This window comes from Streptomyces sp. NPDC042259 (assembly GCF_055582085.1).
In genome coordinates, this window is record NZ_JBVJDW010000006.1 from 337756 (window position 1) to 393289 (window position 55534).

General features: G+C 68.1%; 57 protein-coding genes, 4 pseudogenes and 1 riboswitch (2 of these 62 running past the window's edge). Of the genes and pseudogenes, 34 read left to right on the forward strand and 27 right to left on the reverse strand.

Annotated elements, in window-relative coordinates; translation table 11 throughout:
* The 17 genes from ACZ6MA_RS19285 to ACZ6MA_RS19365 form a co-directional block, all read right to left on the reverse strand.
* Positions 1–1241, reverse strand: partial view of a hypothetical protein gene (locus tag ACZ6MA_RS19285; protein WP_469435101.1) — the 5' portion only. The gene continues 4759 nt to the left of window position 1, outside the view; 1241 of the gene's 6000 nt are visible here — the first part of the coding sequence; the start codon lies at positions 1239–1241; the stop codon falls past the left edge of the window.
* Between the two features lie 8 nt (positions 1242–1249).
* The gene (locus ACZ6MA_RS19290; RefSeq protein WP_469435102.1) at positions 1250–1639 is read right to left on the reverse strand and encodes a hypothetical protein; all 390 of its coding nucleotides are present in this window, start codon (positions 1637–1639) and stop codon (positions 1250–1252) included.
* Between the two features lie 17 nt (positions 1640–1656).
* The gene (locus tag ACZ6MA_RS19295) at positions 1657–1935 is read right to left on the reverse strand and encodes a hypothetical protein (RefSeq protein WP_469435103.1); all 279 of its coding nucleotides are present in this window, start codon (positions 1933–1935) and stop codon (positions 1657–1659) included.
* A gap of 93 nt (positions 1936–2028) precedes the next feature.
* Positions 2029–2928, reverse strand: a complete 900-nt coding sequence (locus ACZ6MA_RS19300; protein ID WP_469435188.1) for a phage tail tube protein — start codon at positions 2926–2928, stop codon at positions 2029–2031.
* 72 nt (positions 2929–3000) lie between these two features.
* The gene (locus tag ACZ6MA_RS19305) at positions 3001–3348 is read right to left on the reverse strand and encodes a hypothetical protein (protein WP_469435104.1); all 348 of its coding nucleotides are present in this window, start codon (positions 3346–3348) and stop codon (positions 3001–3003) included.
* Between the two features lie 6 nt (positions 3349–3354).
* Positions 3355–3744 carry a hypothetical protein gene (locus ACZ6MA_RS19310; protein WP_469435105.1) on the reverse strand — a complete coding sequence of 130 codons (390 nt, stop codon included), beginning with the start codon at positions 3742–3744 and terminating at the stop codon, positions 3355–3357.
* The gene (locus ACZ6MA_RS19315) at positions 3741–4082 is read right to left on the reverse strand and encodes a hypothetical protein (RefSeq protein WP_469435106.1); all 342 of its coding nucleotides are present in this window, start codon (positions 4080–4082) and stop codon (positions 3741–3743) included. Before ACZ6MA_RS19315 ends, ACZ6MA_RS19310 begins: the two co-directional genes overlap by 4 nt.
* Positions 4082–4279 carry a hypothetical protein gene (locus ACZ6MA_RS19320; protein WP_469435107.1) on the reverse strand — a complete coding sequence of 66 codons (198 nt, stop codon included), beginning with the start codon at positions 4277–4279 and terminating at the stop codon, positions 4082–4084. The genes ACZ6MA_RS19315 and ACZ6MA_RS19320 overlap by 1 nt, the downstream gene beginning before the upstream one ends.
* 133 nt (positions 4280–4412) lie before the next feature.
* Positions 4413–4715: a hypothetical protein gene (locus ACZ6MA_RS19325; RefSeq protein ID WP_469435108.1), complete on the reverse strand. Its 303-nt coding sequence runs from the start codon at positions 4713–4715 to the stop codon at positions 4413–4415.
* Positions 4716–4753: 38 nt separating this feature from the next.
* The gene (locus tag ACZ6MA_RS19330) at positions 4754–5872 is read right to left on the reverse strand and encodes a major capsid protein (protein WP_469435109.1); all 1119 of its coding nucleotides are present in this window, start codon (positions 5870–5872) and stop codon (positions 4754–4756) included.
* Between the two features lie 69 nt (positions 5873–5941).
* Positions 5942–6472, reverse strand: a complete 531-nt coding sequence (locus tag ACZ6MA_RS19335) for a hypothetical protein (protein ID WP_469435110.1) — start codon at positions 6470–6472, stop codon at positions 5942–5944.
* Between the two features lie 39 nt (positions 6473–6511).
* On the reverse strand, positions 6512–8035 hold the full coding sequence (locus ACZ6MA_RS19340; RefSeq protein ID WP_469435111.1) for a phage portal protein: 1524 nt from the start codon (positions 8033–8035) through the stop codon (positions 6512–6514).
* 215 nt (positions 8036–8250) lie between these two features.
* Positions 8251–9096, reverse strand: a complete 846-nt coding sequence (locus ACZ6MA_RS19345; protein WP_469435112.1) for a hypothetical protein — start codon at positions 9094–9096, stop codon at positions 8251–8253.
* Positions 9097–9161: 65 nt separating this feature from the next.
* Positions 9162–9521: a hypothetical protein gene (locus ACZ6MA_RS19350; protein ID WP_469435113.1), complete on the reverse strand. Its 360-nt coding sequence runs from the start codon at positions 9519–9521 to the stop codon at positions 9162–9164.
* A gap of 373 nt (positions 9522–9894) precedes the next feature.
* Positions 9895–10065 carry a hypothetical protein gene (locus tag ACZ6MA_RS19355; protein WP_469435114.1) on the reverse strand — a complete coding sequence of 57 codons (171 nt, stop codon included), beginning with the start codon at positions 10063–10065 and terminating at the stop codon, positions 9895–9897.
* 28 nt (positions 10066–10093) lie between these two features.
* Positions 10094–10543 (reverse strand): phage terminase small subunit, encoded by a 450-nt coding sequence (locus tag ACZ6MA_RS19360; protein WP_469435115.1) that lies wholly within the window; start codon positions 10541–10543, stop codon positions 10094–10096.
* A gap of 251 nt (positions 10544–10794) precedes the next feature.
* Positions 10795–11115 (reverse strand): HNH endonuclease, encoded by a 321-nt coding sequence (locus tag ACZ6MA_RS19365; RefSeq protein ID WP_469435116.1) that lies wholly within the window; start codon positions 11113–11115, stop codon positions 10795–10797.
* Positions 11116–11651: 536 nt separating this feature from the next.
* On the opposite strand from ACZ6MA_RS19365, the gene ACZ6MA_RS19370 reads away from it, so the two are divergent.
* Entirely contained in the window at positions 11652–12149 is a 498-nt protein-coding gene (locus ACZ6MA_RS19370; RefSeq protein ID WP_469435117.1) for a hypothetical protein, read from the forward strand.
* Between the two features lie 136 nt (positions 12150–12285).
* Here the strand turns inward: ACZ6MA_RS19370 and ACZ6MA_RS19375 are convergent, their stop codons facing one another.
* Complete coding sequence (locus tag ACZ6MA_RS19375; RefSeq protein WP_469435118.1) at positions 12286–13128, reverse strand: helix-turn-helix domain-containing protein; 843 nt, start codon at positions 13126–13128, stop codon at positions 12286–12288.
* A gap of 460 nt (positions 13129–13588) precedes the next feature.
* On the opposite strand from ACZ6MA_RS19375, the gene ACZ6MA_RS19380 reads away from it, so the two are divergent.
* From ACZ6MA_RS19380 to ACZ6MA_RS19440, 13 genes and pseudogenes are all read left to right on the forward strand, one after another.
* Positions 13589–13819 (forward strand): hypothetical protein, encoded by a 231-nt coding sequence (locus ACZ6MA_RS19380; protein ID WP_469435119.1) that lies wholly within the window; start codon positions 13589–13591, stop codon positions 13817–13819.
* Positions 13816–14589 (forward strand): PD-(D/E)XK nuclease family protein, encoded by a 774-nt coding sequence (locus tag ACZ6MA_RS19385; RefSeq protein WP_469435120.1) that lies wholly within the window; start codon positions 13816–13818, stop codon positions 14587–14589. Before ACZ6MA_RS19380 ends, ACZ6MA_RS19385 begins: the two co-directional genes overlap by 4 nt.
* Positions 14590–14648: 59 nt before the next feature.
* Entirely contained in the window at positions 14649–15470 is an 822-nt protein-coding gene (locus tag ACZ6MA_RS19390) for an AAA family ATPase (protein WP_469435121.1), read from the forward strand.
* 52 nt (positions 15471–15522) lie between these two features.
* The gene (locus ACZ6MA_RS19395; RefSeq protein ID WP_469435122.1) at positions 15523–15861 is read left to right on the forward strand and encodes a hypothetical protein; all 339 of its coding nucleotides are present in this window, start codon (positions 15523–15525) and stop codon (positions 15859–15861) included.
* On the forward strand, positions 15858–16286 hold the full coding sequence (locus tag ACZ6MA_RS19400; protein ID WP_469435123.1) for an endonuclease domain-containing protein: 429 nt from the start codon (positions 15858–15860) through the stop codon (positions 16284–16286). The genes ACZ6MA_RS19395 and ACZ6MA_RS19400 overlap by 4 nt, the downstream gene beginning before the upstream one ends.
* A pseudogene (locus ACZ6MA_RS19405) lies at positions 16283–16486 on the forward strand (CHC2 zinc finger domain-containing protein); the annotation flags it as partial. The gene ACZ6MA_RS19400 and the pseudogene ACZ6MA_RS19405, both read left to right, overlap by 4 nt.
* Before the next feature lie 43 nt (positions 16487–16529).
* Positions 16530–17213: a toprim domain-containing protein gene (locus ACZ6MA_RS19410; RefSeq protein WP_469435193.1), complete on the forward strand. Its 684-nt coding sequence runs from the start codon at positions 16530–16532 to the stop codon at positions 17211–17213.
* Positions 17213–17701, forward strand: a complete 489-nt coding sequence (locus tag ACZ6MA_RS19415; RefSeq protein WP_469435124.1) for a DUF3310 domain-containing protein — start codon at positions 17213–17215, stop codon at positions 17699–17701. Before ACZ6MA_RS19410 ends, ACZ6MA_RS19415 begins: the two co-directional genes overlap by 1 nt.
* Entirely contained in the window at positions 17698–18516 is an 819-nt protein-coding gene (locus ACZ6MA_RS19420) for a metallophosphoesterase (RefSeq protein ID WP_469435125.1), read from the forward strand. Before ACZ6MA_RS19415 ends, ACZ6MA_RS19420 begins: the two co-directional genes overlap by 4 nt.
* A complete protein-coding gene (locus tag ACZ6MA_RS19425) occupies positions 18506–19078 on the forward strand; it encodes a hypothetical protein (protein WP_469435126.1) in 573 nt (190 codons plus the stop codon). Before ACZ6MA_RS19420 ends, ACZ6MA_RS19425 begins: the two co-directional genes overlap by 11 nt.
* Positions 19075–19605 carry a hypothetical protein gene (locus ACZ6MA_RS19430; RefSeq protein WP_469435127.1) on the forward strand — a complete coding sequence of 177 codons (531 nt, stop codon included), beginning with the start codon at positions 19075–19077 and terminating at the stop codon, positions 19603–19605. Before ACZ6MA_RS19425 ends, ACZ6MA_RS19430 begins: the two co-directional genes overlap by 4 nt.
* Before the next feature lie 84 nt (positions 19606–19689).
* Positions 19690–21492: a DNA polymerase gene (locus tag ACZ6MA_RS19435; protein ID WP_469435128.1), complete on the forward strand. Its 1803-nt coding sequence runs from the start codon at positions 19690–19692 to the stop codon at positions 21490–21492.
* A gap of 215 nt (positions 21493–21707) precedes the next feature.
* On the forward strand, positions 21708–21950 hold the full coding sequence (locus tag ACZ6MA_RS19440; RefSeq protein ID WP_469435129.1) for a hypothetical protein: 243 nt from the start codon (positions 21708–21710) through the stop codon (positions 21948–21950).
* Positions 21951–22156: 206 nt separating this feature from the next.
* Here ACZ6MA_RS19440 and ACZ6MA_RS19445 read toward each other — a convergent pair whose 3' ends face one another.
* Both ACZ6MA_RS19445 and ACZ6MA_RS19450 read right to left on the reverse strand, forming a co-directional pair.
* The gene (locus ACZ6MA_RS19445) at positions 22157–23929 is read right to left on the reverse strand and encodes a recombinase family protein (RefSeq protein WP_469435189.1); all 1773 of its coding nucleotides are present in this window, start codon (positions 23927–23929) and stop codon (positions 22157–22159) included.
* Between the two features lie 98 nt (positions 23930–24027).
* Positions 24028–24183: pseudogene (locus ACZ6MA_RS19450) on the reverse strand (nitrate reductase); the annotation flags it as partial.
* Between the two features lie 274 nt (positions 24184–24457).
* Between ACZ6MA_RS19450 and ACZ6MA_RS19455 the strand changes: the two are divergent.
* On the forward strand, positions 24458–25252 hold the full coding sequence (locus ACZ6MA_RS19455) for a hypothetical protein (protein WP_469435130.1): 795 nt from the start codon (positions 24458–24460) through the stop codon (positions 25250–25252).
* An 83-nt stretch (positions 25253–25335) separates the two neighbouring features.
* Here ACZ6MA_RS19455 and ACZ6MA_RS19460 read toward each other — a convergent pair whose 3' ends face one another.
* Positions 25336–26583: an MFS transporter gene (locus ACZ6MA_RS19460; protein ID WP_469435131.1), complete on the reverse strand. Its 1248-nt coding sequence runs from the start codon at positions 26581–26583 to the stop codon at positions 25336–25338.
* A gap of 123 nt (positions 26584–26706) precedes the next feature.
* Positions 26707–29094, reverse strand: a complete 2388-nt coding sequence (locus tag ACZ6MA_RS19465) for a chitinase C-terminal domain-containing protein (RefSeq protein ID WP_469435132.1) — start codon at positions 29092–29094, stop codon at positions 26707–26709.
* Positions 29095–29499: 405 nt separating this feature from the next.
* Positions 29500–29630: riboswitch (FMN riboswitch) on the forward strand.
* A gap of 184 nt (positions 29631–29814) precedes the next feature.
* Between ACZ6MA_RS19465 and ribD the strand changes: the two genes are divergently transcribed.
* From ribD to ACZ6MA_RS19515, 10 genes are all read left to right on the forward strand, one after another.
* A complete protein-coding gene (ribD, locus tag ACZ6MA_RS19470) occupies positions 29815–30927 on the forward strand; it encodes a bifunctional diaminohydroxyphosphoribosylaminopyrimidine deaminase/5-amino-6-(5-phosphoribosylamino)uracil reductase RibD (RefSeq protein ID WP_469435190.1) in 1113 nt (370 codons plus the stop codon).
* 1 nt (position 30928) lies between these two features.
* Positions 30929–31546 (forward strand): riboflavin synthase, encoded by a 618-nt coding sequence (locus tag ACZ6MA_RS19475; protein ID WP_469435133.1) that lies wholly within the window; start codon positions 30929–30931, stop codon positions 31544–31546.
* Positions 31543–32196 carry a nicotinamide mononucleotide transporter family protein gene (locus ACZ6MA_RS19480; RefSeq protein WP_469435134.1) on the forward strand — a complete coding sequence of 218 codons (654 nt, stop codon included), beginning with the start codon at positions 31543–31545 and terminating at the stop codon, positions 32194–32196. Before ACZ6MA_RS19475 ends, ACZ6MA_RS19480 begins: the two co-directional genes overlap by 4 nt.
* The gene (locus ACZ6MA_RS19485) at positions 32193–33473 is read left to right on the forward strand and encodes a bifunctional 3,4-dihydroxy-2-butanone-4-phosphate synthase/GTP cyclohydrolase II (RefSeq protein WP_469435135.1); all 1281 of its coding nucleotides are present in this window, start codon (positions 32193–32195) and stop codon (positions 33471–33473) included. The genes ACZ6MA_RS19480 and ACZ6MA_RS19485 overlap by 4 nt, the downstream gene beginning before the upstream one ends.
* Positions 33474–33614: 141 nt before the next feature.
* Positions 33615–34100, forward strand: a complete 486-nt coding sequence (gene ribH, locus ACZ6MA_RS19490) for a 6,7-dimethyl-8-ribityllumazine synthase (RefSeq protein ID WP_469435136.1) — start codon at positions 33615–33617, stop codon at positions 34098–34100.
* Between the two features lie 33 nt (positions 34101–34133).
* Positions 34134–34406, forward strand: coding sequence for a phosphoribosyl-ATP diphosphatase (locus ACZ6MA_RS19495; RefSeq protein ID WP_087929011.1), 273 nt, complete (start codon positions 34134–34136; stop codon positions 34404–34406).
* An 85-nt stretch (positions 34407–34491) separates the two neighbouring features.
* Positions 34492–35340, forward strand: coding sequence for an ATP phosphoribosyltransferase (gene hisG / locus ACZ6MA_RS19500; protein WP_469435137.1), 849 nt, complete (start codon positions 34492–34494; stop codon positions 35338–35340).
* 62 nt (positions 35341–35402) lie between these two features.
* Complete coding sequence (locus tag ACZ6MA_RS19505) at positions 35403–35867, forward strand: PH domain-containing protein (protein WP_469435138.1); 465 nt, start codon at positions 35403–35405, stop codon at positions 35865–35867.
* Positions 35868–36064: 197 nt separating this feature from the next.
* Positions 36065–37411, forward strand: a complete 1347-nt coding sequence (locus tag ACZ6MA_RS19510) for a hemolysin family protein (protein ID WP_469435139.1) — start codon at positions 36065–36067, stop codon at positions 37409–37411.
* On the forward strand, positions 37408–38559 hold the full coding sequence (locus ACZ6MA_RS19515) for a hemolysin family protein (RefSeq protein WP_469435140.1): 1152 nt from the start codon (positions 37408–37410) through the stop codon (positions 38557–38559). The genes ACZ6MA_RS19510 and ACZ6MA_RS19515 overlap by 4 nt, the downstream gene beginning before the upstream one ends.
* A gap of 72 nt (positions 38560–38631) precedes the next feature.
* On the opposite strand, the gene ACZ6MA_RS19520 is transcribed toward ACZ6MA_RS19515, so the two are convergent.
* On the reverse strand, positions 38632–39273 hold the full coding sequence (locus tag ACZ6MA_RS19520) for a TetR/AcrR family transcriptional regulator (protein WP_469435141.1): 642 nt from the start codon (positions 39271–39273) through the stop codon (positions 38632–38634).
* Positions 39274–39368: 95 nt separating this feature from the next.
* Here ACZ6MA_RS19520 and ACZ6MA_RS19525 point away from each other — a divergent pair, with 95 nt between their 5' ends.
* Positions 39369–40043, forward strand: coding sequence for a hypothetical protein (locus tag ACZ6MA_RS19525; RefSeq protein ID WP_469435142.1), 675 nt, complete (start codon positions 39369–39371; stop codon positions 40041–40043).
* Positions 40044–40263: 220 nt separating this feature from the next.
* Here ACZ6MA_RS19525 and ACZ6MA_RS19530 read toward each other — a convergent pair whose 3' ends face one another.
* The gene (locus ACZ6MA_RS19530) at positions 40264–42153 is read right to left on the reverse strand and encodes an AAA family ATPase (protein WP_469435191.1); all 1890 of its coding nucleotides are present in this window, start codon (positions 42151–42153) and stop codon (positions 40264–40266) included.
* Positions 42154–42673: 520 nt separating this feature from the next.
* Positions 42674–43294 (reverse strand): uridine kinase family protein, encoded by a 621-nt coding sequence (locus ACZ6MA_RS19535; RefSeq protein WP_469435143.1) that lies wholly within the window; start codon positions 43292–43294, stop codon positions 42674–42676.
* Between the two features lie 242 nt (positions 43295–43536).
* Between ACZ6MA_RS19535 and ACZ6MA_RS19540 the strand changes: the two genes are divergently transcribed.
* The 4 genes from ACZ6MA_RS19540 to ACZ6MA_RS19555 all read left to right on the forward strand — a co-directional run bounded on the left by ACZ6MA_RS19540 (position 43537) and on the right by ACZ6MA_RS19555 (position 49516).
* Complete coding sequence (locus tag ACZ6MA_RS19540; RefSeq protein WP_469435144.1) at positions 43537–45009, forward strand: peptidase C39 family protein; 1473 nt, start codon at positions 43537–43539, stop codon at positions 45007–45009.
* A gap of 200 nt (positions 45010–45209) precedes the next feature.
* Entirely contained in the window at positions 45210–45863 is a 654-nt protein-coding gene (locus tag ACZ6MA_RS19545; protein WP_469435145.1) for a GNAT family N-acetyltransferase, read from the forward strand.
* Between the two features lie 417 nt (positions 45864–46280).
* Positions 46281–47084, forward strand: a complete 804-nt coding sequence (locus tag ACZ6MA_RS19550) for an SAM-dependent methyltransferase (RefSeq protein WP_469435192.1) — start codon at positions 46281–46283, stop codon at positions 47082–47084.
* 122 nt (positions 47085–47206) lie between these two features.
* A complete protein-coding gene (locus ACZ6MA_RS19555; protein WP_469435146.1) occupies positions 47207–49516 on the forward strand; it encodes a putative bifunctional diguanylate cyclase/phosphodiesterase in 2310 nt (769 codons plus the stop codon).
* A gap of 26 nt (positions 49517–49542) precedes the next feature.
* Here the strand turns inward: ACZ6MA_RS19555 and ACZ6MA_RS19560 are convergent.
* Positions 49543–49941 (reverse strand): annotated as a pseudogene (locus ACZ6MA_RS19560) (DUF779 domain-containing protein); the annotation flags it as partial.
* Positions 49942–50775: 834 nt separating this feature from the next.
* On the opposite strand from ACZ6MA_RS19560, the gene ACZ6MA_RS19565 reads away from it, so the two are divergent.
* From ACZ6MA_RS19565 to ACZ6MA_RS19575, 3 genes and pseudogenes are all read left to right on the forward strand, one after another.
* Complete coding sequence (locus ACZ6MA_RS19565; RefSeq protein WP_469435147.1) at positions 50776–52602, forward strand: acetolactate synthase large subunit; 1827 nt, start codon at positions 50776–50778, stop codon at positions 52600–52602.
* 7 nt (positions 52603–52609) lie between these two features.
* A pseudogene (gene ilvN, locus ACZ6MA_RS19570) lies at positions 52610–52837 on the forward strand (acetolactate synthase small subunit); the annotation flags it as partial.
* 89 nt (positions 52838–52926) lie between these two features.
* Positions 52927–53847 carry an ArsR/SmtB family transcription factor gene (locus ACZ6MA_RS19575; RefSeq protein WP_469435148.1) on the forward strand — a complete coding sequence of 307 codons (921 nt, stop codon included), beginning with the start codon at positions 52927–52929 and terminating at the stop codon, positions 53845–53847.
* A gap of 82 nt (positions 53848–53929) precedes the next feature.
* Here the strand turns inward: ACZ6MA_RS19575 and ACZ6MA_RS19580 are convergent, their stop codons facing one another.
* Positions 53930–54961 carry a hypothetical protein gene (locus ACZ6MA_RS19580; RefSeq protein ID WP_469435149.1) on the reverse strand — a complete coding sequence of 344 codons (1032 nt, stop codon included), beginning with the start codon at positions 54959–54961 and terminating at the stop codon, positions 53930–53932.
* A gap of 496 nt (positions 54962–55457) precedes the next feature.
* Here ACZ6MA_RS19580 and ACZ6MA_RS19585 point away from each other — a divergent pair, with 496 nt between their 5' ends.
* Positions 55458–55534, forward strand: the 5' portion of a protein-coding gene (locus ACZ6MA_RS19585; RefSeq protein ID WP_469435150.1) for an MFS transporter. The gene runs 1447 nt beyond the window's last position; the window shows 77 of its 1524 coding nt (coding positions 1–77); its start codon is at positions 55458–55460; the stop codon falls past the right edge of the window.

The window sequence follows — 55534 nt, forward strand, 5'->3', positions numbered from 1 at the left end:
AGGGTCGGGTCCATGATCCCGCCGAAAGCCGCCGAGTCGCCGATCATCTCGACCACATCGCCGGACTTCTTCGCTACCCTCGCCGAACCCGCCTTTTTGCGCTCGGGATCATCGGACCGGAAATCACGGTCATGGGCACCGATCGCACGGGCATACCGTGTCCCGTACTTCTGCATATCCTGAAGGGAATACGGAGTCGCGATAGCGTACTTCTGCATTTCCTTGAGCATGCCGGTGACATCTTTGATTTCCAGGCCCATGCCCCGCAGGCCGGTCTGCGCCTGCATCATCGAGTCCGCCGACTTCACACCCACCGTGGTGAGGGCGGCCGACAGCAGGCCCACCGGTCCCACCAGGCTGTGAGTGATCAGCCGACCCGTCTCGGTGGCCCGGGTACCGAAGGTCTCCACCGACCGGCCCGCCGTTCCCCAGCCGGCGTTGAACCGCTGGAAAAGGGAGCCACTGGCCGTGGCCAAGCCGGTCAGGGCGGCACGGTTCGCTGCGATCTGGTCTTGCAGGACGCGGCGCTGGGCCTGAGCCGCAGCAACCTGCCCCCGGAGGTCGGCACTTCGGGCCGCCGCCAGCTCCCGCAGCACCTGCCGCTCCATGCGGGCCGAGTCCTCAAGCGCCGCCCGGCGCGCCGCCCCCGCACGATGGGCCGCCTGGGCCTGCGCGGTAGCGCCCTCCTCGCTCGCCCGCACCTTCTCCGCCTCGGTGCGGCGATACGCCGCGAGGTCCTGGCGGTAGGCCGCCAGCAGCTCCGTTGCCCGACGCCGGGCCGTCCGGTCCTGCACCTGGGCCCGGTCGAGGTCAGCACGCGCCATGCCCTCCGACGACTGACGGTGCAGCCGCAGCGCGGTTGCCGCTTCCCGGGACAACCCCCGCGTGCGCTCCTCCGACGCCTCCAAGAGCTGACGCGCACGCTTGGCCACCTGGGCGCCGTGCGTCCGGGTCAGCTCCTGCTCCACCCGCGCGTACCGGGCGGCCTCGGACTCCCGGACCTTCTGGCGGGCGCGGGCACCCTCCTCGCTCTCCCGCGTCACCGCCTTCTGCGTCTGGGCGGCTGTGGCCACCGTCGCCCGGGAGAGACCCGCGCCGAGAGCGGCACCAGCGTCCCGCCCGGCCAATCCCATAGCGGTGCTGAAAGCAGCGCGCATCCGCGCGACGGCCTCACGGTCAAGGTGGGGCTCGACGGAGATATAGCCGCTGCCGACCTTGATCGCTGCGCGGGGACCGGCCATGCCGCCTCCTAAAGGTTGTTCATGTGCGAGAAGAAGGCGGAAAGCTCGTCACCACTGGCAAAAACCGCGGGCTCGACAGGGAGTGAGGCAGGGGCATGACCGGGACGAAGGACCGGTTCGGGAAGCTCCAGACCCTCCGCCTCGGAATTGGCCCTGATGAAGAGGTAGTTGGCGACTTCGGCCGCGTCACTGACGCGTGCTATCAGGTGATCGGTCACCGACCACGCCGCAGATTCGTCGACCGCAGCGAGGAAAACAGAGCGTCCCGGCTTTTTGATCAGGGACTGAATCAGCACATGAACACGGCGAAGGGAGAGCCGCCCGCGCCACAGGTCCAGCAGATCAACCCGGAAGAACTCTTGGAAGTCTGCTTCGAGTTCATTGGAGAAGTCCCGCACGGCGTGGGCGGCACCGATCAGTTTCCCTGGTCACCGAAACCGGCTGCGGCAGATACCTTCTCCGCGAACGCCTGGAAGTCTCGGATGGTGGCGCCCGTCTTCTTGTAGGCGTCCCACTGATCGCCCAGGATGAGGTGGATGGCCTCGATCTCGTCATCCGCCTCCAGAATGCCTACGGGAAGATCCAGAGGGGCCGGGACGGTGTACGTGACGCCGTTGTGCTCGAAGGTAGTCGGCTCGTCTCGGGCCTCCGCCTTCTTCGCAGCAGAGTCGGCGGCAGGGGTGGCAGCAGTCATGAAAACTCCAAGAGGGCATGAAAAGGCCCCTGCGAAGGGGCTGGAGGGTGAGGTCTGTGCGCCGGGGGCCTCAGCTCGCCTGGCGAGGGATCGTTACTTCGGGGCGGGCCTGGTCGTGACAGTCAGAGAACCGGCCTGTGCCTCCACACCCGCGACGCCAACCTTCACCGTGTAGACGCCAACGGCCGCGTCAGGGGCGACGCTGATCGTCGTGGTGACGTTGCCCTGGTCATCAGTTGAGACCTGCGCAGCGGTGACCTTGCCCTCGGAGGGGCCGCTGATCACCACGGCGGCCGGCTTGCCCGGGGCGAAGTGCTCACCGGTCAGGACCACGGACCCACCCTGGTCGGCAGAGTTCCCCGAGAGGCGGGCCGCCGCGGGCTCGGTGACGGGCATACCCGACTCGTGCAGGTCGTCATTGGTCAGGAGGTAGCCGAGATTGCCGTTGTAGTCCAGAGCCTCAATAGTCAGCTCGAACTTTCCGTTTTCGGCGCGCTGGAGCTGAATGGCACCGCGATCGGAGATCATGGCCCGGCCGATGACACACCGGTACTGAACCTTGCCCTGTGACCAGTCCACAACCAGGGTGATTTCGTTCAGGTCCGGCGTCGACTTGAGATCGAGCCGGAATAGACCGGGCTTCTCCTTGGACTCAACCCACTTAGCACCGAAGAAGAGTTCTGTGGTCATCTTCGAGGTCTCCATCAGGGTGGCCTTGACGGAGAAGGAAGCGCCCTTCACGTTGTAAAGCACAGGCACAGCGCTCTGCCAGACCTTCACCGGGTCGGTCTCAATCGACGGCGTGATGGTGACGCCACCCTCATCGACATAGCCGAGCTTGTTGTACGGAAGGCCCAGACTATCCAGGCTGGTTGGGAGAACCGTACCGGCGCCCGGGGAGTCGCTGATGCGGGGGGCCGGGGCGACAAACAGTGCACCGTTCGGTGCGAAACGGATCTTCTGCGGGTTGCCGGTCTCAATGGGAGTGGAAATAAGGACTCCTTCAGAAGGGAATGAAGAGGCCCCCGGGGCAGGGGGCGGAGAGGGGTTGTGTAGGCGGGGGAGTCAGCCGGTGGCCCAGGTGATCGACCCGATTTCCGGCGGCCCAGGCGCGACGTAAGGAACCGGAGGAGTGAAGTACGGGGCGCTCCACTGGGACTCTCCGCCGTCCATGCGGATAATCTTCGCGCGGACCTGGAAGAAATCACCCTCGGTGAAAGGGCGGCCATACGCCTCGGATGTGAGAGTGAAATTCGTAGCCGGCCAGTCCTGGCCCGTCGCGATGACCCGTACCCGCTCTGCGGGCGGGGTGTCAGGGTGGGCGTTGAGACGGGTGATCTCCAGGACGATTTCCGTTCCCGGCGTGCCGGCCATGGTCATCCCGGGGAAATCGAACTGCATGGCGCTGGGCATGTGGGGTTACTCCTCGATGTAGGACACGGTGACCTCGCCGCCGTAGCAGTGCTCGCGGGACGTGGTGTCCGGGAGGTATCTGGGGGTGTCGATGTCGGCCACGTCCAGGACCAGGACCCCGGCGAGAGACCGGCCGGGCAGGTCTTCCAGAAGCGCCTGCCGGACCTGGTAGGCCAGAGTGGCTGCGGACTCGCGGTCCTGGGCGTACACGTCGTACTCAATGTCCGCGCGGTCCATCCGGTGGCGGATGGCGCGGACGCCGCCGGAGTGGGCGAGGTACACCGTCGTGTCGCCGGGCTCGCGGCCCACCAGGTCGCCGGTTACGGCACCTGGGGGTAGACCGGTGAGGCATTGACGGAGGTGGGGGACGAGGAAGGCGACGGGGTCTTGGGTCACTCGACCTTCGCCCGCGCCAGCGCCTCTTTGAGGAAGTGTCGGCCGGGCTGGCGGCCCCCCTTCCTGTCCGTCCACCCGCGTTCCTGGAGCATGGTGTGGCGAACCCGGGGGTCGTCCTCGATGGTGACGTTGCCGTACCACCCCCACGTGTCGACATCGATGTGTGCCTCGATGTTGCGTTTGGAGGAGTTCCAGTGGTCGTGGGCTGAACGGCGCGGGGTCGCCTTGATGGCGGCGCCCGCGAGCTTCCCGGTATGCAGGGCGACGGCGTCCCGGGTTTCGGTGGAGCGGAAGATTTCGTACTCCCACCCGCGGTGCAGCACGAGTTTGACGGTCATCAGTGCATCGCCCTCCAGATGTGAACGCGGGTGTGCCGTAGACGGCCGTGTGGCCAGCGCATCGGCTCGCCGTCGACCTCGAAGAGGTGGCCCCGGTAGCGGATGCGGTCGAGGGAAGAGAGCGGGGCACCGATCGGCAGGTACACGCGCAGCCGCTCTCGAGCGGTCTCCCGCGCGGGGGACCGGACCTCAGGCATGTCGTCCGGCTGGACGTGGGCTAGGCCGGCCCACACGACAACGGCCTGAGACCAGTCGCGGCTACGGGTGTAAGTGCCCTCCGAGATCGGGGCGGTGAGGATTTCGACAGGATCGGTGAACCGGATCGGACGCTCACCTCACCAGGGGGATCGAGCCGAGCCGTGGCCGGTACCGCTGCAAAGAGGCCCGCGCCGCCGGGGAAAGCGTCTGTGCCGACGCCGTTGCCCCGTACTCGACCTGCATGTCCCCGGTGCGCTCGGAGACGATGCCGGGCTGCACGGACAGCCAGCGAATCACCTCCGAGCACAGAACAGCCCGGATGGCGAGGGCATCTTCGGTGTAGCGGCTCCCGCAGTACTCCCGCAGTAGCGCACTGGCATCCGCGATGAACGCCTGCACTCGCGGCTTCTCGGACTCCTCGAACGTCCGGCCCATCCGGACCTCGATATCGGTAACGGAGACAGGCGCCATCCTTATGCAGCCAGGGCGACGTCGTTCTTTGTCAGCGTCGCCGCCTTCTCCGTGATGGCGATCTTGAGGCCGCGCACGAAGGACTCGCCGATGCCCACGCCCCGCACCGAATAGTCAGGGTCCTCCTTGACGGTGGACAGGCCATACATCGTGTCCAGGCCGATCGTGTCGGCCTTCTTGGCGTAGTCGTAGTCAATCAGCATGCGCGTGGCGATTCCGTTGATGTTCTGCACACTGCCATTGACGGCGCCCATGGGGATGGCCGGGCAGGCGCTGACAAGGATCATTGCGCTCTTATGGAAGAGGAACATCTCCAGGCCGAAGGAGTTGTGGATGACAATGTCGAAACCGTAGATGCGGCCGACGACGGCCCGTCGGAGCGCATTGGTGTCGCCGGAGTAGTCCACGGAGACGAATTCCGGGTCCTTGAGAAGGATTGCTTCGACTTCGGGGCCGGCGATCAGGTACCGCTCACTCGTCGGCACGTTCGCCACATTCATGCCCATACGCGCATCAACAAGCGCGGTCCGGAGGCCGAGTGCACGGGCCTTCATGTTCTCGCCCGTACCATCCGCTGGCGGGATCGTGACCTCGACATCACCGCCCACGACCTTCTTCTGTGCAGCACTCAGGCCGGAGCGGGTGATGTTCGCCTTGATAAAGTTCGCCGTGGTGTCATCAAAATATTCAGCAAAGCCACGGGTCAGCTTAGTAAGAACCTGTGTACCGAACTGCTTCAAATCGAAGGCGACCTGTTCCATGGAAAGCGTGGTCGCGTTCTGGGCGAGAGTAGTCAACGCGACGGGGAACCGGCTTTCGTTGACGAAGCCGATCGGCGCCAGCCGGTCATTGGTCGGCAGCGGCCTGTCCGTAGCCGCAGCAAACTTATTCTTATCGCCCTTGATCGGGTTCCAGATCGGCTCAGAAATACCCGACGCCTGCACCGGAATGCCGCGGCTCTCACGGTTCACGTTAATCACGTCACCGAGGCCGCCAGTGAAAGCCAGCTCGGAGTACCGGGCGGGAAGGCCGCCCAGCGTCAACTGGCGGTCAAGCAGGCCGAGCGCGGCAATAGTGACCTGCTTGGGGTCAAGATTAAGATGGTGGGTCGTAAGCGCCATAGACGGGCCTCCGGGCATAAAAAAGGCCCCGCGGCAATGCCGTAGGGGCCTCAACAGGTCAGGGAAAAGTTATATGTAAGAATCGCCCGCGATCAGGTTCGCAAGCTCGGTCGGGTCCATGCTGGTGACCGGAGCCCCGCCACCGCGGTGATACCCCGCTCCCATGAGCTGAGGAAACTCCGGCTGCACCGGGGCCGGAGACTGCCGGGCTACGAACTGCGCCACCAGCTCACTGTCCGGGCGGCCGTCCTCACCCAGGAAGCGGCCAAGGTCAAGGTATTCGGTCTGCACTGCCACACCTGCGGAAGCGGCCTGGGCGCGGATCTCTGCCTCGGTCAGCGACGTCGCCAGCTCGGAAAGCGCCTCCTGGCGGGCGTCGGCACGGGCCTGGGCGAGCGCCTTCTCCTGGTCCGTCATCTGGGCCTGCCGCAGATCCTCCAGTTCCTTGGATGCTGCCTTCCACCGCTTCTCATTCTCGCGGGACAGCGCCCGCCACTTCTCCACCTCCGAGCCCCCGTCACTGGCCGGCGCCGGATCCGAAGAAGGCGGGGCCACACCATCACTGGCAGGCAGGGGAGAGATATGCGCGTCGTCCATCATGACTCCATTTCGGAGGGGCCCGCCATTCCGGCGAGCCCGTCACTTCTTTTCGTGGATCTTTCGGCTCGCGTTCCCGGAGTTCCCTTGCGGGGGCTTAGCAGCCATCGCGGCGGCCTTCGCATCCGGACTGCCAGACGCACCCGACTGCTCCGGCTTCGGCCCCAACGACTGAACCTCTGCCGCAGCCTTGGCATCCTGCTTCCGCATTTCACGGAAAGCACTGATCTGCGACGGCGTATAACCGGCGTCGCTCCAGAGCTGTTCCTCCGGAACGTTGAGCTGCTTCAGCTTTAGCAGGGCGTCAACGTGCTGTGCCTCGGTCCGGTACTCCGGATCCCGCCACACAGTTTCCATGGAGAATGCTTCGGCTCGCTTGTCCCCCTTGACGGCAAAACAAAGCCTGATGACCTTTTCCCAGGATTCGCCGAAGTGAAGCATGCGTTCACGCACCTTTGCAACGAGCCCGGCTTCGGCACTGACAATGCTTTCACCTGACGGCGGGGCGCCCCCATTGACCAAAAAATAATGACTCGGGGTGCGGGATATCGAACTCGCGTGTTGAAGCAGAAGCCCGACCAGGTCGCAATAATTACTGAGGCTGGCGGCTTCAAATTGGCCGAACCGGGCCTGGGGATCCTCCGCCTGGAGCAGCTTGTCCACCGCGACCTTGAAAGGCTCGACCGGATTCCCCTGGTCGTCCTCAACGATCTCCAGGCCAGTGACATACCTTTGCGGCCAGGCACAGAATTCAGAGGCGGTAAGGGCGTCAGCCGTCACCTTATTGATCGCATTTTGAATGGGGATTACATTGGCAAGATCCGAGTACGGCTCGCCTGAAAGCCGCGAGCGGTTATGGAAAGGCACCACCGGCACCATGCCGAGAGAATTCGGGCTCGTGACCCCGTTTCCCCACTCGCCCATAGTGCGCTTGGCTTCATAGACGTAGTCCTCGGTCCACAGGGTGACCCACTGCCGGCCCCAGTCATCCATGAAAAACCGTGCCGCGGCCTCCAGCTCCGTGCGAGAACCGGGCTTGTACTGCACGACCATGTTCTCTGCCGAGACAGGCTGGATGGAGGGTTCGCCCTTGTCGTCCGGCCATACCAGGACGTAGGCCCGTCCCTGCACCATGGCGTCCAAGTGCACCGCGTTGGAAAGGACGTCCATGCTGCTGCGCTGCCAGAACTCCCAGGCATCCTTATCGGTGCCGGGAGCGTCAGGTATTCGAAATGCGTCCACCGTCATGCGCTCGGTTGCGCTGTCGATGATCAGGCCGCAAAAGTTGTCACGCCAGTTGTCGAAGACCTCACGGAACTCAGCCTTGAACCGGGCCTGCGAGAAGGCGAGCCGCTGATGCTCACCCTCGTAGTAGTCCGCATAGCGGAAAATGTCGGGGAGCTGGTTAGTTAGCTTCCCGTAAAGGTAAGCAAGCCAATCAGTAGGCGACTCCGGAGGGCCAGCGGCGTTATAGCCGTTTGGTGGAACTATTATGGGCTTCCTCCGCTTGGACAGGCCCGGTTGTGGCCGTGGATCTGGGGTCGGGGTTACCTGGGATAGACGCAAAACAAAAGAGGGGGCGCACGGGCTTGCAACCCCGTTCGGCTCGCCCCCGCGCAAGCGGAGGCCGGTTACTAATGGGCGGTGCGCCCCCTCCGGAATTCACTGACCTCACGTCGGTCCGACGATCACCCGAGTAACCACGGGTGCACGGCAGCACGGGTCAGCGTGCGCAGGCCGGCCGGGGAGATTCCTCGCCCGGTCGGCCCGGTCTGTGGAAATCAGAAGCCGACGACACGGCGGCGTTGGAGCCGCATGCGCCCATCGGCGATTGCGTCGGCCCGTGCCTCGAATGCCAAAATGGCGGCCACGGCCGCGTCAATCTTCTTTCGCGAACGCGGCGAATCCTTCGTGATCAGGATTCCCTGCGGAACTTCACGCGTCACGGCGTTCAGGCAGTGGCGGGTAAGGTCCGCGTCGCCACCATGCTTCAAGTCGCCGACTACAACGGCGGAATGGAAGCGCTCAGTGGCCTGACACATCCTCGTTGGTTTGTTCGTCCAGTATTCGAATACGTAGTCATCGCCGTACTCAACCGACCATCGCCCCAGCGCTTCTTGGTAATGCGGGGGGTCACCGTAGAACCATTCGACCCTGTACGTCTCGAATGCCTTCTTCACCGCGGCCTCAACCGCCAGGACGTCAACTTCCCAGTCGGGCCGTTTCGGGTCGCGCGGGTTCTCCTGAAGGTGCAGGACGAAGAGCTTGCCGTCACGCAGGCGGGCCCCGCAGATGGCTGTTGCGTCTCCGCGGACACTCCCGTCGAAACCGACGGCGATTTGATCCCCTGGAAGAATCGGATCGTCATCGTCACGGCAGGCATCCCACTCGGCCTTGATCAACCAGCCGTCAGCGTTCTCCTGAATGTTGTTCAGGTAGAAGCGGTAGGCGACGGCCGGCGACGTCCGCGGGTCCATGACCGCAGCGACGATCCCGTCCACGTCAACCCAATGCGAGTCACCATAAGCATCAATGACCGCCGCGCGGACGGCGGCTTCGTCCTTGAGGTCGACATCCCTCACTGCCTCGCGGCAGTCATAGAGAATCCCCTTGGCCTCAAGTTCCATTGCGGCCTCATAGGTCCGCTGGGCAATGGAAGCCTCGTTAGGATTGAACGCATTCGTGGTTTCGATCAGCCGGGAACCGGCGCCCGCAGTTTTCTGGACATTTCTATCCAGAGTTTCCCAGACGTATACGCCCTGGTTCGCTTCAACAAAGTGATGGACCTCGTCGCAAACAACAAATCGGCACTCGCCGGGCCCCGGAAGAAACGTTTCTTCCGGGGCCCGGCAAAGGTGGGCCTCGCCCCCTCAAGCCCACGGCTGGACGAGGTGACAGGCTCAATACGGCCGGGGCGGCCGTCCTTGAACTGGATGAGCCCCTTGCCGATGTCGAGATTGAATTCCTTCTCGGCGGGGGACTCCGCCAGCATGCCACGGATCATGTCGCGCGTATTCGCAGTCTGGTCGAGCGAGGTGGCGGCGATCTGCACCAGCGGAAGCGGGACGCGCTTTCCCACCGGCATCCCGCTCTCGTCAAAGTGGGAGAAGCGGGCAGGCCCGATGAACTCAACAATGGCCAGGGCCGCGAGAAGCGGTGTCTTGCCTTAAACCCCAGCCCTTCGCGCGACGAAGCGCGGCAGACCGGTACAACCACCTCCCGTTCTCATCGATGGCGTAGAGCCAGAGAACGAAGCGGAGTTGCTCGGGGCTGAACTTCCAGGGCTGGCCGGCGTTCTCGCCGTCCGGTTGCAGGATGTACCGCTGGCACCAGCGGATGATGCCGTACCCGAGGCTACGAGACGGGTGGGGGACACCGGTCGGCATGTTTCCCGTTAGGGGCATCCCTCACCCCCTTCGGGCTCGCTACGCGTGGTCGGACAGGGCTTCGGCCTGGAACTCGGCAGCAATGGCCGCCGCACTGGGGTCTGGGGCCTCGACTACGCGCACCCATCCAGTCATCTGGTCTGTGCCGTTGAGGAAGTGGGCAGGCAGGGCGCCGGCGAAGACGGCGATGGCGTCAGCTTCACTCGACACGTCGCATCGCGTGCCGACGACCGTCCAGCTACGCATCGTGCTCTGCCTCGGACAGCATCTTGAACAGCTCGGCGTCCATATCTGCGGTCCTGACCTCCTTGGCGGCCTGTGCCGCCTCGTCTTGCGCCTGCTGGTCGAAGGCCATCCGAAGCCGGGCTCGGTCCTCAGTGGTGGCCCCCCATTTGCCGACGCGCTGTCTGATCTCACCGGCGTGCCGGGTCTCACCCTGGAAGAAGGCATCGACAAGGCGGGTGGTGATCTCCAGCTCTGCCCAGTCGGTCTCAAGCCAGTGCTGGGACTGCACCGACCGCGCCCAAGTCGCCCAGAACCTTTTGGCGCCGCCGGTGGTAATGCCGAGCGCCTTAGGCAAAGCCCGGCCTTCACCGGACGTCGGAATCAGCTCGTGCTCCCCCAGAGCATGGGTGGTGTTTCTGCGCCGAGCGTTGGGGTTCGGGGCGGGCCCGCGTCGAGCTGTCATCGAGGATCCCCTGTCGGCAGAGGGCCGTTCGTCCCGAGCAGCTCGCCCAGATCGCACAGCGCTTCCCGCGCGTCCCGCTGCCAGCCGCGCTTGTCTGCGGCCCGCGAGCCACGGGTGGCCCTGACCGGGGGAAAGGGGCATCGGCAGTCATCACACAGGCCATTGCAGTCGAGCACGCGCACCCTCCGGGGAAGTGATTGACAGATGAGGCCCCCTGGCGGGTGCGGACACCAGCCCAGGAGGCCGGGGGATCACCGGTCTTCGTAGTACGTCTTGTGCCGGTGGCAGGCCCGGCAGAGAACCCACAGATTCGACAGCTCCCAGGTACCTCCCCGGGCGACCGGGACCAGGTGATCCACCTCCAGGTCGCGGCGGTGTCCGCAGCGTTGGCAGGTAAAGCGGTCACGGGCGAGGACCAAGGCTCGGCGCTTGTGGAAGTCGCCGGGACGGCCGCGGTTTCGTGCGGAGAGCTGCCAGCCCCGTCGAGGAGGGGCGTGGGTCTCACATCTGCCCGACCGGGCAGTGACGGAGGTGCAGCCGGCCACCAGACAAATGCATTTGGCTCTGGGCATGGGGTGCACCTCCGTTTCTCGCTCCGGTGATATGCGGCACCGGTACCTCGTGAGTCGGCGGGGATCGAACCCGCTCTTCCGCTGGTTCGGCGGCCGTCGAACGGCGCCTACTGGGCTTGCGTGCACCCCACACACCGCGACTCCAGCCAGGAGCGACCCGGCCTTGGGCCACCAGCGGTGATCAGCCGTGGTGGTTCGAATGAGGGCCCCGGCCGGATGCTGGTCTGGCAGCCGGGGCCTGTTCCTTCCTGGACCTCAACCCGAAGGCGGTAGCCAATAGATTTCAGGGAGAGTCAACAGAAGGAAAGCTTTCTCTTACAGAGAAGATCATTTAGATTAAGTGTCAGACTTCAACAGCTTCTTGTTCGCCCTCGCTTCGCTCGGTCTCACTAAGTACGTAGGTGTTACTGAGCTTGTAAATCCCGCCCAACCGAGAGAATGAGGCGCAGGTCACACCCGCATAGGGTGGAAAGTTGGTGCGAGACCATCTGAGTGCTACGGTCGGGTGGTCCACCGATCGTGCCGGAAGGTCCCCCGTGACCAAGTTGCCCAGTGATGCAGTCCTGGTGAAGCTCTACCACCTAGGTGTATCCGATGCTGTTATCGCTGCGAAGTACGACGTGAGACGTCAGGCGGTGAACAAGCGGTTCATGGACATGAACCCGCCCCTGCGGCGGAGGCCGCTTCCCGCCGTGCGTGTTCAAGAGCTGGTGAACTCGTTGTGGGACATCAAGGTGATCCGCGAGGGCCCCGGCAGTCATCACAACCGGTACGGCGTCAAGTGCCTCAAGGTGTGGCTGCGTATGCAGCTCGGCGATACGGTCAGCGCTCCACAGGAGGCGCTTGCCCGGCAGTTCATCCGCCGCGTGATCCGTGACGACGTGGTCCTCGATTACCAGCGTGAGACTGAGGAAGGCTGGCGATTCGTCCCCCGCCTGCCTTCGGACGGCAGGCTGATTATCCGGTGGCCGGCGGGAAAGGTGATTCCGGACGCAGACCTCCGTCGTGCGCTGGAACTACCAGAGGGCCCGTAGGCACGAAGGGCCGAACGGCCCATGTGCGTATCCCGAGCGGCCGGTATTCGGGCCGGGCGCACACCTGGCCCCGGGGCGGTAAACGCAGCGATGCCCCGCAACCCTGAGGTCACGGGGCATCGCATCAGACGGGGAGTCAGGCAGCCTTTTTGTAAAGCTCGATGTCTGCGAACTGCGCGCACTCGTTGGTCGGCACCACGGTCATGAGGCGGTACGAGGGGTCACGAAGGAGGGGGAAGGCGAGGAAGGTCACCTCGAACTCCTCGTCGTGGTGGTGCGGGAGGTAGACGCGCCGCTGAGACCCGTCGGGGTGCACGCTGCGCAGCCCCTCATCCCAGTAGATCCGCGCCGCTTCCTCGTCTTTCAGCACCTCGTTGACTACATCGCACAGACGCTTATGGGTCCAGTGTTTGCTCTTGGCCAGGTGGAGCTGGGCGGCCATCGGGATAGCCCAGGAATTTTCCCAGTCGATGAGCTGGAGCTTGGCCTCAGGGTCGGTGAGGGCCCACACCATTACGTTGCCCCCACGCTTCATCCACCGCCATTGTTTGGCAGCCGCGGCGTTGTAGAGGATCACATCGAATGCCTGGTCGGAGACGTAGCAGGGGTACGGCTGCATGTGCACGAATCGGGCCAACGCCGGGTCGATGATGCTCTTGTCCACTCCGTACACGGGCTCCGGGAGCCTGCCGACGGTGTAGGTGTACAGCGTGCGCCGCTCTTCCTCGCTCAGCTCAAGCACGTGGGCGACGCGGTCCAAAAATTCGTCGCTGTAAGCGGTTTTCACGCCCCGCTCCAAGTTGCTGTACCACCGCGCGGAGAAACCGGCGAGCATGCTGACTTCCCCCTGCGTCAAGTGCCCCTTCCTCCGACCGAAGCGGGCGGTGATGCCTGCGCGTGACTCGCAGTCCAGCCGCTCTCGCCATCCCCGCACCAGGCGGCCGACCGTCGCAAGATCCTTATAGCTCGTGTAACTCATTGCCCCTGCCCCTCACAAACCAAGATCAATAACTCAAGATCAAATGCGGGGCTGAAGGAGAATCCCCCGCTCATCGATTGCGAGCAGCTTACCTGGTTGTAACCGGAACACATCTGTTCCGAATTGGTTGTGTGCCCGGAACGGAACAAGTCCGTTCCAACATAAGATCGAAAAAATGATGCAGAGTAGGGCCCGCAACAAGCCCCTACCTGAGGAGTCAGCGGTGCACTGTTCCTTTCTTGTCGCCGCGGAGAGCCCCGGTAGCTGCCTGCCCGCTGCCCCTTTAGAAGGCGGAGGCCCGGTTGTTCTGCGGGGCCGCCCATGGGGTTCCGACGGGCGAAATCCCCGGTTGGCCCTGGCCCGCTCACTGGCCCCGGAGGCCCTCAAGGGCCTTGTCGGCGCCGTAGACCGCGCACCGATTACGCAGGCTCCGGTAACCGTTCTGGCCACCCTTGGGACCATGATCCGCAAGATCGTGGGAAGGGGGATCGGGGCGTACTTCCACCTCGTCGTGAGCAACTTGGTGACCAGCGAGTGTGAGGAAGACCTCGACCAGGCATTCCGTGAGGAAGGGGTGGACCAGTGGCGTGAGTCCGTCATCGAGATCATCCACGGGGCCCACCCCAACAGCCACTTTCCCGGCAGCAGCGAATCAACCCTGTACGTCATCTACCCGAAGGTCGGCCCATGAGTATCGAAACCCAGCCCCGGTCCGTCTCGCAGACCGAGCAATACGAGAAGTGCGCGTGGAGGTACTACCTCCAGCGAGTAGAGCGGGTGGAGCCACGGCCCGCGGCTTGGTCCCATCACGGCACGGCCTTCCACTCTGCCGCCGAAGCAGTCGAGCGCTCGAAGCGCTCCATGGAGGCCGACGAGGCCGTTCAGCTCTTCTCCGACCTCTACACCGACCTCGTGAACAAGAGCCTCGACCAGGAGCCGGACACCGACCGCTGGCTGTCGGCGACCGGTAGCGGGGGCGAGGACATCGAGCGCCGGTATCGCCTGGGCCAGGAACAGACCGCGCGCTACGTCGAGTGGGCCACGGAGCACCGGCCCGATATCTGGACGACCCCGGCCGGTACGCCGGCGATCGAGCTGGAATTCCTGGTGGAGCTGGGGGGCGTGAAGGTGCGCGGGTTCATCGACCAGCTCATCGCCGAGCCCGATGGGTCGTTGCGGGTGCGGGACCTCAAGACTGGGACGATGAAGTCACGCTTCCAACTGGAGACGTACAAGACGGCGGTCGAGCAGGTTTACGACGTCCCGGTGAACCGCGGTGACTGGTACCTGGCGAAGAACAGCAACCTTTCACGGCCCGTGCCGCTGGAGAAGGTGACGGACGAAACCGTCGGTGAGCGGTTCGCCGCCATGGACGCCGACGTCAAGCGTGGGGACTTCCCCGCGAAGCCCGGCTTCTCCTGCCGCTTCTGTGATGTGTCCCACGCCTGCTCATTTAAATAAAAAGTTGATGCGAGACCTCTAGTCGTGTAAGTTTTCGAACAGCAAGGGAACAACGCCGAATGTACTCACTCAGCCAGTCAGTAGGAATGAAGGGCGCGGCAGGGGAGCCGATCCCCTCACCCTTCAAGGCTCTTTCGAAAATGGGCGTCGAGATCAGGCGCGGAGAAGTCTCCATCGTGGCGGCAGGGGGCGGCACAGGCAAGTCAATCTTCGGGCTCAACCTTGCCATCCGGGCGAACGTTCCCACCCTGTACTTCTCGGCGGACTCGACCGCCGCAACGCAGCTCACCCGGGCGACAGCGATCCTGACCGGTGACGACGTGAAGTCAGTCAAGGCCAAGCTCCATGCCGACGAATTCGCCGTGTACGAGGGGGCGTTGGGCGCCCGCTGGTGGCAGCGGTTCAACTACTCGGCGCGGCCCACTCCGGGCGAGCTGGAGTTGCATCTCAAGGCATATGAAGCAGTGTTCGGAATAAACCCACATCTTGTGGTGCTGGACAATATTTCGAATATTGATGCCGGCCTCTCTGGCAGTGCCGAGACCTATAGCTTCGCCCTAGAGGGGCTTTGCGACTACCTCAACGAGATGGCAAGGGAAACCCATGCGCACGTGATGGCCATGCATCACGTGGTCGGCGAATACGCAGACGGCCTCAAGCCCATCCCACAGTCCGGCGTCAAGGGGAAAATTTCGCGAGTGCCGGCCCTCGTCCTGACCATCCACAAAGAGATCGATGGCATGGACGGCCGGACGCTTCACATCAGCCCCGTGAAAAACCGCGAGGATTTTGAAGACAGCTCCGGAGAGACCTACGTGTCATACGACTTCGACACACGCACCATGCGACTTACAGACGTGGAGAGCCCTGTGGGGTTCTAATTTTTTACCCCAAAAGTTGCTGCGAGACCAAGATCAGTAAGGAGAGACCGCCGTGACCACCGCCACCGCGCACCGCACCCGGGGCTACACCATCTCGATCGACCTGCCCGGCCACACCGCCGAGCGTTTTCCGGAGCTGGCCGCCGACCTCGCCGAGACGCTCGCCGAACCGGTCGTTGTGGTGGTCGAGCTGGGCGACGGCCGCCGCCTCAACCTCAGCCGCCTCTCCCGGGACCTGCGCCCGTACCGGCAGGCCGCCGCAGTCATCACCTACCGCTCCCGGACCGGCCGGCACGCCAAGCTGGTCGAACTCGGCGCGCTCCGTACGCAGGTCGCCGATTCTGCGGATACGGGCCGCATGCTCCACCTGGAGCGGAGGATCCTGCGGTGACCGGCCGCCGGACCGGCACCCGGCCGTGTTCCCGGTGCCAGCGCAACCGGGCCGAAAAGTTCTACAGCTCCGTGCGCGGCAAGGTGTGCGCCACATGCCGGAAGGCCGCCCGGAGCAAGGCCGGCCATGAAGCCCGGGTGCAGGCGACCTACGGGCTTCTGCCGGGGGAGTACGACCTGCTGTTCGAGGCCCAGGGCGGGGCTTGCGCAATCTGCCACGGAACGCGGCGGCAGCGGCTTTCAGTGGATCACTGCCACACGACCCACCTCGTGCGGGGCCTGCTGTGCCGCATGTGCAACGGGCGGCTGCTGACCGCCGCGCGGGACCGCCCGCCCATCCTCCGCGCGGCGGCTGACTACCTCGAAGACCCACCAGCCCAACGGCACCTCGGGCCGCGCTACTACCGGGGCAGGGGCAGCGCATGAGGCCAGGCCGCAAGACCCGCACGACTCCCGCCCGGCCCCCGATCGTCGCGGTGCTGGAGCACTACTACCCGCAGTGGCAGCCCCCGCCCCGCCGGGGCGGCTGGGTGAAGTGCCTCTGCCCCTTCCACGACGAGAGCACCGCGTCCGCGTCCGTGAATTTCGAGCATAACCGATTCCACTGCTTCGGCTGTGACGTGTCGGCGGACTCCATCGACGTCATACAGAGAAAGGAGGGGCTGGGATTTGTCGAAGCGCAGCGATTCGCAGAAAGCCATTTTGCTGGAGGCGGCGAAACGCAACCACAGCAGCTACCAGGGAAGCCCCGCACAGAGGTACATGGACCACCGCGGTTTGGGGCAGGAAGCCGACCGGTTCAAGATCGGCTACGTTTCGGATCCGGTTCCAGGACATGAGCGCTACCAAGGGCGCCTGGCCATCCCCTACCTCCGGCCGGCCGGAGGTCTCGATGCCGTCGCCACCATCCGATTCCGCTGCATCGCCGACGCCTGCACCAAGGGCGCGGACGGCAGTTGGCGGGAGGAAGAGCAGCACACCGGGCACAGCAAGTATCTGGGGCTGCCCGGGGATCCGCCGATGCTCTTCAACACCCTCGCCCTGATCAGACCGAGCCCCTACGTCGTGCTGGGCGAAGGTGAACTCGATGCGGTCGCCTCCGAACTCGCGGGGGTGCCCGCCACCGGACTGCCGGGCGTGACGAGCTGGCGAGATCATTTCGCCCCCGCTTTCGCGGGATTCGAAGTCGTCTTCGTGATCGGCGACGGCGACCCGGCAGGCCGCAAGTTCACCGATGACATGTGCGAAATCCTGCCCAACGCCCGGCCCGTCGATCTGGGCGACGGGTTCGACGTGAACAAGTTCATCAGCGAAAAAGGCGCAGAGGCGTACCGCACAACCCTGGGAGTTTAATGACGGAATGCTTCAATGTCGGCGACGCAGTACTGGTCATGGGAGTCCGCACGGTCAGACGCGGAGTCATCCGGGGCATTAAGCCGGGAGCCGTCTACCCCTATGAGGTAGAACTCGCCAGCGGAGACACCTTGCGTTTCGCCGACACAGAACTAACCCGGGTGACAGAAGACAGCCCCGGCCGACGAATGCTGAACGAGACGGAGGGGCTCCCCATGGGCCTCGACTCCGCAGAGGCCCAGAAAATCATGAAGAGGGCCTTCGTCGATCCCCGGCCCGGTAGCGACGCCGTGTATCACCCGGCGCACTACACCAGCCACCCCAGCGGTATCGAGTGCATCGAAATCGTCAAACACCTGAACTTCGCTATTGGCAACGCCATCAAATACCTGTGGCGGGCGGGCCTGAAGGGGGATGCCATCGAAGACCTGGAGAAGGCTAAGCACTACATCGCGATCGAGATTGATCGCCTGAGGGGGGCCGCATGAGTACCAAGGAAATAGTGATCGTCTCCGACGTGCAATATCCGCTGCACGATGCACGAGCCGTCCGGAATTTGTGGGACTACATCAAGCAGCGGCAGCCGTCCGAGGTGCTGATCATCGGAGACTTCATGGACTACGCGGCTCCAAGCCGCTGGTCCAAGGGAACGCAGGCCGAGTTCGAGCATGACGTACTCCAGGAGTCTGAGGGGGGCAAGGCGCTCCTGGCGGACCTGCGGGCCGGATATGGCGGGCCCATCTGGTTCGTCATCGGCAATCACGACGCCAGGCCAAGCGACTACCTTCGAAAGTACGCGCCTGCCCTGGCCGCCAGCCGGGCATTCGACATCGATGTCCTCCTCGGTTTCGAAGAGCTGAAAATCGAAGTACTACCCCCCTTCACCGAGATCGCGCCCGGATGGGTCGCCATGCACGGACACGAACTTCCCGGCCTCAACCAGCTCCCCGGCCGCACCGCGGCGGCCAAGGTCAGGAAGTTGGACCGCTCCGTAGTCATGGGCCACACCCACAAGAACGCGGTCTCGCCGGAAACAGTCGGCGTCGGAAAGGGTCGGCGCACCCTCTTCGGATTCGAAGTAGGGCACCTCATGGACGAGAGCAAGGCCCAATACCTTGCTGGTGGTGTAGCCAACTGGCAGAAGGGATTCGGTCAGCTCTTCGTCAGCCAGTACTCCGCCGTACCCGTCCCCGTTTACATCGAGCGAGACGGAAGCTTCGTCGTAGACGGCGCCCGGTACGGAGCCATCAAGCGGAACAGCAAGGGCCATTTCGTCCAAAAGGATCTCACCATTGCAGCGTGACGTAGTACTCGACTGGGAATACCTCTCCAGCCTCGCCGACAAGGTTGCCTACAACATCGCGCAGAAGTGGAGCATCGTAGAAAAGGATGACGTCAAACAGGAAATCCTGCTCCACGCATACCAGCAGCGGCCCGCCATTGAAGCCAACTACGACAACGAGGGCTTCCTGTGGAAGATATTTCAGAAGGCCGGGACGCAGTACGCCAGCCGTGAGCGCAATTATCGCGATCTACTGGATGACCAGTACTACTACACGCCGGACGAAGCCAAGACCGTACTCCGCACATTCCTGTACACCGATGATGAGCTAGGGCACATGATCGGCCGCCAGGACGACCTGCTTCAGAGCCGTATCACCGACAACCTGATTTCCGCCCGCATCGATGCCGGAAGCGCCCTGAATAAAGTCCCCGACCGGTACCGGGAACTCCTCCTCAGGCGCTTCGTCTACGGCACCCCCATCCCGGCCCAGGCGGACCGGCAAGCCCTCAGCAGGGCGGTCGTCGCCCTGGCCCAGCAGATGAACCGCAGCCTCCGCACCCGAAGGACACTCCACGCATGACCTTTGACGATCCCTTTGCCGACACCTCGCCCTGGGACGAGCCCACCGCCGCCACCACCATGAAGGAGACCACCATGCCCCCTGCCACCGAGATGACCCCCGCCCCCCACGGACCTGCCCCCTTCAAGATCGGTCTCACGGTGAAGGCGGGGCCCGACTATGGCGCCGAATGGATGACCCCAGCGGTCTACGGCCACACCGCCACGGAAACGGCCACTCGTGGCGTGGAGCTTCTGACCGCGATGAAGGAGGCCGGACTCATCGACCTCAACGCGAAGTTCGCGCAGTACACCCGCGAGCAGTACAAGGGCGGGGCCGGCAGTTCCCCGAAGCGCTTCGAAAACGGCAAGGTCGTCCCATCTCCCGCAGGTGGCGAGACCGGCAACCACACCTGCGGCCACGGGCCGCGCATTTTCAAGGACGGCGGCACGTGGGCCGCCTACTTCTGTGGAGGCCGCGGCCTCGACAAGTCCCAGCAGTGCCCCCCGCTCTGGCGCCAGACGGACGGATCCTTCCGGGCAAAGTAACCCCCTCACACTGCCCGAAAAGTTGAAGCGAGACCACAAGGGGGCCGGTGGTAAACCGGCCCCCTCCCGGCAGACGGAGACTGATTGCGCCTCATCGAACACCCCATCGCCGCGACGACCGTCCGAATCCACGTTGTAGAGACCGAAGACGACCTGGCCGATTTCGAAGAGTTCATCCTCACCCACCGAGACCTCATTGCCCACGACAGCGAAACCACAGGCTTGGACTGGTGGAACGCCGACGCCGGCACCTTCCGCGCCCGCCTTTGGCAGTTCGGAACAGACCGCGAATCCTTCGTCGTCCCGGTAGAACGCGGCCCGGCATACCAGGACTCCGTCCGCTGGGCACTGCGGACCGCACGCCGATTGATCGCCCACAACGGCACCTACGACCTCCACGTCGCGGAGAGCTGCCTCGGGATCCCCATGGAGGAACTCGCCCCGAAATCCTGGGACACCAAACTGATCGCCCACCTTGTCGATCCGCGGCCAGTCAAAGAACAAGGCCCCGGCCTGAAACTCGAAGAGCTGACCAGACATTACATCTGCGAAAAGACGGCGGCCGAGGTCAAGGGATCCATGACCGACATAGCCAAGGAACTCGGAGTCAAGAAGGTTGACGTCTGGTCAGTCATCCCAATCGACCACCACGGATTCCTGCTCTACGCCGGTATGGACCCCATCCTCGCGTACCTGCTCTTCAAGATCCTCAAACCGAAGGTGCCCGCCCGCAGTAGGAAGAGGGGGCTCGTCTCGTGGGAACACCGGCTCGCGCACATCACAGCAAAAATCGAGCGAACCGGCTACCTCCTCGACCACGAGTACGCGCAGGCCAAATCGGCTGAGCTTGCAGCCGAGGAAGCAAAGTGGGCGGCTGTCGCCCACCGCGAAGGCGTCGACAATGTCAACTCCAACGCGCAAATAATTACCGCCCTACAGGAACGCGGCGTCAAGCTCACCAAGAAGACCAAGAAAGGAAACCTATCCGTCGATGACGAGGTCCTGTCCTCCATAGGCATACCGCTGACCGAAGCCATCATTAAGGCCAAGAAAGCTGGAAAGTGGAAGGCAACATGGTTCGATCGCGCCCTGGACGGCCGGGACGCTGAAGGCCGCGTCCGTGCGAGCATCAACTCCTGTCAAGCCCGCAGTGCACGGATGACCATCACCGGCGCCATCCCCGCCCAGACCCTACCGGCCGGCGACTCCTATGTACGGCACTGTTTCCTCGCCGAAGAGGGGCACGTAACCGTGTCGTCCGACTACGGGAACATGGAATTGAGGGTTCTCGCCGTTTTCAGCGGAGATCCGACAATGCTCGATGCCTTCCGCCGCGGCCTCGACCTCCACCAGCTCACCGCCGATGCCGCAGGCGTGAGCCGCAAAGCCGGGAAGGGAACCAACTTCACAGTCGCATTCGGTGGCGGCTGGAAGGCCGTCGTAGAACAGTACGGTGTCTCCGAAACTGAGGCAAAGAAGGCGGTCAAGGCATTCTGGGAAACCTACCCCGAAGTCAAACGATTCGCCGAGCGGCTCCAGAGAGAGGCCCGCCGCACAGGGTATATCTACACGGGAACCGGCCGGTGCATCCCCGTGGACCGAAACCGGCTATACGCCGCCCTGAGCTATTTCATCCAAAGCACTTCAAGAGACATCACCGCCCGCGCCCTCATTGAACTCGACCGCGCCGGATACACCGAATTCGTTCGCGTCCCGATCCATGACGAACTCGTCTTCAGCTTTCCCTCCGACCAGGCAGAGGAACTAGCAAACGCGACAGCGCGGATCATGGAGATGACAATCGAAAACCTACTGATACCCGTGGACTCAGAGATCGGCGGCCGGTCCTGGGGCAGCGTCCTGGACATCGAAACCAGCAAACACTAACAGGAGAATGCGTGTACGCGGAAGAAATCCCTGGAACCCCCGTCGACCCGGAGGGCTACATATCCATTTGCATCAGTAAGGCAGAGTTCGAAATGCTTGCGGAGGTCATGCAATCCGCTTTGCGCAATGGAAACCTCACAAGCGCCCGCTGGGGAGTGATCGACGAATTCTTGTCTGAGCACGACAACGTCAAGCGCGAAGGGGTAAGGGTCTAAATGTCTGACAATTCTGATGGATTCGAAGAGCTGGTGGCCGGCATCGAGGCGGAGATGGACCAGGCCCTCATCGAGAGGCGCGGCGGAGCCGCGCTGATGTTCGTCCGCATCGCTGGCGCCCTCTACACGGAGGCTATCGCGGCAGGGGTACCGCACGACCTTGCCAAGGAGATGGCAACGGACTACTGGGTCAAGGAGATGCACCCCGGCGGGGTTGTGCTGGAAGACGGTGCCGACGACTGAGGGCTAGCGGCTAATTGCCCATCCCTGCTGAGTTCCGCCTTACAGCCAAGCACCAGAAGAGGCCCCCTCGCGCGAGGGGGCCTCTTCCTGTTCCGGGAGCCTCACATGACCTGCACTGATGTCCGCACCTACGAAGACTGCATGGACGACTTCTGGCAGACCGTTGCCGAGCTGACCGTCAAGTACGCCGACCGCCTCACCGAAGACTAGGCCGCCAGCTCCTGACCCGCCTGGACCGGCTTCGGCGGCGGCGGAACCCACATCGGCCAGATCGTGCACTTCGTCTCGACATTCCGGCCGCGGTTCACGCGAATCTCCCGCACCAAGGTCTTGATCAGCTTCCGCTGGTCGGCCACATCTGCCACCTCCAGCAGCTTCATGGCCGTCGCGAAGTCCTCGAACTCCGGCTTCGGCGTGATCACCGGAGCAGCCTTGATTTTCTTCTTGAGGGCCGCCTGCTCCTCCTTGAGGCGGAACTTCGCACCGTCGTACTCCGCCCGGCGGCGACGAGCAGCCTCGTCCGAGATCAACTCGTTCAGGACGGCGTCCGTCAGCTTGTCTTCCTTCTCTCGCAGCTCCGTCAGCTCCCTCGTGATCTGATCCAGCCGGATCGTCTCCTTGGTCGCCGTCTCCCTAATTTGCTGCGCCTGGAGCTGAGCCACACGGGCCGCCACGCTTTCAGCGCCCTGTGGGTCTTCCTCGACATGCTTCTTCAGCCAGTCCTTCACGGCTGTCAGGGCCGTCGCCAAGGTGACGTAGACACCCTTGCCAGGGCAGTCCTTGAACTTCATCTGCCGCGTGCACCGGAACAGCACGTCGAAGGGGTCGGGCTTCCCGTCCTTCCAGGGGCGCTGGACCTTCTTGGCGCGAAGCATGGCGTGCATGTTGTTGCCACAACCCGAGCACGTCAAAACTCCCGAAACCTCGTATTTGGCCGAGTGGTCGTGGTTCTTGTCGTCGTCCTGCTTCCCCTTGAGGCGACGCGCCACATAGGCATCCCAGACCTGCTCGCAGTACACGGGGTCGTCCCAGATCGCCTGATGCTTGCCTCGGTAATAGAGGTACGACGTGATGTCTCTGTGTGCAGCCTTGCGCTTCTTCTTGGTTGTCCCGTCCTCGCGAGTGATCACTACGTGGAGTTCTTCCGGCAGGGTGTACCGGACATACCCCAGGCCGAAGCCCGAATCCAAGATCGAGTAGAGGTCCCCGGCGTCTATCTCCCGGCCCGTCCAGTGGACGATCCCCTTCGCGCGCAGCCACAGGACCATTGACCGTGCAGATTTCCCGGTGATGGAGTCGAGGTAGAGCTGCCCGTAGATGGGGTTGGTGACCGTGTCGCGTTTGAGGATGCCGTCCTTGCAGTTCGGGCACTTGTCCATGGGCTGACCCGGCTCAGGCGGAGGGCAAGTGTCGCAGCGGTAGTAACCGAATTTTCCGCGGCCTGCCGAACCGTGGGGGAGGCCATGATTCTTCCGGCGCTCGATGGTCGCCTTCCACATGTCCGACTTCTGGTTGGACTCCAGTTCGGCGATATTGAGCATCTGGGCGATGGCGAAGCGACCGATCGTCGTCTTGCCGTCGAAGTCCTCGTGCGCGGCCCGGACCTCGATTCCGTAGGCCAGAAGATCGTCAAGGTGTTGCAGAGACTCGCGCAGGTTGCGGCCGAAGCGGGACCAGATCCAGAGGATCAGAACATCGAATTCTTGGTTCCGGGCCATCTCCTTGATCTCGGAGATTCTCCGGTCTTCGAACTCTCGGCCGGATTCACCGAGGTCCATGATCGGCTTGATGATGACTTCGATGTCGTTCGAATCGGCGAGTGCTTGAGCGTGGCTGATCTGGAGTTCGGGGCTGATCATGTCTGCCCTGGCGACGGATACGCGGACGTAGATGACGCCGCGCTTTCTACGCCGGAAGGCCGCGGGGAGCCCTTCGTCCGGGGCCGGGCGGAGGCGTAGTGGTGTAGGTGCAGGGGCCATGATGCTCACGTCTTTCAACTGTACGGTGTGTGAACATCCGTCCGCCTTGGGGTGTAAAGCACCAGGTCAGAAACCCTATGACTCTAGTGATGCACTCTCGGAGCGACGAACGACGCACCGAACATCGCGACCACGTGCTGGGCGCCGAGGCCCGCGGTGCGGGGCCACGAGAGCCGTTCGTCGGGCCTGACGACGGCTCCGGGGGCGGGGGTGCGCCCGTCGCCGTGCAGAGTCCAGCGCACGCCGAGGCCCATGGTTGCTCCCTGTGTTCTTGAAATGGATCCGGACCATGCTAAGCGGGGGTACCCGGTGCTCCCCGCCGTCGCGGCCCGCCCAGGGTGCCGTGGGCGGCCTCGGGATGCCGCGAGCCGCCGTGCGTTGCGGTGGGCGCCCGGTTGGCGCAGTGCGTTGCGACGACCGGCCCAATTAGCCCCCCGTACGACTGTATGACCCGATACATCCGCTACTGCCCGATGTGTGCGAGGTATGCGTCCCAGTGTCCGATTCCTGCAAGACCGGGAGACATACATGCGCAAGTTCGTCGGCCGCACCGCGGCCGCCGCGATCGTCGCCGCGGCCACCATCGTGCCGATGTCGGGGGTGGCTCAGGCCGCACCGCAGGCCCCCGCCGCCGCGGCGTGGGGTCACGACGACGACGACCGTAACGGCCACGACCGGGACGGTGACTGCCACCGTCGCTGCGGCGGCGGCCACCACAACGGCCATGGCTACGGCGGCGGCCACTACGGCGGCCACTACAGCGGCCACTCCAGCGGTCACCACGGCGGCTGGGACAATGGCCTCTGGGGCTGGCTGGGCGGCTGGGGCGGCTGGGGCGGTGGCTGGGGCCACGGCGACCACGACGACCACGACAGCTGGGGCGGCCACCACGGCAAGTGGAGCCACCACGACGGCGACCACAACGGGCGCCACCACCGCGACCGCGACTGCGACCGTGACCGCGACCACAACGGCCGCGACCGCGACCGCGACCACAAGTGGGGCCACCACCACAACGGCGACCACAAGGGCGACCACAAGTGGGGCCGCGACCACGACGGCCGCGACGGCGACCACAACGGGCGCGACCACAACGGCCGCGACCGGGACCACGACGGCCGTGACCGCGACCACGACGGCCGTGACCGCGACCACAAGTGGGGCCACCACCACGACGGCGACCACAACGGGCGCCACCACCGCGACCGCGACTGCGACCGTGACCGCGACCACGACGGCCGCGACAACGGCCACCACGGCAAGCACCACGGCGGCTACGGCCACCACGGCGAGGACAACAACCTGATGATCATCAGCCTCTGACGGCTGAACATCACGGTCCGCTCCGCGGGCCGTACGCCGGGCCCCTCGTGGGCCCGCCGTACGGCCCGCGGAGTCGTGTCGGCCTACCGGCCGTCGGGTTTCGTCGTGCCGGACGTCCGGGGCGGCGAGGCATGGTGCGCGCTCGCCTCACGGGCCGGCGCCCGCAGGACGCCCGCTCCGGCCACCAGCCCCGCGGTCAGGGCGGTCACCAGGGAGAACGAGACCATCAACGAGGTGGCGTCCGCGAGCTGCCCGATGGCCGCCGGGGCGATCAGCCCCGAGGTGTACGTGATCGTCGCGACCGTGGCGATCGCCCGGCTCGGATCCGCACCGCTACGCCCGGCCGCGGCGAACGCCAGCGGGACGACGACGGCGATGCCGAGACCGACGAGACCGAAACCGGCGATGGCGGGCAGCGGACCGGCCGCGGTGACCACCAGGACCCCGCCCGCGGTCGCGGCCACCCCGCCCGCCCGTACGGTGCGCACCGGGCCGAACCGCCGTACCGCCGCGTCACCGGCGAACCGCGCCGCCGCCATCGTGCAGGAGAACGCCGTCGTGCACGCGGCCGCGACCCCCGGCCCGGAACCGACGGCCTCCCGCAGATACACCGCCGACCAGTCCAGGCTCGCCCCCTCGGCGAAGACCGCGCAGAACCCGACCGCGCCGATCAGCAGCGCGGAGCGCGGGGGCAGCAGAGCCTTCCCCCGCCCGCCGCTCCGCCGCGTCGCGGGCCGTTCGCCCGCGACCGCGCGCAGATCGAGGACCCAGCGGCAGGCGAGCGCGCCGACGGCGGCCAAGACGGTGGCGGCGCAAGCGAATTGGACCCGGGCGTCGACGCCGGCGTGGGCGGCGACGGCGCCCGCCGCGGAGCCGACGAGGGCGCCGACGCTCCACATGCCGTGCAGCGAGGACATGATCGAGCGCCCCAGCCGGTCCTCGGTCTCCACCCCGAGCGCGTTCATCGCGACGTCCGCCATCCCGGCCGTCGCGCCGTAGACCGCCAGCGCCGCACACAGGGCGAACGGGCCCGGGGCGAAGGCGGGCGGCACGAGGGCGGCACACCACAAGGCCAGCAGGGCGCGCAGCGCGGCCCGCGAGCCGAAACGCCGGCTGACCCGGCCCGCGAGGGGCATCGCGACCGAGGCGCCGATGGCGGGGAACGCCAGCGCCAGTCCGAGCTGTCCGGCACTGATGCCCGCGTGCTCCTGGACCCAGGGGACGCGGGCGGCGAAGTTGCCGGCCACGGCGCCGTGCACAGCGAAGACGGCGGCCACGGCGATCCGCGCGCGGCGCACCCGGGGGTCCGTGGGCCTGGGTACGGTGCTCATCGCCGCATCCTTCCCGACGTGACCCGCGCCGGTCGACCCCGCGCGGGTGGCGCCCCGCCTGCCGTGGGCCGGCCCCGGGGGACGGGCGCCCCGGGGCCGGCCGGTGGGGGACCGGTGGATTCCTCAGCAGCCGCCGAGGTCCTGCCACACCCCCCATTCGCCGGTGGTGCCGGGCTCTTCGCCCCGCGTCCACCACTTGGCCTTCCAGGTGTGGGACTTCCAGGAGACGGTGGCGCCCCCGTTGTAGGCGTTCGCGCTGTCCCAGGACGGTGCCGCGCAGGCCCCGCCGGTCGGGGTGGCGGTCGGGGTGGGTGTCGCGGTGGGGGTGCCGGTCGGGGCCGGGGTGGCCGTCGGGGTCGGGGTGGGGCCGCCCGGGTCGACGACGGTCGTGCCCCGCGCCAGGTCACCGGCGAGGGCGTAGGTCTTCCCGCCGAAACTCACGGTCCAGTTCGCGGGGGTGGCGGCCGGCAGGTAGTAGACGAAGTCGAGGTCCGTGGAGGCCCCCGGCGCGAGTGGCTGCCGGTCCGGCAGCTTCACCGAGACCCGGTGGTAGTCGCCCTTGAGGCCGCCGATGTTGTTCGAGGCGGTGTGGTCGCTGCGGACGACCTTCAGGCCCCAGCCCGACTGGTCCTTCGCGTTGCCCGGTGCGGAGGTGCCGTAGTCGAACTGGAACTCCGAGCCGCCGGGGATGGTGGCCTTGGTGCGGTTGGTGATGCGGATCTTCGGGTTGATCGGATAGTTGGAGTCGCCGAGCGGGAAGTTCGTGAGGCTCACGTCCAGATCGAGCGCCTCGGCCGGCACCGGGGTGGTGGCGCGCCGGTCACCGTAGCCGGGGGCGGACTTGAAGGCGTCGTACAGCGCGGTGGTGAGGGTGTCGCCCACCTCGTACTGTCCCTTGCCGGCGTTCCAGTCGTAGTCGCCCGCGAGTTCCCAGATCATCGTGCCGCCGAGACCCTTGTCGACCACGTACTGCGCCTTCGCCTTGACCGACTGTTCGTCCTCGGTGGAGAGGAAGACCTTCTTCTCGGCGTTCCAGAGCCAGGGGGAGGCCAGGGTGGTGTCGTACTGGCGGGTGTAGCTGCCGGTGAGCTTGGTGCCGGCCGGGAACCCGTACTTTCCGGCGTAGTCCCCGACGACGCCCTTCTCCAGGTTCTTCGCGTGCCACATCGGGTTCGAGCCCGCCGGGGACTCCTTGCCGTCGTCGTCCTTGTCGTGCCAGAGGTTGTCGATGCCGACCGCGCCGTCACCGCAGCTGGTCAGGCCGGATCCGGCGGGACAGGAGGCGGCCTTCGCGGTGCCCCACAGGCCGTTGGTCCCACCGGTGACGTTCTTCCAGCCGCGGGTGTAGTAGGGCAGGCCGAGATTGACCCGCCCGGGAGGCAGGGCCCCGCGGAAGTAGTGGTACGCCCAGTCGCCGTTCAGATATCCGATGCCGCCGTACTGCGCCGCGGAGTAGACGCCCCACTTGGCGAGTTCCGCGTCCTTGCCGTCGTCGTACAGCGCGGCGTTCGGCCCGACGAATTCGTTCCAGGCGCCGTGCAGGTCGTACGACATCACATTGACGTAGTCCAGGTATTTCGTCGCCTGGTACGTCTCCATGCCGCGCAGCAGATACGCGGACGACGGTGCCGCGACGGACAGCAGATAGTGCTTCCCGTCCGCCGCGCCGGCCCGGTCGAGCTTTTCCCGCAGCGTCTTCATCAGCGCCGCGTAGCCCTTGTTGAGCCCGCCCCGCCGGGCGTTGGCGAGCGCCCAGTCCTTGGGGTGCCCGGCGTCCTTCATGGACGTCGGGTATTCGTAGTCGATGTCGACGCCGTTGAATCCGTATTTCTTGACGAACGCCACCGCGGAGTCCGCGAACGTGTCGATCCCGGCCTGGTTGACCGAGCCGTCGGCGTTCGTCGCGGTCCGGTAGAAGCCGCCGGCGTCGACGCGCTTGCCGTTCTCGTCGATATAGCCGCCGGTCTCCGCCCAGCCGCCCACGGAAACGAGCGTGCGGACGTTCGGGTGCTGCTTCTTGAATTTGTTCAGCAGGTTGAAGTGGCCCTGGTAGGGGAGGGCCGGGTCCATTTCGGCGCCCGCCACCCCGGGCCAGGTCATCCCCGTGGCGGGGTTGCCGGCGCCGTCGGCGCCGACGGAGATCTTGTTGGCGCCGTCGACATGCGCGAAGGCGTAGTTGATGTGGGTGACCTTGTCCCACGGGATGTCGGAGGCGAGATAGGCGGGGGTGCCGTCCTTGCCGGTGCGCCAGCCGGTGAAGTAGCCGATGACGCGGCGCTGGTGGTCGGCGCCCATCTTCTCGCGGCCGGCGGAGTCGTAGACCGAGCAGTAGGGGACGTTCACGCCCGGGGTGGCGTAGAGGCCGTCGGGGCGGCAGGCGGACTGGTCCTCGGCGTGCGAGGCGGTCGCCGTGAGGGTGCCCAGCAGCAGTCCGGTGACGGCGGCGCCGGCCGCGGCGAGGGTGACCCGGGTCCGGATCCGGGCGCGCGGGGGTCTCGTACGGAACAACACGATCGGTTTCCTCCAGTGGGGGGCTCGGCTGAGCGGTGCGTGGGGGTGCGACGTGCTGTGGCCCGGGGTCTGCGCAAACTCCGGGGCCGTCTCCTCGGAGGTGTGGCAGAGGTTAAGAGGACTAGACCAGTGCGTCAATAGGTCTGAACCAAGTCCCGAACCGCGGGTAACAAGCGGAATCCTGGCCACCTGTCCAGCCGCGGTCCGGTCCCCGCCCAGCCCCCGTCCAGCCGCAGTCCAGTCCCCGTCCAGCCGCGGTCCAGCTTCGGTCCAGTGGCGGGGTGCGGAGTCAAATCGCCGTGGACATCGCGGCGCCCGGCGGCGTACGCTCGGAGTCGTCGGAGCTGCGGAGTGATCAAACCCGCAGGTCAGGCGGCATGTACCATAGGTCGAAAGTTATTTACGCAGCGCACTCCGGGGTCGGTGAAAGTCCGAACCGGCGGTTACAGTCCGCGACCCGTCCGCAGCCAGCGGCCGGTTGACCAGGTGAAATTCCTGGACCGACGGTTAAAGTCCGGATGGGAGGCAGTGCGCGGCGGGCACGCATCGGCACACCGTCGCAGGTGGTCCGCCCCCTTGTGGGTGACGGCTCCGCCCTGGCCTTCGGTGTATCTCCCCGTTGCGGCGTACCCGCTGTTCGTCGTCCCGTACGACAGCCCCGGAGTCCGTGCCCGAAGAGGCAGGAGGACCCCGGTGGGCACCGTGACCGAAGCCGAAGCGATGCGACGCGCCATCGCGCTCGCCGCCCGCGGCCTTGGCTCCACCAGCCCCAACCCCGTCGTCGGCTGCGTCGTCATCGACGCCCGGGGCCGCACGCTCGGCGAGGGCTGGCACCGGCGAGCCGGTGGTCCGCACGCCGAGGTCGAGGCCCTTCGCGACGCCGCCCGATCCGGCCACGACGTCCGCGGTGCCACCGCCGTCGTCACCCTCGAACCCTGCAATCACACCGGCCGCACCGGCCCCTGTGCCCAGGCGCTCGTCGACGCGGGCATCAGCCGGGTCGTCTACGCCGTCGCCGATCCGAACCCCACCGCCACCGGCGGTGCCACGACTCTCGCGGCCGCCGGCGTCGACACCGAGGGCGGTCTCCTGGCCGCCGAGGCCGCGGCCGGCAACACCGCCTGGCTCACCTCCGTCACGTGCCACCGCCCGTTCGTGCTGTGGAAGTACGCCGCCACCCTCGACGGCCGCACCGCCGCCGCCGACGGCACCAGCCGCTGGATCACCTCCGCCGAGTCCCGCGCCGACGTCCACCGGCTGCGTGCCGAGGCCGACGCCGTCGTGGTCGGCTCCGGCACCCTGCGCGCCGACGACCCGCACCTCGCGGTGCGTGGCCGCGACGGCGCGCGCCAGCCGCTGCGCGTCGTCGTGGACACCCACGCCACGATCCGGCCCACGGCCCGGGTCCTGGACCCGGCGGCACCCACGCTCGTGGCCGTCGCCGAGGACGCCGACACCCGCCACCTCCCCGGCGTCGAGACCCTGCGCCTGCCGCGCGGGGCGAGTGGCCTCGACATCCGCGCCCTGCTCGCCGGGCTGTACGCCCGCGAGGTGCGCTCGGTGCTGCTGGAGGGCGGCGCGACCCTCGCCGGCGCGTTCCTCGCCGCCGGCGTCGTCGACCAAGTCGTCGGCTATCTGGCCCCCGCCCTCCTCGGCGCCGGCCCGGCCGCCCTCGGTGACGCCGGCATCGGCACCATCACCGGGGCGTCGCGCCTCGACATCACCGACGTCACCCGGCTCGGCCCCGATCTGCGGATCACCGCCACCCCGCGCCTCTCCCCGCCCGCCTCCCCCCTGGCCCCCGTCCCCGCCACCACCCCCGAAGGGAACTGACGTGTTCACCGGAATCGTCGAAGAACTGGGTGAGGTCGTCGCCGTCGAGAACCTCGGCGACTCCTCCCGGTTCACGCTGCGCGGGCCCCTCGTCACCGAGGACGCCAAGCACGGCGACTCGATCGCCGTCAACGGCGTCTGCCTCACCGTCGTGGACACCGCCGACGGCGCGTTCACCGCCGACGTCATGGCGGAGACGCTGAACCGCTCCAGCCTCGGTGCCCTCGGGCCCGGCTCGCGCGTCAACCTCGAACGCCCCATGGCGCTCGGCGGCCGCCTCGGCGGCCACCTCGTCCAGGGCCACGTGGACGGCACCGGCACCATCGCCGAACGGCAGCCCGGCGAGCACTGGGAGATCGTGAAGATCGCCCTGCCCGCCGAACTGAGCCGCTACGTCGTGGACAAGGGCTCCATCACCGTCGACGGCATCAGCCTGACCGTCGTCGAGGCGGGCGCCGACTTCTTCACCGTCAGCCTCATCCCCACCACGCTCGAACTGACCACCCTCGGCTCCAAGGGAGTCGGCGAGCCGGTCAACCTCGAAGTGGACGTCCTCGCCAAGTACGTCGAGCGCCTCCTCGGCACCTCGGACCGCGCCGCCGGGGAGCCGGTCGCATGAGCGCCTTCGACTGGCTGAACGGCCAGGCCTTCGAGGTCCTCGGCCAGCGCGTCATCTGGTCCGACATGATCGGCAACACCGTCGGACTGCTCGCCCTCGCCCTCGGCTGGCGGCGCTCCATATGGACCTGGCCCGCCCAGTTCCTCTCCGGCGTCATCCTCGTCGCCGCCTACGCCTCCGCGCAGCTCAGCGGTGGTGTGGGCAAGCAGCTCCTCGTCATCGGCGTCGCCGTATGGGGCTGGCGGCAGTGGCACCGCGGCCGGCAGCACGCCCAGGACGGATCCATCGCGATCCGCTTCGCCACCTGGCGCGAGCGCGCCCTGCTGCTCGCCGGCACCGCCGTCGGCACCCTCGCCGTCGGCGCCCTCTTCACCGCCGTACCAGAACTGTCCTGGAACCCCTGGCCGGACGCGTACATCTTCGTCGGCACCCTCGCCGCGATGATCGCCCAGGCCCGCGGGCTCGTGGAGTTCTGGTTCGCGTGGCTGCTCGTCGACCTCGTCGGCGTCCCGCTCGCCTTCGACAGCGGCCTCGCCTTCTCCGGCCTCGTCTACGTCGTCTACCTCGCCCTCGTCCTGTGGGGCATGCGCGATTGGTGGCTGCGCTCGCGCACGAGCGTCAAGCCCGCACTGGAAGGAGTGGCAGCATGACCGTCCTGGAGAGCTGGTTCACCGCCGAGGACCTCACCCTCGACCCCGTCGAGCGGGCCATCGCCGACATCGCGGCCGGCCGTCCCGTCGTCGTCGTGGACGACGAGAACCGCGAGAACGAGGGCGATCTCGTCGTCGCCGCCGAGAAGGTCACCACCGAGACCGTCGCGTTCATGATGTCCGAGTGCCGCGGCCTGATCTGCGTCCCCCTGGAGCAGCCCGACATCGACCGGCTCGACCTGCCGCAGATGGTCGAGGACAACACCGAGTCGATGCGCACGGCCTTCACCGTCTCCGTCGACGCCACCCGCGACCACGGCATCAGCACCGGGATCTCCGCCGCCGACCGCGCCGCCACCATCCGGCTGCTGGCCGACCCCGGCACCGCCCCCGGCGACTTCGTCCGCCCCGGCCACGTCTTCCCGCTGCGCGCCATGCCCGGCGGGGTCCTCGTCCGCAACGGCCACACCGAGGCCGGGGTCGACCTCGCCCGTCTCGCCGGGCTGCGCCCCGCCGCCGCGATCGTGGAGATCGCGGGCGAGGACGGCGCGATGCTGCGACTGCCCGAGCTGGTCCCCTTCGCCCGCAAGCACGGCCTGTCGATCATCTCCATCGAGGACCTGATCGCCTACCGCTCATCCAACGAGCCCACCGTCCGGCGCGAGGCGGAGACCCGGCTGCCCACCGCCTTCGGCGACTTCCGCGCCTTCGGCTATCGCTCCACCGTCGACGGCGTCGAGCACATCGCCCTGGTCTCCGGCGACATCGGCGACGGCGAGGACGTCCTGGTCCGCGTCCACTCCGAGTGCCTGACCGGCGACGTCTTCGGCTCGCTGCGCTGCGACTGCGGCCCCCAGCTGCAGGCCTCCCTGGAACGGATCACCGCCGAGGGGCGCGGCGTCGTCCTCTACCTCCGCGGCCACGAGGGCCGCGGCATCGGACTGATGTCCAAGCTGCGCGCCTACGAGCTCCAGGAGGGCGGCCGTGACACCCTCGACGCCAACCTCGAACTCGGCCTCCCGGCCGACGCCCGCGACTACGCCGCCGGCGCGCGGATCCTCACCGACCTCGGGGTGCGTTCGCTGCGGCTGATGACCAACAACCCCGACAAGACCGCGGCCCTGGTCCGGCACGGCCTGAAGGTCACCGGCCGGGAGCCGATGCCCGTCCAGGCGGGCGAGCACAACCTGCGCTATCTGCGCACCAAGCGGGACCGGATGGGCCACGACCTGCCCTGGCTGGACACCGACGAGGTGTCCCCTTGCGCCAACCAGTGATCCGCCGTGCGGCTCCCGTTACGCAAGAGGTCCCGGAACGCACGGGCGGACAAACCCTCTGATCCCCAAGATCCCCGAGTCGCCCCAGACTCTTCCCACCGACAACAGCCCCATGGCACGAGCAGGAAACCGAGGACAGACGTGAGCGGCAAGGGCGCCCCCGAACTGAGTGTGAAGAACTGCCAGGACCTGCGGGTCGCCGTGATCGCCGCGCAGTGGCACGAGAAGGTGATGGACGGTCTCGTCGACGGCGCCCTGCGCGCCCTGCACGACCTCGGCATCGACGAGCCGACGCTGCTGCGCGTCCCCGGCAGCTGGGAGCTGCCGGTCGCCGCCAAGGCCCTCGCCGGCCGCGGCTACGACGCGGTCGTCGCCCTCGGCGTCGTCATCCGCGGTGGCACCCCGCACTTCGACTTCGTGTGCCAGGGCGTCACCCAGGGCCTCACCCAGGTCTCCGTCGACACCGGCGTCCCCGTCGGATTCGGCGTCCTGACCTGTGACAACGAGGAACAGGCCCTGGACCGGGCGGGCATCGAGGGCTCGAGTGAGGACAAGGGCCACGAGGCGGTCACCGCGGCCGTCGCCACCGCGGTGATCCTCCGTTCGGTCTCCGAGCCCTGGCACTGACACCGGGAGCGGACCCCGTAGGGTAGGAGCACCATGTCCAAGAAGACGTTCGAGGAGCTGTTCACCGAGCTCCAGCAGAAGGCCGCCTCCGGCGACCCCGCCACCTCCCGCACCGCCGAACTCGTCGACAAGGGCGTCCATGCCATCGGCAAGAAGGTCGTCGAGGAGGCCGCCGAGGTGTGGATGGCCGCCGAGTACGAGGGCGCCGACGCCACGGCCGAGGAGATCTCCCAGCTCCTGTACCACGTTCAGGTGATGATGGTCGCCCGGGGGATCTCCCTCGACGACGTCTACGCCCATCTGTAGACGCCCGCCCGCCACCCGGCCCCCCGGCACCACCAGCAGTTCCCCGTAATCCCCGCAATCCCCACGCACAAAGGAAACCGACCTCATGCTGCGCATCGCCGTTCCCAACAAGGGTTCTCTCTCCGAGCCTGCGTCGGCGATGCTCCATGAGGCCGGCTACCGCCAGCGCAAGGACCGCAGGGAACTGGTGCTGGTCGACGCGGCCAACGACGTCGAGTTCTTCTTCCTGCGCCCCCGCGACATCGCCGTCTACGTCGGCTCCGGCAAGCTCGACATCGGCATCACCGGCCGCGACCTGCTGCTGGACTCGGGCTCGCAGGCCGAGGAGATCATGCAGCTCGGCTTCGCCGGGTCGACGTTCCGCTACGCCACCCGGCCGGGCACGGCCACGGGCGTCGGCGACTTCGGCGGGATGACCATCGCCACGTCCTTCTCCGGGCTGGTCACCAAGCACCTCGCCGACAACGGTGTGTCCGCCTCCGTCGTGCACCTCGACGGCGCGGTCGAGACCGCCATCCAGCTCGGCGTCGCCGAGATCATCGCGGATGTCGTCGAGACCGGCACCACCTTGCGCAACGCCGGACTGGAAATCATCGGCGAGCCCATCCTGGAGTCCGAGGCCGTCGTCATCCGGCGCGCCGGCGCCCCCGCCGACGACCCCAAGGTGCGCCAGTTCCTCCGCCGGATGCAGGGCGTCCTCGTCGCCCGCCGCTACGTGATGATGGACTACGACATCCGGGTCGAGCACGTGGAGCGCGCCGTCGCCCTCACCCCCGGCCTGGAGTCGCCGACCGTCTCCCCGCTGCACCACGAGGGCTGGGTCGCGGTCCGCTCGATGGTCCCGGCCACCGACGCCCAGCGCATCATGGACGAGCTGTACGAGCTGGGCGCCCGCGCCATCCTCACCACGGGCATCCACGCCTGCCGCCTCTGATCCGCGCACGGGCCGGCGCCGACCGGAGCCGGCCCGGCCCGACCGCGAAAGAACGTACGCCCGTGCCTTCCCCCGCATCCCCGACCGGCCTGCCGGACCTGCCGGTCACCTTCCGCCCGACCCGCACCCGGATCGTGCTCCTCGGCACCGGCGTCACCCTCCTCGCCGTGCTCACGGTGATGTCCCTGGCGCTCCCCACGCTGAACCCGGGGGACCGGGCCTCCTTCATCGGCACCGGGCTGCTGGTCTTCGGCGTCCTCGCGCTGCTCAGCCGCCCCAAGGTGGTCGCCACGCGCGAGGGGGTGACCGTCGTGAACCTCACCACGAAGCGCCGGCTGGACTGGGCGGAGATCGTCCGGGTCAATCTGCGCGCCGGTGACGCCTGGGTCCACCTCGACCTCTCCGACGGCACCAGCCTGCCGGCCATGGGCATCCAGCCCGGCGTCTCCAAGACCCAGGCGATCGCCGACGCCCGCACCCTCCGCACGCTCGCCGAGACGTTCGGGACCGGCACCTCCGCGACCTGAGGGTGGTTGCCCGCCCTCTCAGGGGACTCCTTGATTACTCTGGTGCCACGGGCACGACCTGCCCCGCCCCGCACCGAAGCGGTCGCGCTCCCCGCGCGGCACGCGCGGGAGCACCTGCGAACCAAGGAGTGAACCTCCCCGGCGATGGACGGATCGTCCTGTAGTACCTGCGCCGCCCCCCACCGCGAGGCGGCGTCATGAGTATCACCGTGTCACTGCTGCTGCTCGCGGCGGCACTGCTCCTCATCCTCGCGAACGGCTTCTTCGTCGCCGCCGAGTTCGGTCTGGTGACCGTCGAGAAGCCGGCGGCCGAACGGGCCGCGGCCGACGGCGACCGCCGGGCCCGGTCCGTGGTCGTGGCCCTGCGGGAGCTGTCCTTCCAGCTCTCGGGCACCCAACTGGGCATCACCATCACCTCCTTGGTGGTCGGCATGCTCGCGGAACCCGCCCTCGGCCGTCTGCTCACCGGACCGCTCGGCGCGGCCGGCCTGCCGCACGGTGCCGCCCCGGGCGTCGCCGTCGTCACGGGCATGCTGGTGGCCTCGGCCGTGCAGATGGTCATCGGCGAGCTGGTGCCCAAGAACTGGGCGGTCTCCAGGCCGCTGCAGGTCGCACGCTTCGTCGTCGGCCCGCAGAGCGCCTTCGCCCACTTCTTCCGGCCCGTGATCACCCTTCTCAACACCGTCGCCAACCGGCTCGTGCGGGCCATGGGCGTGGAGCCGGCCGACGAGCTGGCCTCCGCCCGCACCCCCGGCGAACTCGTCTCGCTCGCCCGGCACTCGGCCCGGGCCGGCACCCTGGAGCAGGACACCGCCGACCTGTTCGTCCGGACCCTCTCCCTCGGCGACCTGACCGCACAGCACGTCATGACGCCCCGGGTGAAGGTCAGCGCCCTCCAGTCCTCGGCGACCGCCGAGGACGTCCTCAACCTCACCCGCGCCACCGGCCTCTCCCGCTTTCCGGTCTACCGCGAGCGCCTGGACGAGGTCGTCGGCATGGTCCACCTCAAGGACGCCCTCGCGGTGCCCGGCCACGACCGGCTGCGCACTCCGGTCGGGCGGATCGCGGTGGCCCCCATGCTCATCCCCGGGACGCTGCCCGTGCAGCCGCTGCTGGAGCGGCTGCGCAGCGAACAGCCGATAGCCGTCGTCGTCGACGAATACGGCGGCACCGCCGGGGTGGTGACCTTGGAGGACATCGTCGAGGAACTGGTCGGCGACGTCCGCGACGAGCACGACCACGCCGACGCCCATCCGCCGGAACTGGCCCCCGTACCCTGTGAGGACGGCCGGTCGGCGTGGGACGCCGACGGCGGCTGCCGGGTCGACACCCTGCGCCGCGTCGGCCTGGAGGCACCCGACGGCCCGTACGAGACCGTCGCCGGACTCGTCGCCGATCTGCTGGGCCGCATTCCCGCCCCCGGTGACATCGCGGAGCTGCCCGGCTGGCGGCTCTCGGTGCGCCAGGTCGGACACCACCGCGCCGAGCGGGTACGGATCGTCCGCACCGGCGCGGTACCCGCACCGCAGGGGGAACCGCGATGAGCGTGCTGCAACTCCTCTTCGCCCTCCTGCTGGTCCTGGCCAACGGCTTCTTCGTCGGTGCCGAGTTCGCGCTCGTCTCCGTACGCCGCAGCCAGATCGAACCCCGGGCCGCCGAGGGCTCCGCCCGGGCCCGTACGGTCCTGACCGGGCTCGAGAACCTGCCGCAGATGATGGCCGCGGCCCAGTTCGGCATCACCGTCTGCTCGCTGACGCTCGGCGCGGTCGCCGAACCGACCGTCGCGAAGCTGCTGGAACCCCTCTTCCACGCCGTGGGGCTGCCCGAGGGGCTGATCCACCCGCTGGGCTACGTCATCGCCCTGGCCCTGGTGGTCTTCCTGCACCTGGTGATCGGCGAGATGGTGCCGAAGAACCTGGCCATGTCGGCCCCCGACCGGGCGGCCCTGTGGCTGGGACCGGGGCTCGTGACCTTCGCCCGGCTCTGCCGCCCGGTCACCGCCCTGCTCGGCGCCTGCGCGCACGGGGTGCTCCGGCTCTTCCGCGTCGAGCCCAAGGACGAGGTGGAGGCGGTGTTCACCAGCGAACAGCTCACCCATCTGGTCGAGGACTCCCGGCAAGCGGGCCTCCTGGCACCGGCCGAGCAGGAACGCCTGGAGGACGCTCTCGGGCTGGGCAGCCGCCCGGTCACCGACGTCCTCCTGGACCCCGCCACCCTGGTCACGGTCGCCCCCACGGTCACTCCCCGGCAGATCGAGGAACTGACCGTACGGACCGGCTACTCCCGCTTCCCGGTCCGCGCGCCCGGCGGCGCGTTCATGGGCTATCTGCACGTCAAGGACGTCCTGGACCTGGAGGACCGCGAGCGTGCCGTACCGCAGCATCTCTGGCGGCGCGTCGAGACCCTGCGGGCCGAACTGCCCCTGGACGACGCGCTCACCGTGATGCGCCGGGCCGCCTCGCACCTGGCGGCCGTCACCGACGCCTCCGGTCGGGTGCTGGGCGTGGTCGCCCTGGAAGACGTGCTGGAGATGCTGGTCGGCGAGGTCCGGGACCCGGCCCACCGGACGTCGTCCCCCCGGCCGGCCGAGGCCCCGCCCGGCACCCGGCTGAACCGCCCCCGCGCGGCGGCCGCCGTCCCGGTGGAGACACCGGCCCCCGTGCCCACGGAACGGGACGCGATGGCGGGGTGAGACCCGTCGCCGAGCGCCGGACGAGCCGTCCGCGGCCCGTCCGGCGCTCGACGACGCGGAATCGCCCGCTCCTTACGAGTCGCTGTCGTCGTGCTCGGTGAGCGTCTCGAACGCCGCGCACAGAAGCCGGGTGCTTCGCCGGAACTTCTCATCCTGGCTCAGCCGGGGCATCCGCTCCATGACCAGCGGAAACCGGGCGCGCAGATCGGCGAACGTCTCCGGAGTCACGGCCGGTGCCTGGGGCTGGGCCTGCTCCTGGAGTACGAAGCCCGTGACGTGGCTGAGGACGGTGTCGGCCGCGATGCCGCAGTGCTCGGCGGGGACTCCCGCGTCGAGAAGGGTCTTGAGGAGGCGCTCCATCAAGGACAGACCGCCGGCGCTCAGCGCCCCGGGGCTGTCGGCCAGGAGGAGCGCACCGCCCGGGTGCTGCTGGATGCTCCGGCGCAGCGCGCTGGCCTGCACCTCGATCTCTTCCCGCCACGTCGCCCCGGGCGGGAGCGCGGCCAGGGCGGTGCTGCCGGCGTCGTACGCGTGCCGGCAGACACGGTCGGCCATCAACGCCAGCAGTTCGTCCTTGCCGCGCACGTGGTAGTAGAGGCTGCCCGCGTGGGCGCCGAGCCGCTCGGCCACCCGGCGCATCGACAGGCCGTGGTATCCGGTCTCCGCGAAGGTGGCCATTCCGGCGTCGAGGATCCGCTCCCTGGTGAGCTTCATGGGCTCACCGTACACCTTTTCAAACGCTGTTTGAAAAGGCGTGCTAGTCTCCTGCCAGAAGCTTTCGAACACTGTTGGAAGAGGGCCCGGGGGACATGAGCGAACTGCTCTTCAGCGTGACCACAGCCGCGTTGATGGTGATGATGGTCAATGGCGGGCTCGGCGCGGTGGGGCGCCACACGCTGCGCGAGCGACCGGTGCCCTGGGTCGCGGTCGGCCTGACCGTGCTGGCGGTGGCCGGTGTCGTCCTCCAGCTGTGCTGGACGGGCGCGATGTCCGCACTCGACGACGACCCCGCCAAAACCGGCTGGTGGCGGGTGTTCACCTCGGTCTTCATGCAGAACGGCGGCGTCGCCGGCGCGGCCTGGAACATCGCCACCCTCGCCGTCGTGGCGGCGCTCGCGCAGTGGCTCTGGGGCGGCCCGCTGACGGCGCTCGTCTTCGTCGCCGGCATTCTCGCGCCCGAGCGGATCGATGCCCTGCTCGGCCTGGGCGGCGGGCACAGCGTCGATCCCCGCAACTTCGCGGGCAGTTCCGGCGCCACGTACTTCCTGGGCGCGACCCTGGCCGCGGCCCTCCTGGTGCGTTCCACGACCAGGAAGGACCAGGCCCTCGCGGTGGGCGTCCCGGTGCTCGGCCTGCTGATGTGGTGCGCGCAGGACAACGGCCACGGCCTCGTCGCCGTGTACGGCTTCGCGCTGGGCATCGTCCTCTGGGCAGTACCCCGCGGGATGCGGCTCCGCGACGCCGGACGCTCATCCGCCGGCTGAGGTTCGTGGGTCGGCTGCCGCCGCCACCTCCAGCCCGTCCGGCGATTGAGGACGCGCCCGCAGGGCGCTCTGCCGCCGCAGGCGGCACCACCGGCCGGTAGCCGAGGATCCGCCGGCCAGGCGAGAGGCGCTCTGCCGCCGCAGGCGGCACAGCCGGCCCCCGGCCGAAGATCCGACGGGGCACAGCCGAGCGCCCGGCGTCATGGCCCAGTGCCTAGCGTTACGGCGGGGGATCCTGCGGATCGCGCGTCATCGGCCCGCGGCCCGACAGGACCTCGCCGTACGCCTGCATCAGATCCGGCAGCCGCAAAGTGGCGAGGTCGTCGCGGGTCGGTGTGCCCGCGTACCCCGACAGCCGCAGATCGCGGTAGGCGCAGCTCTTCTCGTACAGGGTGCGCAGGAAGCGGCCGTTGCCCAGCTCGTCGATCCAGCCCTGGGCGACCACGTGGCCGCTGATGCTGCGCAGTTCCTCCAGCGCCTCCTCGTCCCACTTGTCGCCGTTCTCCCCGGCCAGCACCTCACCGATGCTGGTCAGTTCCAACGGGCGGTAGCTGGGGAAGTCCACCCGGGTGGTGAAGCGGGAACCGAGCCCGGGATTGGCGGCCAGCAGTCGGTCCATGCCCTCCGGATAGCCCGCCAGGATCACCACCAGCCGGTCGCGGTTGTCCTCCGCCCGCTTGAGCAGCACCTGCAACGCCTCGTCACCGTAGGCGTCACCCTTGCTGTAGCCCGAGTTGGACAGGCTGTACGCCTCGTCGACGAAGAGCACCCCGCCGAGCGCCGAGTCGATCAGCTCATTGGCCTTGACCGCGGTCTGGCCGAGGAACTCGCCGACCAGATCGGCGCGCTGCGCCTCGACCAGATGATCGCCGCCCAGCAGTCCGAGGGCGTAGAACACCCGGCCCAGGATCCGGGCGACCGTGGTCTTGCCCGTGCCAGAGGGGCCGGAGAAGACGAAATGACGCTTGGGCGGTTGCACGGGCAGCCCCTGACCTGCCCGCAACCGCGCCATGTGCAGCTGCGCGGAGAGCGCCCGCACCTGCCGCTTGACCGGCTCCAGCCCCACCATCCGCTCCAGCTCGGCCAGCGCCTTCGCCAGCAGGACGGGGTCGGAGCGGCCGGGCAACGGCTGGGTGGTCTGCTGGGCCGGAATGCGGATCTTCTCGCGCACCCCGTCGGCGTCGACCGGGGCGGTACCGGTGGGCTCCGGGTCCGTGCCGGTCAGGACGTCACGCCCGTCGAGCGTGTCCGGGGCGGCCAGCAGATCGGGGTCGCCGGGCGGGTCGACGGGGTCCTGGCCCGAGCCGCCCAGCGGCAACGGGGAGAGATCGGTGTGATCGTCCAGCCCGTTCCCGTCCGCGATGGCGGTGAGCCGCGCCGAGGTGTCCATGAAGGAGGGGTCCACCCGGTGCACGGCCCGGTAGAGGGGGAGGGCGGCGGCGCTGCGCCCGGTGCCCTCGTGGGCGCGGGCCAGCCAGTAACGCAGCTCCTTGCGCTGCGGCTGCTCGCTGCGGCAGCGCATCAGGGCGGCGGACAGCAACGGCTCCGCCTGCCCGAACATCTCCAGCCGCACCCGGGCCATGCCGCCGAACAGCCCCGCCTCGATGCCGAGCAGCGGATCCCCGAGCAGCGGCTCGGTGTGCCGTACCAGCTGCTCCCAGTCCTTGACCAGATAAGCGCGGCAGGCGTGCAGGAAACGCACCTGTGGGTCCGCCTCGACGGGCGGGCAGCCGGCCAGCGCCCGGTCCAGCTCCGGCACATGACGGCCGTCGAGCCAGTGCGAGGCGTGTGCGAGCAGCAGATCACGACCGCTCTCCAGTACGGGCTGGACCCACCAGCCGAGCCAGTACCAGGAGTTCAGCGTGCGCCGGTGACGGGCGCGCTGCTCGCCGAACCGGTCCCGGTGGCGGTACATGCGCAGCAGCGCGGTGGTGGTGTCGGCGCGCAGCGCGTGCAGACCGAGCCAGGCGTCGGCCATCCCCGGATCGACCTGGACCGCGGCCCGGAACTCCTCCTCGGCCTGCGCGTAGGCGCCCATCGTGTAGGCGTCGACGGCGCGCAGCCAGGCGAGATCGGCCGGGGCGGGTGGGCCCTGCATGCCGAAATCCATCACGTCCCCCACAAACCGTTCCCCCGTAGCGAGCTGCCGGGCGAGTACCTGGCGCGCCTTTCCGAACCGCTGTGCTGTGGACGGGAGTTGACCAGTGTGCCGGTGCACCCGCCGAGAGGTGCACCGCCTCGCATCGTACCTGCGCAGGCGGCATCGGCCGAAGGGTGGCGCACCGCCGATCGCGGCGTGACCGCGGCGTGAAAGCGATCCCGCACTGAAGGTCCGTCAGGGGCCGGGGCCGGGAAGCGGTCCGGAATGCGGTCACACAGGGTGACATCATAGGGGCCGGTGAGGGCGCAAATAGCGCAAATCGCAAGGGTGGAGGGGGTACGAAGCCCCCGATCACGGGGGAACAACCGGGGGCTTCGCGCCTGCAGGCGGCCTGCGTGGGCCGCACATTGAGAACGTAAGTCCTGTACGCCCCCTCGGTCAAGCGAAGTTGAGGCACTCGACGGGGATCGGCCGGGGGTGTCGGGCGCCCCGGCCGCGCACGGTCACGGACGGTGATGATCGGGGTAGTTCAAGGGGATCCATGGGGCCCCGGCAGCACCTCGTATCCCTCCAGACGCTGGTGCACCAGGAGTTCCGCATACGGGCGTGTGGGGTCGGCCGCGAAGTGCTCGCGCTCCGCTCGCTTCCAGCCGTCCCAGAATGTGGACATGCCCGGACCATCACGAAGTTGACCCCGTTCCCAGGAGTTCACATCCGTCAACTCCATCCACATCAGACACGCCACATGGGGCCGTAGGGCCCGGCGTCCCGCACCGACCCCCTCGACGATCACGACCGGCGCGGCGGGCAGTTCCCCCGTACCGGCGAACCGCCGGGCGACCCAGTCGTAGGTGCGGTAGCGGGCGGTCTCCCCGCGGGAGAGGGGCGTCAGAACCCAGGTGTCCAGCCGGTCGGACCAGTCGAAGAGTTCCTCGTGGGTGGCGAGGTCGTCCAGATGCAGTACGGGAGCGCCGCCGAGCGCCGCCGAGAGCCGGCCGCTGAAGGTGGTCTTCCCCGACCCGGCGTGCCCGTCCACGGCCACGAGCCGCACCGGCCCGACGGACGGCGGCAACGCACGCAGCCGCCGGGCCAGGGCATCGAGCACGGGATCGAAAGGACCGGCCGGTTCACGGGGGAGCGGGTTGTTCACCGCACCACCCTAGGCCGGTGTCCGGCCCGCACCGCCCGCGCCTCCGGCGCGCCGGTTGTCCTCGGGGCCGGACGGGCTTCTTCAAGCCCGTCCGGCAATTGAGGACGCGCCCGCAGGGCGCCCTGCCGCCGCAGGCGGCACCACCGGCGGGTAACCGAGGAACCGCCGGCCAGGCGAGACGCAAAAGGCCAGCGCCCAGCGCCCCGGTATTGGGGACGCCCCCCACGGGGAATCACTGGCCCATGTCGCCGAACCCCAGCAGACCCGCGCCCGCCGATCAGCCCCCGACCACTCCCAGCCCGCCGGCCCAACCCGTCTCATTCACCCCACCCACCCCATCCGTCCCGCGCCGTAGCGTCCTCGCGGCCGCCGTCGGCGTTGCGGCGGCCGCGACCGTCGCGGCCGCGTCCTCGCTCACGGCCGTCACCCCCGCGTTCGCGGCCGCGTCCGGAGGCGGCCCCCGGGCCGGGGTTCCCGCCGTCGACTACCACGCCTGGACCACCCTCGCCGACTGGCGGCGCGGCAACGCCGTGGGCACCCGGGTCCGGCAGGGGACCCGTCCCGGCGTGGTCATCGACCGCCCGGCGGGCACCTTCGAGTACCCCGATCCGCACACCCACACCACGTCCACCTGGGAGTACGCCACCTGGACCGCCCCGGTCCGCGTCCTGCCCACGCCCGCGACCGAACTCGTCGCCTCCTGGAACGCCCGCACACCCGCCGGCACCTGGCTCCAGGTCGAGGTGCGTGCCGTCTACTCCGACGGCTCGGAGACCCCCTGGTACGTCCTCGGCCGTTGGACCTCGGGGGACGCGTCCGGTGACATCCGGCGCACCTCCGTCGACGGGCAGGGCGACGGCAAGAGCAACGTCTCCACCGACACCCTCGCCATCGACAAGCCCGAGAGCGGACTGCGTCTCGTCTCGTACCAGCTCCGCCTCACCCTCTACCGCAAGCCGGGCACCGATCTCACCCCGACGGTCTGGCGGCTCGGCGCGATGGGCTCCGACATCCCCGACCGCTTCACGGTGCCCGCCTCGCGGCCGGGGGAGGGGGCGGGACGGACGCTCGCGGTGCCGCGCTACTCGCAGGAGATCCACAAGGGGCAGTACCCCGAGTACGACAACGGCGGAGAGGCGTGGTGCAGCCCGACGTCCTCGCAGATGGTCCTCGCCTACTGGGGCCGTCGGCCCACCGCCGGGGACCTCGCCTGGGTCGACCCCGCCTACGAGGATCCGCAGGTCTGCCATGCGGCCCGGTACACCTACGACTATCAGTACGCGGGGTGCGGCAACTGGCCCTTCAACGCCGCGTACGCCGCGACCTACCGCGACATGCAGGGCCTGGTCACCCGGCTGGGGTCGCTGCGGGACGTCGAGAAGCTGATCCGCGCGGGGATCCCCGTGATCACCTCCCAGTCCTTCCTGGCCTCCGAACTGGACGGCGCGGGCTACGGCACGGCGGGTCATCTGATGTGCGTCGTCGGTTTCGACACGACGGGGAACGTGATCGCCAACGACCCGGCGAGCCCGTCGAACGCGGCGGTGCGCCGTGTCTACCCGCGGCGCCAGTTCGAGAACATCTGGCTCCGGACCAAGCGCTACAACGCCCAGGGCCAGGTCAGGAGCGGTTCGGGCGGCGTCTGCTACCTCTACTTCCCGACGCGTCCGGCACCACGGCAGATCGCGGCACTGGCCGAACTCGGCATCCGCTGACGGCGGATCGGCGGCGCCCCACCCTCCGGGCGCCCCGGTGTCCCGCCCTTCGGGCGCCCCGGCGCCCCCGCGCTTCCCGTGCCACCCCGACCGCACGGGAATTCGCGCGTCCGTACGATCGTCGCGACGCATGCGCATCACGGCACCACCCGTACCGCAGGCGTCACTTCATTCATACGGTGCTGGAGGGGAACGCAACCATGAGTCGGGTCACCACTGTCCTGCCGGGCGTCTTGCCGGGAATCCGTCGGGCCCGGAAGGAGGAGAGGGAGCAGATCAGCCGGCTGCTGGGCGAGGCGTTCATGGCGGACCCGGTCAGCGGCTGGGTCTTCCCGGACGAGGAGCACCGGCGGGCCGTCCACCCCCGTTTCTTCGGGGTGTTCCTGGACGCGGCGCTGCGCGACGGCTGGGTCGATGTGATGGAGGACCACTCGGCGGTCGCGCTGTGGCTGCCGGTGACGGTGGGGGAAACGGCCGGTGACGGCGGTGCCGGCGGCGCTGAGGACGACGGCCACGACGAGATCACCGAGGCGCTGGCGGCCGCGGACCCGGGCAACGAACGCCCCCGGATCGTGGGCGAACTGACGGCCCGCGCCCACCCGATGGACCGCTCGCACTACTACCTGCCGAACATCGTCGCCGCCCCCGGCCGCACGGGCGGCGGCCGGGGCAGCGCGCTCCTGGAGCTGGTGCTGGAGCGCTGCGACCGGGAGGGCATGCCCGCGTATCTGGAGGCGAGCAACGCGCGGAGCAAGGCGTTGTACGAGCGGCACGGCTTCGTCTTCACGGGCACGACCGTCGACCTGCCCGGCGGCCCGCCGATGTGGCCGATGTGGCGCGAGCCGCGCGGCTGACCCGTGGGCGACCCCCGGCCGGGCGGCTGACCCCGCGGGTAAGGCCCCCGGCCGGGGGCATCCGGACGCCCAGCCGGAACCGGCTTCGGGGTACCCCCGCACGCTTGGTACCGCACCCCTTCATATGATCATTTGGGTGATGTGATCAATGATGTGGTCCATAACATGATGGATCGCCACATTGGCCCACCGAGAAGTGCTGCCGAGGGCCCGTGGGCCGTGTGGAGAACACCCGATGGGGGAGACGCATGTCACGCGTGTGGGTGGTTTCACAGGGCCCGCGCGGACGTACTCGCAGGGGGTGCGGGGAAGCGGTGGCCGAATGCGGATCGCCGATTTCCACTTGCTTCTTCCATTCGAACGAATGATCAGTAGCCTCTGCTCAAGACCTCTGCGATGAGCTGGAGAGACAGATTGATGGAGCGTCCGGCCTGGGCCCCGCACGGCATCGACCTGTCCGTGCCGAGCGTGTCCCGCATCTACGACTACTACCTGGGCGGCTCGCACAACTTCGAGGTCGACCGCGCGGCCGGGCGGCGGGCCATCGCGGCCTTTCCGGGGCTGCCGAAGATCATGCAGACCAACCGGGCCTTCATGCGGCGGGCCGTGCGCTACGCCGTCGGCCAAGGGGTGACGCGGTTCCTCGACATCGGCTCCGGCATACCGACGTTCGGCAACGTCCATGAGATAGCGCGGGCCGCGACCCCGGAGGCCCGGGTCGTGTACGTCGACCACGACCCCGTCGCCGTGGCACACAGCCGGGCCGTGTTGGCGGGGGACGAGCGGACCGCTGTCGTCGCCGCCGACCTGCGGACGCCGCATGACATCCTGGCCGCCGACGAGGTCGCCCGGCTCCTTGACCCGAGCCGGCCGGTCGCGTTGCTGCTCGTCGCCGTGCTCCACTTCATGGAGGACCGGGACGAGCCCTGGAAGGCGGTGGCCGAGCTGCGTGACGCGCTCGCGCCGGGCAGTCTGCTGATCCTGACCCACGCGTCGACCGACGGTGGCCTGATGAAGCCGGAAGAGGGGGAAGAGGTGCAGGGTGTCTACCGGGGGGTCGGCTCCCCGCTGCTGATGCGCTCGAAGGGGGACGTGGCGCGGTTCTTCGACGGGTTCGAGCTGGTCGAACCGGGCCTGGTGCCCATGTCGGCATGGCGGCCCGACGCGGACGAGGACCCGGCCGGCTGTGCCGGGTTCGCGGGAGTGGGGCGCAGACCGTGACCATGACGCGGGGCGTCAGAACGCCGGTCGGGGGCGGCGTGGGGAGAAGCGGTACGCAGGTGCGCACGGGGGCCGGGAACACGGCCCTGGGCGACGCCGTGGACATAGCCGTGGATAAGGCCGTGAACAGGACGATGGACAGGGCGACAAGCGGTACGACGGGCAAGTCCGGCGGGGGCGGGACGTGGGAGGGCGGCATCGGAGCACGATCTGACGGAACCGGAACCGGAACCGGAACCGGAACCGCGAGCGAAAGCGGGGGCGAGGACGCGGGCGGGAACGCCGGCGCGACCGGAGAGGCCACCGTCCGGCACGACCGCCTCCGGCGGTTCGCCGCGATCTGGAGCCGGGCCGTCTACCCGGCCACGACGACGTCCATGACGCGCGCGGAGTTCGAGGACTACCTCGTACCGCTCGCGGGCCGGCTCAGCGAGGCCCTGCGCGCACAGCCCTTCGACCCCCGGCCCGCCACCGAGGTGGGCGCCGCCCTGATCCGGGCACACTGCACCGACCCCGACGCCCTCCCCCTGATCCTCAACGTCATCGACGCCTACCTGGTGCTGTACTGCCCGCCCGACGACGCCATGCCCGCCGAGGAGAGCCGCGCCCGCTGCTCCCGCCTCCAGCACGCCGTCGCCGCCGGCTTCGCTCGCGCCCTGCGCGAGCGGACCCTGGCCGAGCAGGAGGCGATCTCCCGCGCCGCGCTCACCGCGGCGGCCGAGACCGAGCGGGCCCTGCACACGAGCGAGGCCCGGTTCCGCGCGGTGTTCGAGGGCGCGGCCATCGGCGTCGGCATCGCCGACGTCAAGGGCCGCATCACCGACGTCAACGAAGCCCTGACCCGGATGTTCGGCAGCATGGAACACCAGGTGCGGGGCCGCAACGTCGGAGAGATGGTGCACCCCGACGACTCGCCCGAGGTCTGGGCCCTGTACCGGCAACTCGTCCGTGGCGACCGCGATCAGTTCCGCGTCGAGAAGCCTTACTACCGCACCGACGGCAGCGTCCTGTGGACCGACCTCACGGTCTCCCTGCTCCGCGACGCCGCGGGTGAACCGCAGTACCAACTGGCCCTCATGGAGGACATCACCGAGCGTCGGCTGCTGCACGAACGGCTCCGTTACGAAGCCACGCACGACGCCCTCACCGGCCTGCCCAACCGCACCCTGTTCTTCGAGCGCCTCGACCGGGCCCTCGAACCCGGCGGCGAGGGCGCCCGCTTCGGCCTGTGCTACCTCGACCTCGACGGCTTCAAGGCCGTCAACGACAGCCTCGGCCACGCGGTCGGCGACCAACTGCTCCTCGCCGTCGCCGAACGGCTGCGCTCCTGCGCCACCGGCCCGGACGAACTCGTCGCCCGCCTCGGCGGCGACGAATTCGTGGCCCTGGTCACCGGCCCCGCCGCACAGCGCGACGTGACCGCCCTCGCCCGCCGGATGCTGGCCGCGCTCACCGAGCCCGTGAACATCGACGGCCGTGACCTGTCCGTCCGGGCGAGCATAGGCATCGTCGACGGACCGGCCGGCGAACTGGGCGCCGCGGAGGTGCTGCGCAGCGCCGACATCACCATGTACCGCGCCAAGGCCGCCGGCGGCAACCGCTACGAACTCGCCGACGCCGACTCCGACGCCCGCGTCATCGCCCGGCACAGCCTCACCAACTGCCTGCCGGCGGCGCTGGACAACGGCGAGTTCTTCATCGAGTACCAGCCGCTGGTCCGGCTCACCGACGGCACCGTACGCGGCGCGGAGGCGCTCGTCCGCTGGCTGCACCCCCTGCACGGCGTCCTCGGCCCGGACCAGTTCATCCCGCTCGCCGAGAGCACGGGCCTCATCGTGCCGCTCGGCCGCTGGGTGCTGGAGGAAGCCGCCCGGCAGGCCCGCGCCTGGCGCGTCGAGGGCATGTGCCGGGGCCCGATGCGGGTCAACGTCAACCTCTCCCCGTCCCAGCTCCGTTACCCCTCCCTGGTTCCCGACACGGTCGCGGTCCTGAAGAACGCCGGCCTGGACCCCTCGGCCCTCTGCCTGGAGGTCACCGAGAACGCGCTCATCGGCGCCGACGAGGAGGAACTGCGCCCGCTGCGCCAACTCGCCGACATGGGAGTGGACATCGCCCTCGACGACTTCGGCACGGGCTACTCCAACCTCTCCTACCTGCGCCGGCTCCCCGTCAGCACGCTCAAGCTCGACCGCTCCTTCACCCGCGGCATGCAGTGCGCACCCGCGGACCCGGTCGACGTGAAGATCGTGGAAGGCATCGTCTCGCTCGCCCACACGCTCGACCTGTCGGTCACGGTCGAGGGCGTGGAAACCGGGACACAAGCCGACCATCTCCGGTTACTCGGTTGCGACACCGCACAGGGCTGGTACTACGCCCGCCCCGGCCCGCCGGAGCGCCTCCACACGCTCTCGCACGTGGACGCGACCACCTGAGGGCCCTCCTCGTCCAGCAACCGTGTCTCCTCGTCGGTCAGCAGCCGCGACCGGATCAGGAACCGCACCCCTTCGGGGGCCTCGAGCGAGAACCCGCTGCCGCGCCCGGGCACCACATCCACCGTGAGGTGGGTGTGGCGCCACCGCTCGAACTGCTCGCCCGACATCCAGAACCCGACCGCCTCCCCGACGCCTTCGACGTCCAACTCCGCGAGCAGCACGTCGGACGCACCCGTGCGGAACTCCCCACGCGGGTAACACATCGGCGAGCTGCCGTCACAACACCCCCCGGACTGGTGGAACATCAGCGGCCCGTGCTCGGCGCTCAGCCGCCGCAGCAACCGCGCGGCGCCCGGCGTGAGCGCGATCCGGGAGACACCACCGCCGGTCGGCCCCGCCGGGCTCCCCGCCCCTGCCGAACCCATCCCGCACCCCTCCTCCCATCGGCCCCGGCCCCCCGCCGGGCACCCCGACAGCCTGCCCCGCCCTCCCCGCTGATCGCCAGGGGCGGGAAAGTGCGGGAGACCCCTTGACTCGGGGGAAAAGCGGAGCAAAATGGTAGATACACCAGAAAACCAGAGCGAGCCGCACCGTCGACGAAGACGTTCGCCGACGAGCGTGACCACTTGTTTGGCTCTGGCCAGGCCCCCGGCGGCCCTCCCGGTCCCGGAGCGTTCAGCGACGGCTGGAACGCCCACGGAACGGAGACGGGCTACCGGGGACTGCCTTTGTGTCATGCCGTGTGCCATGCCGCGTGGGGGGTGCGGGTTTGCGCGACGCCGCGACCCCGGTTCAACCCCGCTGTAACCCCGCACCTGAAAAGGTGAGTTGCGCGAATCCCGCCTCCCGGAACCGCGCGGCGGTGATTCTCAGTATCTGAGAACATATTTCGTTCCCCTGATCACCTGTGCTTATGATCAGGACCCCGCTCACCAGCGGATTCGTACCACGCACCCGAGGGGCCCGGCCCGTTGGATGCCGCATGCCCGAGGTGTGAGCGCGAAACCGCGCGCTCGCGCCCGAGGTGTCGCGCCCGAGGTATGGGCACAGTTCACAGGCCGCATTCCGGCCTTTCCCGTCGGCGTATCCCGCCGCTGCGACCGCTCAATGTGTGACGCCCGCGCGTCCCTTGTGTCGTGCCCGCTGAACGCGTCCACTGAGCACTTTTCCCTGTCGTACCCGCCGTGCGGGCTCGGCATTCAGGTTTCCCGGGTGGCCCGGCCCGCTCGGAGCGGTGTCAAGAAGAGAAATGCGGAGTGATGACCCAGATCGCAGAAGCACCCGTCCCCGCTTATTCCGGCGAGCCCATGACGGGGGCCCAGTCCCTCGTGCGTTCGCTTGAAGAGGTGGGCGTCGACACCGCGTTCGGCATCCCGGGTGGAGCGATCACCCCGGCGTATGACGCCCTCATGGACTCCACCAGGGTGCGTCACATTCTGGCGCGGCACGAACAGGGCGCGGGCCATGCCGCGACCGGGTACGCGCAGGCCACCGGGAAGGTCGGGGTCTGCATGGCGACGAGCGGTCCGGGAGCGACCAATCTGGTCACTCCGATCGCCGACGCCTATATGGACTCGGTGCCCATCGTGGCCATCACCGGGCAGGTGACGAGTTCACTGATCGGCACGGACGCCTTCCAGGAAGCCGATATCTGCGGCATCACCATGCCCATCACCAAACACAGCTTCCTGGTCACGGACCCGGACGACATTCCCCGTGCGATATCCGAGGCCTTCCACATCGCCGCCACCGGCCGGCCCGGTCCCGTCCTGGTCGACATCACCAAGGACGCGCTGCAGAGGGAGACGGTCTTCCGGTGGCCGACGGGCCACCGGTTGCCCGGCTACCGGCCCGTCACCAAGCCGAACGGCAAGCAGATCCAGGAAGCGGCCAGGCTGATCGCCCAGGCCGAGCGGCCGGTGCTCTACGTCGGCGGTGGGGTGCTCAAGGCGCGGGCGACCGCCGAGTTGCAGGACCTGGCGGAACTCGCCCGGCTGCCCGTCACCACGACGCTCATGGGCATCGGCGCCTTCCCCGACAGCCACCCGCAACACCTCGGCATGCCCGGCATGCACGGCACGGTCGCCGCGGTGACGGCGCTGCAGAAGGCCGACCTGATCATCGCCCTGGGGGCCCGGTTCGACGACCGGGTCACCGGCAAGCTCGACGGCTTCGCCCCGCACGCCACGATCGTGCACGCCGACATCGACCCCGCGGAGATCGGCAAGAACCGATTCGCGGACGTTCCGATCGTCGGTGACGCCCGTGAGGTCCTGGCCGACCTCACCGCCGCCGTCCGCGACGTCCTTAAGAACGCGCAGGACCCCGGGAAGACCTGCGACTACGCGGCGTGGTGGGAACAGCTCGACCACTGGCGCGGCACCTACCCGCTGGGGTACGAACCGGCCCCGGAGGGCGGGCTCTCGCCCCAGCAGGTCATCCGGCGCATCGGTCAGCTGACCGACGACGACACGATCGTCGCGGCGGGCGTGGGCCAACACCAGATGTGGGCCTCGCAGTTCATCGCCTACGACAGGCCCCACACCTGGCTCAACTCCGGTGGCGCGGGCACGATGGGCTATGCCGTCCCCGCGGCGATGGGCGCCAAGGCGGGCAAGCCGGAAGCGGCGGTCTGGGCGATCGACGGCGACGGCTGCTTCCAGATGACCAACCAGGAACTGGCCACCTGCGCGCTCAACAACATCCCGATCAAAGTCGCGATCATCAACAACGGGGTCCTCGGCATGGTCCGCCAGTGGCAGACCCTGTTCTACGGTCAGCGGTACTCCAACACCGTGCTGCACACCGGTGCGACACCCGGCGGCGGGCCCGGCCGCGGCACGCGCGTGCCCGACTTCGTCAAGCTCGCCGACGCCATGGGCTGCCACGCGCTGCGCTGCGAATCCCCCGACCAGCTCGACGCGACGATCGAGAAGGCGATGTCCCTCAACGACGCCCCCGTCGTCATCGACTTCATCGTCCACGAGGACGCCATGGTCTGGCCGATGGTCGCCGCCGGCACCTCCAACGACGAGATCATGGCCGCGCGCGACGTCCGTCCCGACTTCGGTGACGACGAGGAGTAGGAACACCATGCCCAAGCACACCCTCTTCGTCCGCGTGCAGAACACCTCCGGTGCCCTCACCCGGATAGCCGGTCTCTTCTCCCGCCGGGGGTTCAACATCGACTCGCTGTCGGTGCGTCCCACCGACGACCCCGCCACCTCCCGGATGACGATCGTCGTCGATGTCGACGGGCGGCCACTGGACCAGGTCGTCCAGCAGCTCGACAAGCTGGTGAACGTCATCTCCATCCAAGAGCGGAGCGCATGACCGAGCGCTCGGACAGCTCCCGGGCGAGGCGGTCCAATCGGCAGCCACGAAGGTCGAGTTGAGGAAATCCACACCCGATGTCCCCCACCACGTCGACCCAGCCTCCGCCGGCGCTGGCCCGGCCGGACCACCACGCCCAGGTGGTACTGGGCGTTTCCGCGAGTGAACTGTCCAGTTGCCGCTTCTTCGTCTCGCCGCTCCTCGAAGTGCTGGCGGCGGGCGAGGCCCTGTGCGGTCCGCACCCGGCCCCGCACGGCCGGCCCCGGCGCGGACCACGGCCCGGAAACCGGCCCGCGCGCCCCTTCCCCCAGGGTGAAGTACGGCACCGGACGCGGGTGGCGGCCGGGCGGTTGCTCAGCGGGGAGCGGCCGGCGAACGGCCGTCAGGAGGCCGACTTCGCGGCCCTCGGGCCCCTGGAGGAGCCGGTGCGGGCGTTCTTTCTCGACTGCCTCGCCGACGACTGGCCCCGCATCAGGGCCGCGCTGGAGGCCGATGTCGCCCTGCGCGCCCACGACCTGGCGGCCTTCGGCGTCCGCCAGGTCGTCGACGACCTGCCCGGCCTCACCGTGCACGAAATGCGGGACGCGCCCGGAGCCGCCGGGCGCGGGCTGATCCTGGTGCCCTCGGTCTTCCAGCGGACGCGGGTGCTGCTGGCGGACGAGCGGGGGACGGTCGTCACCTACCCGGCGTCCGGACACCACCGGCTCTGGGACGACAGCGACGCGGTGGCCCCCGTACGGCTCGCCGCGCTGCTCGGCCGCGGTCGCGCGGCGGCACTCCTCAACATCGGCGCGGGCTGCGGCACCACCGAACTGGCCGACCGGCTGGGCGTCAGCGCGGGCACCGCCTCCGTGCACGTCACCGCCCTGCGCAACGGTGGCCTGGTCGCGACCCGGCGCGTCGGCAAAGCGGTCAACCATGTGCTGACGCCCGTGGGCTGGGCACTCATCACGGCACAGATCACCGCGGAGCCGGTCGTGCTCCCGCGCGCGTTCTGACGCGGACGGCGCGTGTTCTGACACGGACGCGTCCGCCCCGGGATCCGAAGGGCGGACGCGTCCGGCTCGTGCGGGCGGCGGGTCAGCCGTTGATCAGGTGGTCGGTGCCGGGAACCAGGTGCTCCTGGTGGGGCGCCATGTCGTCCACGTTCACCGTCTTGATGATCCAGCGGCTCTGCAACGCCTCGGGGTCGCCGACGTGGACGACCTCCTTGGCGTGGATCGTGTGGTTGTTGTACGTGATCACGAAGTCACCGGGCTCGACGAAGACCCGCCGCTTGAGGGAGTGCAGGGTCTCGGCGACCTTGGGGACGATGGCCTTGGCGGCTTCCGTGACCCCCACCGTCCGGTTCTCGAAGAACCGCAGGTCCTCCGGGCCCCGGCCACCGATGATGGGGTGCATGTCCGCCTCACCGAGCTGGACGCGTCCACCGCCCATGGTGCTGAGGTCGTCGAAGGGGGTGTAGAACTCGCTGGAGCGCAACAGTGTCAGCTCCTCCTCGGTGAAGGAGGCGATGACGTCGATGTTCCGGACGAACGAGGTGTACACCTCGTTCACCGGGTTGCTGCGCATGCCGACCATGTACACCTGATCGGGCCGTACGAAGTGGTTGGCGAGGTCCTTGTGGAAGTGGATCTGCTGGAGCGCCTTCTGCGACTGGCTGCTCTGCAGATGCCGCTGGGGGTAGATGTCCTGGAACACATCGCCGTCGTTGACGTTGACGTACCCGATGGCCGGGGTGTTCGCGAGCTGGGCGAACAGCGCGAGGAACCCCTCGGCGACGAACGTCTTCTTCAGCTCGTACTTGGAACGCACCGGCTGGTCGAAGTCGAATACCGGTACGTCGCGGTCGTGCGGGACGTTCTTCAGGACCACTACGGGCTCGGCGGCACGGTCGCGGGTCGCCAGTGAGTCGACATAAGCACGGAAACGCTCCGGGACCGCCCCGTCGGCGATCAGCCGCCCCACCTGGAAGCGGTGCGCCTCGTAAAGGCGGTAGGGGTTGGCGGTGACGCTGTCGAGCGACGACTCCAGGGCTTCGCGCTCCGCATCCGTGAACACGAACTCCGGAGCGATGGCCCAGTCGGCCCCGATGGCAGCTTCAACGGTCATTAACGCTCCCTGTGCAATTCCCTCACCGTGACGGAGAGGATGTATTCGTCCGAGGCAGGGCCGGATTGACGAATCGGCGCTGCGCCAGGGCAGTCAACGCTCGCCATTTCGCCGTGTCCATGTATTTGAGCCAGAGCCAAAAACAACACAGCGGATTCCGGTGGAGTGGCGGGGAATCACCGGAATGACCGGTTTTTGTCTTCGGGGGAAGGCCCGGGTGCCTCGCCGGACGGCGGTTCGATGTGATCCGAGCCACCAACGATTGATCTTCGGAGTCGGCGACTGCTAGCGTCGGAAGCCGGCGAGCCGAAAATAGCTCGCACGTCGGGGGCACACAAGGCCATCAGCCGGAAAGCCGCCCCGCATCTTCCCTCATCGCCGTGGCGCGGAACAGCGACAATTCTCGATTCAGCCGCCCGGTATCTGCATTTTTTGCGTACGCCGTCGATTTCCTGGTCAACGGCCGGCCGCAGGCCTCAGAGAAGATCGGCACCCCATGTCGCTGACCGCAAGTCGACCGAAGATGATGACGCGCACCCACGGTGTCGTGGCCACCGCGTACCTGAGCCTTTT

Excerpts from the sequence above, each read along its gene's own strand:
- ACZ6MA_RS19295 (WP_469435103.1), bottom strand. The coding sequence starts at position 1,935 with ATGACTGCTGCCACCCCTGCCGCCGACTCTGCTGCGAAGAAGGCGGAG.
- ACZ6MA_RS19305 (WP_469435104.1), bottom strand. The coding sequence starts at position 3,348 with ATGCCCAGCGCCATGCAGTTCGATTTCCCCGGGATGACCATGGCCGGC.
- ACZ6MA_RS19315 (WP_469435106.1), bottom strand. The coding sequence starts at position 4,082 with ATGACCGTCAAACTCGTGCTGCACCGCGGGTGGGAGTACGAAATCTTC.
- ACZ6MA_RS19320 (WP_469435107.1), bottom strand. The coding sequence starts at position 4,279 with ATGCCTGAGGTCCGGTCCCCCGCGCGGGAGACCGCTCGAGAGCGGCTG.
- ACZ6MA_RS19325 (WP_469435108.1), bottom strand. The coding sequence starts at position 4,715 with ATGGGCCGGACGTTCGAGGAGTCCGAGAAGCCGCGAGTGCAGGCGTTC.
- ACZ6MA_RS19330 (WP_469435109.1), bottom strand. The coding sequence starts at position 5,872 with ATGGCGCTTACGACCCACCATCTTAATCTTGACCCCAAGCAGGTCACT.
- ACZ6MA_RS19335 (WP_469435110.1), bottom strand. The coding sequence starts at position 6,472 with ATGATGGACGACGCGCATATCTCTCCCCTGCCTGCCAGTGATGGTGTG.
- ACZ6MA_RS19345 (WP_469435112.1), bottom strand. The coding sequence starts at position 9,096 with ATGGAACTTGAGGCCAAGGGGATTCTCTATGACTGCCGCGAGGCAGTG.
- ACZ6MA_RS19360 (WP_469435115.1), bottom strand. The coding sequence starts at position 10,543 with ATGACAGCTCGACGCGGGCCCGCCCCGAACCCCAACGCTCGGCGCAGA.
- ACZ6MA_RS19365 (WP_469435116.1), bottom strand. The coding sequence starts at position 11,115 with ATGCCCAGAGCCAAATGCATTTGTCTGGTGGCCGGCTGCACCTCCGTC.
- ACZ6MA_RS19375 (WP_469435118.1), bottom strand. The coding sequence starts at position 13,128 with ATGAGTTACACGAGCTATAAGGATCTTGCGACGGTCGGCCGCCTGGTG.
- ACZ6MA_RS19380 (WP_469435119.1), top strand. The coding sequence starts at position 13,589 with ATGATCCGCAAGATCGTGGGAAGGGGGATCGGGGCGTACTTCCACCTC.
- ACZ6MA_RS19385 (WP_469435120.1), top strand. The coding sequence starts at position 13,816 with ATGAGTATCGAAACCCAGCCCCGGTCCGTCTCGCAGACCGAGCAATAC.
- ACZ6MA_RS19390 (WP_469435121.1), top strand. The coding sequence starts at position 14,649 with ATGTACTCACTCAGCCAGTCAGTAGGAATGAAGGGCGCGGCAGGGGAG.
- ACZ6MA_RS19415 (WP_469435124.1), top strand. The coding sequence starts at position 17,213 with ATGACGGAATGCTTCAATGTCGGCGACGCAGTACTGGTCATGGGAGTC.
- ACZ6MA_RS19420 (WP_469435125.1), top strand. The coding sequence starts at position 17,698 with ATGAGTACCAAGGAAATAGTGATCGTCTCCGACGTGCAATATCCGCTG.
- ACZ6MA_RS19430 (WP_469435127.1), top strand. The coding sequence starts at position 19,075 with ATGACCTTTGACGATCCCTTTGCCGACACCTCGCCCTGGGACGAGCCC.
- ACZ6MA_RS19440 (WP_469435129.1), top strand. The coding sequence starts at position 21,708 with ATGTCTGACAATTCTGATGGATTCGAAGAGCTGGTGGCCGGCATCGAG.
- ACZ6MA_RS19445 (WP_469435189.1), bottom strand. The coding sequence starts at position 23,929 with ATGGCCCCTGCACCTACACCACTACGCCTCCGCCCGGCCCCGGACGAA.
- ACZ6MA_RS19455 (WP_469435130.1), top strand. The coding sequence starts at position 24,458 with ATGCGCAAGTTCGTCGGCCGCACCGCGGCCGCCGCGATCGTCGCCGCG.
- ACZ6MA_RS19460 (WP_469435131.1), bottom strand. The coding sequence starts at position 26,583 with ATGAGCACCGTACCCAGGCCCACGGACCCCCGGGTGCGCCGCGCGCGG.
- ribD (WP_469435190.1), top strand. The coding sequence starts at position 29,815 with ATGCGACGCGCCATCGCGCTCGCCGCCCGCGGCCTTGGCTCCACCAGC.
- ACZ6MA_RS19480 (WP_469435134.1), top strand. The coding sequence starts at position 31,543 with ATGAGCGCCTTCGACTGGCTGAACGGCCAGGCCTTCGAGGTCCTCGGC.
- ACZ6MA_RS19485 (WP_469435135.1), top strand. The coding sequence starts at position 32,193 with ATGACCGTCCTGGAGAGCTGGTTCACCGCCGAGGACCTCACCCTCGAC.
- ACZ6MA_RS19495 (WP_087929011.1), top strand. The coding sequence starts at position 34,134 with ATGTCCAAGAAGACGTTCGAGGAGCTGTTCACCGAGCTCCAGCAGAAG.
- hisG (WP_469435137.1), top strand. The coding sequence starts at position 34,492 with ATGCTGCGCATCGCCGTTCCCAACAAGGGTTCTCTCTCCGAGCCTGCG.
- ACZ6MA_RS19510 (WP_469435139.1), top strand. The coding sequence starts at position 36,065 with ATGAGTATCACCGTGTCACTGCTGCTGCTCGCGGCGGCACTGCTCCTC.
- ACZ6MA_RS19515 (WP_469435140.1), top strand. The coding sequence starts at position 37,408 with ATGAGCGTGCTGCAACTCCTCTTCGCCCTCCTGCTGGTCCTGGCCAAC.
- ACZ6MA_RS19520 (WP_469435141.1), bottom strand. The coding sequence starts at position 39,273 with ATGAAGCTCACCAGGGAGCGGATCCTCGACGCCGGAATGGCCACCTTC.
- ACZ6MA_RS19525 (WP_469435142.1), top strand. The coding sequence starts at position 39,369 with ATGAGCGAACTGCTCTTCAGCGTGACCACAGCCGCGTTGATGGTGATG.
- ACZ6MA_RS19530 (WP_469435191.1), bottom strand. The coding sequence starts at position 42,153 with ATGGATTTCGGCATGCAGGGCCCACCCGCCCCGGCCGATCTCGCCTGG.
- ACZ6MA_RS19540 (WP_469435144.1), top strand. The coding sequence starts at position 43,537 with ATGTCGCCGAACCCCAGCAGACCCGCGCCCGCCGATCAGCCCCCGACC.
- ACZ6MA_RS19545 (WP_469435145.1), top strand. The coding sequence starts at position 45,210 with ATGAGTCGGGTCACCACTGTCCTGCCGGGCGTCTTGCCGGGAATCCGT.
- ACZ6MA_RS19550 (WP_469435192.1), top strand. The coding sequence starts at position 46,281 with ATGGAGCGTCCGGCCTGGGCCCCGCACGGCATCGACCTGTCCGTGCCG.
- ACZ6MA_RS19565 (WP_469435147.1), top strand. The coding sequence starts at position 50,776 with ATGACCCAGATCGCAGAAGCACCCGTCCCCGCTTATTCCGGCGAGCCC.
- ACZ6MA_RS19575 (WP_469435148.1), top strand. The coding sequence starts at position 52,927 with ATGTCCCCCACCACGTCGACCCAGCCTCCGCCGGCGCTGGCCCGGCCG.
- ACZ6MA_RS19580 (WP_469435149.1), bottom strand. The coding sequence starts at position 54,961 with ATGACCGTTGAAGCTGCCATCGGGGCCGACTGGGCCATCGCTCCGGAG.